We start from the raw sequence: 52,880 nt of genomic DNA on the forward strand, positions 1-52,880 counted from the left end.
ACCGTCGGCATCGCGATGCCGACGAAATCCTCCGCCCGCTGGATCTCGGACGGCGACAACATCGTGAAGGTGCTGAAGGAGCGCGGCTACAACACCGACCTGCAATATGCCGAGGACGATATCCCCAACCAGCTCTCGCAGATCGAGAACATGGTGACCAAGGGGGCCAAGGTGCTGGTCATCGCCTCGATCGACGGCACGACCCTGTCGGACGTGCTGAAGCAGGCCAAGAGCCAGGGCATCACCGTCGTCGCCTATGATCGGCTGATCCGGAACTCCCCGAATGTCGACTACTACGCGACCTTCGACAATTTCCAGGTCGGCGTGCTGCAGGCGCAGTCGCTGGTGAAGGGGCTCGGCATCCCGGAGAAGAAGGGGCCGTTCAACATCGAGCTGTTCGGCGGCTCTCCGGACGACAACAACGCCTATTTCTTCTATAACGGCGCGATGTCGGTGCTGAAGCCGCTGATGGACCAGGGCGTGCTCAAGGTCGCCTCCGGCCAGATGGGCATGGACAAGGTCTCGACCCTGCGCTGGGACCCGGCCACCGCCCAGGCCCGCATGGATAACCTGCTCAGCGCCTTCTACAACGACAAGAAGGTCGACGGTGTGCTCTCGCCCTATGACGGGCTGTCGATCGGCATCCTGTCCTCGCTCAAGGGCGTCGGCTACGGCAGCGGCAACATGAAGATGCCGATCGTCACCGGGCAGGACGCCGAGGTGCCCTCGGTCAAGTCGATCCTCGCCGGCGAGCAGTACTCGACCATCTTCAAGGACACGCGCGACCTCGCCAAGGTCACCGCCGACATGGTCGATGCGGCCCTGAGCGGCAAGACGGTCGAGGTCAACGACACCAAGACCTACGAGAACGGCGCCAAGACGGTGCCGTCCTACCTGCTGAAACCCGTCGTGGTCGACAAGAGCAACTGGGAGAAGGTGCTGGTCGAGAGCGGCTACTACAAGAAGAGCCAGATCAACTGATCGCGCGACAACAGGCGGCGTCCGGGGCTTCGCTCGCCCCGGGCGCGCGCCGTCTGGAAAGGGAGGACGGCATGAGCCCGATCCTGGAAATGCGCGGCATCAGCAAGAGCTTCGGCCCGGTCAAGGCGCTGACCGATGTGACCTTCACGGTCGAGCCCGGCGAGATCCACGCGCTGGTCGGCGAGAACGGCGCGGGCAAATCGACCCTGATGAAGGTGCTGAGCGGGGTCTATCCGCACGGCTCCTATGAGGGCCAGATCGTCTATGAAGGCGCCGAGCAGCGCTTCCGCGACATCACCGATTCCGAGGCGAAGGGGATCATCATCATCCATCAGGAGCTGGCGCTGATCCCGCTGCTCTCGATCGCCGAGAACATCTTCATCGCCAACCCGCCCTCGCGCTTCGGCGTCATCGACCGCGATGCCGTGCATCGGCGCACGCTCGCCTTGGTGGCCAAGGTCGGCTTGCGCGAGGACCCCGACACGCTGGTGACGCATCTGGGCGTCGGCAAGCAGCAACTGGTCGAGATCGCCAAGGCGCTGTCGAAGGAGGTGAAGCTGCTGATCCTCGACGAGCCGACGGCGAGCCTCAACGAGACCGACAGCGCGGCCCTGCTCGACCTGCTGATGGAGTTCCGGGCGCAGGGCATCTCCTCCATCCTGATCTCGCACAAGCTGAACGAGGTCTCGCGCGTCGCCGACCGCATCACCGTGCTGCGCGACGGACGGACGGTCGATACGCTGGATTGCCGGCAGGGCGAGATCGAGGAGGACCGGATCATCGTGAAGATGGTCGATCGCGATCTGGAGCACCGCTATCCCCAGCGCGAGCCCAGGATCGGCGAGGTGATCTTCAAGGTGGAGGACTGGTCGGTCTTTCACCCGCTCCATGCCGACCGGCAAATGGTCCGCAATGTCGATTTCGAGGTCCGGCGCGGCGAGATCGTCGGCATCGCCGGGCTGATGGGCGCCGGCCGCACCGAATTCGCGATGAGCCTGTTCGGCCGCTCCTATGGCCAGAAGATCAGCGGCCGGGTCTGGCTCGAGGGCAAGCCGGTCGAGCTGTCGAGCGTGCGCCGCGCGATCGATGCGGGGCTGGCCTATGTCACCGAGGACCGCAAGGAACTCGGCCTGATCCTCGCCGAGGACATCCGCCGCAACATCTCGCTCGCCCATCTCGACGCCATCGCCTCTGCGCGCGTCATCGACGAGATGAAGGAACTCAAGGTCGCGAACGACTATCGGGGGCGCATGCGCATCCGCTCCTCCAGCGTCTATCAGGAGGCCGGCAAGCTCTCCGGCGGCAACCAGCAGAAGGTGGTGCTGTCGAAATGGCTGTTCACCGACCCGAAGCTGCTGATCCTCGACGAGCCGACGCGCGGCATCGATGTCGGCGCGAAATACGAGATCTACACCATCATCAACGCCCTCGCCGATGCCGGGAAGGGCGTCGTGGTGATCTCCTCGGAGATGCCCGAACTGCTCGGCATCTGCGACCGCATCTGCGTGATGAACGAGGGCGCCTTCGTCGGCGAGTTTCCCGCCAAGGAAGCCACGCAGGAAAAGATCATGCGCGCCATCATGCGCCAGGACGGACGGCAAACGAGGCAGGGAGGGCTTGGCCCATGACGGACAACACCTCCGCGGATACGACACCGGCACTCGCCGCGCGCGCCGGCCATGGCGCCTTCTGGAAGAACAACCTGCGCGAATACGGCATGGCGCTGTCGCTCGTCGCGATCATGGTGTTCTTCCAGGTGGTCACGGACGGCACGCTGCTGAGGCCGCTCAACCTCACCAATCTGGTGCTGCAGAACAGTTATATCGTCATCATGGCGCTGGGCATGCTGCTGGTCATCGTCACCGGCCATATCGACCTGTCGGTCGGCTCGGTGGCCGGCTTCGTCGGCGCGGTCGCGGCGGTGCTGATGGTCAAGCTCGGGATGCATTTCATCCCGGCGACGTTGATCTGCCTGGCCGTCGGCGGGGCGATCGGCGCGATGCAGGGCTATTGGGTCGCCTATTTCAAGATCCCGTCCTTCATCGTCACGCTGGCCGGCATGCTGGTGTTCAAGGGGCTGGCGCTGGCGCTGCTGCAGGGCCAGTCGGTCGGGCCCTTCGCGCCGGAGTTCCAGAAGCTCTCCTCCGGCTTCATCCCCGAGGCCTTCCCGGGCGTCGGCGTGCTCTATCCGACGACGCTGGCGATCGGCATCGCGCTGGCGGCGGGCCTGATCTATATGGGCTTCAAGGCACGCTCCCGGCACGAGCGGCACGGCATCGAGGTCGAGCCCTACGGGCTCTTCGTCGCCAAGAACCTCGTCTTCGCCGGCCTCGTCACCTATGTCGCCTATCTGATCTCGTCCTATCGTGGCCTGCCGAACGTGCTGGTCATCATGGCGCTGCTGATCGCGCTCTACGGCTTCGTGACGCGGCGTACGACCATCGGCCGGCAGGTCTATGCAGTGGGCGGCAACGAGCGCGCCGCCAAGCTCTCCGGCATCAAGACGGAGCGGCTGACCTTCCTGACCTTCGTCAATATGGGCGTTCTGGCGGCCCTCGCCGGCCTGATCTTCGCGGCGCGGCTCAACACCGCGACGCCGAAGGCCGGGCTCGGCTTCGAGCTGGACGTCATCGCCGCCTGCTTCATCGGAGGTGCCTCGGCCTATGGCGGCGTCGGCAAGGTCGGCGGGGCGGTGATCGGCGCCCTGATCATGGGCGTGATGAACAATGGCATGTCGATCATGGGCATCGGCATCGACTACCAGCAGGTCATCAAAGGCATCGTGCTGCTCGGAGCGGTCTGTCTCGACGTCTACAACCAGCGCCGCGCCTGATCGGATGCCGGGACGCGGCGGCGGCCATGAAGGGCAGATGGGCGACGTGCGTCCTTCTGCATTGCAATCGCCCTGCGAAAAAGCCATACTTATTCTCAAGCATTGAAAATATTGATGAATTCGCGAAATCTGCGGTCGTCATGACAGTGAATCAACGGGTGAATTCGACGAAGGTATAAATCGATTTAGCAATGCAAGGCCGGGCGCCAAGACCTGGGCCAGCAAGGGAGGAATGACATGCTGTTGACCCGCCGCGGTTTTACCACCGCGTTGACCGGAGCCGTCGCCGCTCCGGCCCTCATCCGCAGTTCCTTCGCGCAGGGCGCGACCGTGAAGATCGGCATGGTGGTGCCGATGACGGGCGCTGCCGCCGAATCCGGCTCCTTTGCCCAGACCGGCGCCAAGATCGCGCTGGAGCAGGTCAACAAGGCCGGCGGCGTGCTCGGAAAGCCACTCGAACTCGTCTTCGAGGACGACCAGACCACCAATCCCGGCGCGGTGCTGGCCTTCTCCAAGCTGGCCAGCCAGCCGGAGATCGTCGCCTTCCTCGGCTCCATCCGCTCGACGCAGATGCACGCCATGGCGCCGGACATGCTGAAGATCGGCAAGCCGGTGGGCTTCGGCGGCACCGATCCGAACCTCACCAAGCTCGGCAACCCCTGGCTCTTCCGCTTCCGCCCGAACGATTCCTATTCCGGCAAGGTGATCGCGCAATACGGCGGCAAGGAACTCGGCAAGAAGAAGTGGGCGATCGTCCATTCGACGGACGCCTTCGGCACGGCCGGCGCGAAGGCGCTGGAGGATTCGCTCGGAGACAATGGCGGCACGCTTGCGCTCAAGCAGGGCTATGCCAACCAGAGCCAGGACTTCACCCCGGTGGTTCTGGCGGTGCGGCAGTCCGGCGCCGATGTGCTCGGCACCTACTTCACCTTCGAGACCGATCTCGGCATCTTCGCGCGCCAGCTGCGCCAGCTCGGCGTCAACATTCCCTGGGTGGGCTCGCCCTCCATCGTCAACGTCTCGGCGCTGAAGCTCGCGGGACCGGCGCTCTACAACACTTATGGCGTCGCCGACTACGCCGAGGATTCCAGCGAAGCCTCGAAGGCCTTCGGCAAGGCCTATCGCGAGGTCCGCAAGGTCGCGCCGGACAACCAGTCCTCCTGGACCTTCGACGCGGTCACGTGCCTCGCTCTGGCGATGAACAAGGCCGGTTCCACCGAGCCGGAGAAGGTGCGCCAGGCGATGCTCGCCATCCGCGGGCACAAGGGCGCCGAGGGCGAATACAACTTCGACAAGAACGGTGACGGCCTGCACGGCTACAACATCGTCAAGAACGACAAGGGCGAGATCAAGTTCGACAAGCGGATCGACTTCACGCCCAATCTCGGCTGATCCAGCGACTCTCGCGGCAGCGCAGCGGCCGCCTCGGACCATCGGCCTCCCCGCGACAAGGCGGGGAGGGACAGTCTCCCTGCAGCAGCGGACACCAGATGGATCTCGTCCTCCAGCTTCTCTTTACCGGGATCGGTATCGGCTCGGTCTATGCGCTCGTCGCGCTCGGCTTCGTCCTGATCTTCCGCGCCACGAATGTGGTGAACTTCGCCCAGGGCGAGTTCTCGATGGTCGCCGCCTTCTTGATGGTCGTGTTCTCGGTCAAGATGGGGCTGCCCTACTGGGTCGCCTTCATCTTCGCGCTGCTCGGCATGGCGTGCCTCGGCGCGGTCTTCAACCTTGCGGTCTATTATCCGCTGCGGCACCGGACCTATCTGCCGGTCATCATCTCGACGATCGGCGCCTCGATCTTCATGGCCAACACGACGCTGGCGGTCCATGGGCCGGAGCCGGAGGTTCTGTCCGGCTGGTTCGACACGCCCGGCTTCATGCTGGGGCCGGTCTATCTCGACAACCAGTACGTCCTGATCATCGTCGTCACCGCGTTGCTGGTGGCGCTGCAATACTGGTTCTTCGAGCACACCTTGCTCGGCAAGAAGCTGCAGGCGACCTCGCAGGACAAGGAGATGGCCTCGCTGCTCGGCATTCCCGTCGCGGTGATGATCATGATCACCTTCATCTACTCGGCGGTGATCGGCGGCATCGCCGGCATCCTGGTGGCACCTGTCCTTTTCGTCTCGATCGGCATGGGAGCGACCATCGCCCTCAAGGCCTTCGCGGCGACGATCATCGGGGGCTTCGGCGACGTCACGGGAGCGATCATCGGAGGGCTTGCGCTCGGCGTGATCGAGACCTTCGGCGCGGCCTATGTCTCCGTGCCCTACAAGGACGGCTTCGCCTTCCTGGTGCTGATCGCCTTCCTGATCTTCAGGCCGCAGGGCATCTTCGGCGAGCGCGTGGCGGAGAAGGCATGAGCATGACCGCGACCACCGAGGGTGCCGCGGTGCGCCCGCGTCTTCGCTGGGGCCTGCCGGCCTATGTCGTGCTGGTGCTGGTGGCGATGACGCTGGCGCTCGTCGTGCCGAAGACCGGCTACGTCCTCAACATCTCGCTCCAGGCCACGACCTATGCGATCGCGGTGCTGGGTCTCACGATCGTGCTCGGGCTCTGCGGCCAGATCAATCTGGCGCAAGCGGCGTTCTTCGGGCTCGGCGCCTATGCAGTCGGCATCGGGCAGACCGAATACGGTGTCAATTTCTGGGTCTGCCTGCTCCTGGGCACCTGCATGGCCGCCGGGTTCGGCGCCCTGCTTGGCGCCTCCACCCTCAGGCTCGGCGGGCACTACCTCGCGATGGTGACGATCTCCTTCCAGCAGATCGTCACGCTCGTGTTGATCAACTGGATTCCGGTGACCAAGGGGCCGGACGGGGTGCGCGCCATCCCGCGTCCCGGTTTTCTCGCCGATGGTTCGACCTATCTGGCCTTCTGCATCTTCATGCTCGCTCTGCTCGGCTTCCTGGTCTGGAAGCTGCGGGACACAAGGCTCGGCAGGGCGATGCGGGCCGTGCGCGACAACGAACTGGCGGCGGGAGTCGCGGGCATCGACGTCTATCGCACCAAGGTCACGGCGTTCGCGCTCTCGGCCGTGCTCGGCGGAATCGGCGGGGCGCTGTTCGCGGGCGGCTTCTCCTATGTCAGCCCGGACCAGTTCTCCTTCGCGGAATCGGTGGTGTTCCTGACGATGGTGCTGCTCGGCGGCGTCGCCTCTCCGATCGGCGCGGCGATCGGCACCGGGCTCCTGATCCTGATCCCGGAATGGCTGCGTTTCCTGAAGAGCATCCCGGGGCTCTACCTCGCCATCTACGGTGCGGCGGTGATCCTGATCGTGCTGTTCATGCCGGACGGCATCTGGGGCTTCGTGCGCAACCAGTTCGACCGCTTCAAGCGCGCCGCGGGCTCAGTCCTCGGCGGGGACACGCTGCAGCTCAGCGGCGGCGGGACGGGCTCGGACATGGTGATGGAGGTGCGCGGCCTCTCCAAGCATTTCGGTGGGCTGAAGGCCGTGGACGAGGTGGATCTGACGATCAGGCGCGGGGGGGTGCATGCGCTGATCGGGCCCAACGGCTCGGGCAAGACCACGACGCTCAATGTGCTGTCGGGGCTCTATCGCGCCACCTCCGGCACGATCATGCTCAATGGCCGCGACGTCACCAATCTGCCGCCGCATGCGCGCACCGCGGCGGGGCTGGGGCGCACCTTCCAGAACATCCGCCTCTGGCGCTCGATGACGGCGCTGGAGAACGTGATGGTGGGTGCCGAGCGTCCGGGCAATCCGGTCGGCGGCGACTCGGCGGCCCTGCTGGCGCGCTCGCGCGCCGCGCTTGCCTTCGTCGGGCTGGAGGATCGCGCCGACGAGGTCGTGGCGAACTTCTCCTACGGCCACCAGCGCGCGGTGGAAATCGCGCGGGCGCTCGCCGGCGATCCGGCGCTGCTGCTGCTGGACGAGCCGGGCGCCGGCCTGAACTCCTCGGAGAAGGTGGAGCTGCGCGACCTGCTCAAGCGCATCTCGGCGCGCGGCCTCACCATCCTCATCATCGACCACGACATGACGCTGGTCAGCGAGGTGGCGCAGCACATCACCGTGCTGAATTTCGGCCGCCGCATCGCTGACGGCTATTCGGCCGACGTGCTGAAGCACCCGGACGTGATCGCGGCCTATCTCGGAACGGCTCCCGATGTCGCTGCTTGAACTGAAATCCCTGGTCGTCCGCTACGGCGAGGTCGAGGCCGTCGACGGCATCTCGCTGACCGTCGAGGCCGGCGAGGTCGTGACGCTGCTCGGCTCCAACGGCGCCGGCAAATCCACGACGCTGCGCGCGATCTCGGGGTTGGCGAAGCCGACCTCGGGCGACATCCTGTTCGACGGGCAGTCGATCGCGGGCCTGAAGCCGGAGGAAATCGTCAAGCGCGGCATCGCGCATGTGCCGGAGGGACGGCGCGTCTTTCCGGGCCTCAGCGTTCGCGAGAACATCATGCTCGGCGCCTCGAACCGGAAGGGCCTCGCGACGTCCCAGATCCGGCGCGAGGCGGACGAGATGTTCGATCTCTTCCCCGACATCCGCCGCTTCGCCGATGCGCTGGGCTGGACCTTGTCCGGGGGCCAGCAGCAGATGGTCGCGGTCGCCCGCGGGCTGATGGCCAAGCCGCGCATCCTGCTGCTCGACGAGCCCTCACTGGGGCTTGCGCCCGTGATCGTGCAGGCAGTCTTCGCGATCATCGCCGAGATCAGGCGGCGCGGCACGACGGTGCTCCTGGTCGAGCAGAATGCCCGCATGGGGCTCTCGGTGGCCGATCGCGGCTATGTGCTGGAGACCGGCAAGCTGGTGCTTTCCGGCTCGCCCGACCAGCTCTGGTCGAACGAGGAGATCCGGGCGGCCTATCTCGGCGGGCGCACGGCTGCCGCGTAGACGGCCCGTGCCTTGCGGGCTCAGAGCCTGAGCGTCACGCTGCCCGGCCATTCGGCGACACCGTGGCTCGACAGCACGACGATGCGGTCGCTCAGCCGTTCGAGCAGGCGGGTGAGGATGCGCCGGCCCTGCAAGGGGTCGAGATGCTCGGTCGGCTCGTCGAGCAGCACCAGCGACTTGTCCGAAAGCCAGGCGCGCGCGAGATTCAGGCGCTGGGCCTCGCCCAGCGAGAGCGCATCCTGCGTGATCCAGCCGTCGAGGCCGCCTGCCTCCTGGATGCGCCCTGCCAGTTCCACCGCCTCAAGCGCCTGCCAAAGCTCCGCGTCGCAGCGCCCCTGCGCAAAGAGATTGGCCCTTACGGTATCGGCGAGGATGGCGGCATCGTGCGGGCAGAGCATGGCGGAAGCCGCGCGTTGCGCCGGGCAAAGCGGCCCGGCCTGGCCGGTCAGCGCATCGTCTCCGATCCAGCCCGCGATCTGCTTGAGCAGGCTCGTCTTGCCGACGCCGCTCGGGCCGATGAGGAGCGTCGGGCGGCCCGCCTTCAACTCGATGAACAGCGGATCGCCGAGCGGCCGGCCATCGGGCGCGCGGCGGCGCAGGCTGTGGCGGTGCAGATGGGTCATGTGAGCCGGGGCGAACGCGGCTGCACCGGTGCCGACTTCGTCCGGCGCAGCCCAGCTGTCGATCTCGGCCTGGGCGGTCTTGCGGCGCAGCGCCGCGACGGCCATGCGGGAAACGGACTGGACGGCCTCGCCCAGGGCGAGCCAGGCGAAAGCGAGGAAGGCGGGCACGAGTAGCTCGGCGCCCCGCGCGCCGGCGATCCAGGCGGCGGCCATCACGCTCACCGCGGCGCCGGGGCCGAGCAGGAAGGCCAGCGCATCGGTCCGGGCCTGCGCCAGGCGCAGCGCCGCGAGCGCATCTTCCGCCTGCGAAAACAGGTCCAGCGCGGCGGCGCAGCGCCCCGGCCACGCGCCTTCGGCCTGAAGCGGCACGACCGAGGGCAGGATGCGGCCGAAGGCTTCCGCGCCCTGGCGCCGCCTGTCGCGCACCGCCTGCCAGCAGGCTTCTCCTTCCCGCAGCAACCGGCGCAGGCCGAGCCCCATCACCCCGATCAGGAGCGCGATCGGGGCAAGAGCCAGCGGTGCGAGCACGGCGGTGGCGACAACCGCGACCGTCAGCCCGGCGAGCAGCAGCCGCGCCGGAAGGTCGGTCCGCAGCGTGGCGAAGTCGAGATCCTCGACGTCGTCGAGATAGTCCGCAAGGCGCGCGGGGTCGGCGAGCTGCCAGCCCGCCGACCGCGCCGCCGGCCCATGCGCCAGCGCGCCGAACAATGCGATGCGCCGGCTGGTCTGGTCGGCGAGGGCCGCCTTATGGCCGAGCAGGCGTTCGCCATAGCGGGTGGCTGTCCTGCCGAGCGCAAAGAGCCTGACGAAGGCGGCCGGTACGTGGAAGTTGAAGGTGAGGGCGGCCGCCGACAGGCCGGCGATCGCGACCGAGCCGAGGAACCAGGCCGACAGCCCGCCGAGCAGGATGGCGCAGGCGAGCCCCGCGGCTCCCAGAAGAATGGTCAGGCGCCAAAGCGTCGCCGTGTCGCGCCGTTCAGGCATGGCGGTATGGGAGGTCATGCCGCGAGCTCCGTCACGCCGGCCGGCGACAGTGCCAGATGCCGGTCGGCGAGGGCGATCAGCGCCGGGTCGTGGCTCGCCGCGATGACGAGGCGGGACGAGGCGATCTCGCGCAGCCCCTGCCGCACCGAGCGCGCGGTCGCGGGGTCGAGCTTGGCGGTCGGCTCGTCGGCGATGACGGTGCCGGTGCCGAGCAGGGCGCGGGCGACCGCAATGCGCAGCCGCTGGCCCCCGGAGAGCGCGACACCGCCCGGCCCGATCGGCGCAGCAAGGCCGCCGCGCAGGAGCTCGTCGTCGAGCAGGCCGATCCTGCCGGCTACTTCGCTCACCCGCGCGATCGCCTGATCGCCAAGGCCTTCGCCGATCGCCTCCTCGAGGGTCGCACCGGGCACAAAGCTGTCCATGCCTATCCAGGCGCAGGAACCTGCGGGGATGACGGCGCCGTTGGCCGCCCCCTCCTCGATGCCGACGATCCGGCGCAGCAGCGTCGACTTGCCGGTGCCGCTGCTGCCGCTGATGACGACCAAGCCGTGTGGCGGCAGGTCCGCCAGCTCGGCCAGGGCATGGTCGACCGCAGGCAAGACCGGCGGGTCGGCCGTGATGTCGAGCAGATCGTCGAGCCCCGCCGCGGCGGCCAGCCCCTCCGCCTTGGCGTGATATTGCTCGGAGAAGCGGCGGAAGTGCCCGAAATACTCCGGCGCGATCATCAGGATGAAGAGGCTCTGCCAGAGCGCGAGATGCGAAAAGCCGGGGATGGTCGCCAGGCCGAGATGGCCGAGGCCGAGGAAGACGGCGAGCATCGCGATCGAGAGCGCGGCGAAGAAGTCGATCAAGCCGGCGTTGAGGAAGGCCAGGCGCAGCACCCCCATGGTGCGCCCGACGTAGACATCGAGACGCTCGGCCAGCTTCGCCTGTTCCCGGGCGACCGCGTCGTTGCCGACGATGGTCGGCAGCGTGCGGACCCGGTCGGCGAACTGGGCGGCGAGATGCCCGAAGGCCTGCTCCTGCGCCCTCGCGCTTTGCCGGATCGCGCCACCGACCAGCGCGAAGAACAGGATCATCACCGGGGTGAGCCCCAGCACCAGCAGCGCCGCCTGCCAGGAAACCAGAGCAAGGGCAGCTGCGGCAAGGAGCGGGCCGGCCGCCATCATCATGGTGGCGGCGCGGTGCCCGACGACGAGGGCGGCAATGGCCTCGGGATGGCGCTGGATCGCGACGGCAGCGCTGCCGGGGGAAAGCTTGCGCTGCAAGCCTGCCGGCATGGCCTGCAGCCGCTCGCGCAGGGCGACGCGAAGGGCCTTGGACACGCTCGTCTCCGCGAGGGCCTGGCAGCGATCGGCCATCAGGCTCGCCAGCGCTGCGGCGGCGACGAGGGCGGCGACGGCGACGACCAGGGCAGGGGTGACCGACTCGCCCATGATGAGCGCGCCGAAGAGCAAGGCCAGCGAACCGGCGCTGCCGATGCGGACTGCACTGCGGACGAGCTGCCAGGCCAGCAGGCGCCGCAGCCCGCTCTTTCCGAGGCTGTTTGCCTTGTCGAGCGCTGCGAAGCCGGCTGCGCCTGCGGCCGGCGATGTCAGGGCGGGAGCGGATGCTTTGCTCTGGATCATGCACTTCTGTCGCATGTCCCCGGGAGTCCGGATTTGATTCAGATCAAGAACATTGCGAGGGACCGGGTCTAGACCGCGAGCAGCCCGAAAGGAACCTGCCCATGGTCGATCCGCTTCTCGTCGAGCTGTCGCGCCTGCAATTTGCGCTGACGGCGCTCTATCATTTCCTCTTTGTGCCGCTGACGCTCGGCCTCTCGATCCTGATCGCGATGATGGAGACGGTGTACGTCATGACGCGCCGGCCGATCTGGCGCGACATGACCAAATTCTGGGGCGTGCTGTTCGGCATCAATTTCGTGCTCGGCGTCGCGACCGGCATCACCATGGAATTCCAGTTCGGCATGAACTGGGCCTACTACTCGCACTATGTCGGCGACGTCTTCGGCGCACCGCTGGCGATCGAGGGCCTGATGGCCTTCTTCCTCGAGGCCACTTTCGTCGGGCTGTTCTTCTTCGGATGGGACAGGCTGTCGCCGCGCGCGCACCTGATCGTGACCTGGCTGATGGCGCTGGGCACCAATCTCTCCGCGTTGTGGATCCTCGTCGCGAATGGCTGGATGCAGAACCCGGTGGGAGCCGCCTTCAACCCTGAGACGATGCGGATGGAGGTCACCGACTTCATGGCGGTGATCTTCAACCCCGTGGCGCAGGCGAAGTTCGTGCACACGGTCTCGGCGGGCTATGTCTGCGGCGCGACCTTCATGCTCGGCGTCTCCGGCTGGTACCTGCTGCGCGGCCGGCACATCGAGCTCGCCAAGCGCTCCTTCGTCATCGCTTCCGCCTTCGGCCTCGCCTCGGCGCTGTCCGTCGTCGTGCTGGGCGACGAGAGCGGCTATGCCCTGACCGACAACCAGAAGATGAAGCTCGCCGCGATCGAGGCGATGTGGAAGACGGAGCCGGCGCCAGCCGCCTTCACGGCGATCGGCATCCCGAGCCTGAAGGACCGCGAGACCCATTTCGCCATCCATATCCCCTGGGTGATGGGGCTGATCGGCACCCGTTCGATCGATACGCCGATCCCCGGAATCGAGGAGCTGGTCGCCAAGGCCGAGCAGCGGATCCGCTCCGGCGTGCTCGCCTATGACGCGCTGGAGAAGATCAAGGCCAACCGCAACGACGGCGTGGCCCGGGCGGCCTTCGCCGAGCATTCCGCCGATATGGGCTATGCCTTGCTGCTGAAGCAGTACCTGCCCGATCCGCGGCAGGCGAGCGAACAGCAGATCAAGGACGCCGCCTGGTCGACGGTCCCGGGCGTGCCCTGGCTGTTCTTCGGGTTCCGCCTGATGGTGCTGTGCGGCTTCGTGCTGATCGTCGTGTTCGCACTCTCGCTCTGGCACACCGCCCGCGAGCAGGAGGCGCCGCGCTGGCTCTTCCGGATGGCGCTGCTGGCGCTGCCGCTGCCCTGGCTCGCGATCGAGATCGGCTGGTTCGTCGCCGAGTTCGGCCGCCAGCCCTGGATCATCGAAGGTGTGCTGCCGACCTTCCTGGCGACCTCCGAGCTGGGCGCCTGGAACCTGATGCTCACCATCGCGGGCTTCACGCTGCTTTATGGGACGCTTGCCGTGATCGAGGTCAGGCTCCTGCTGGCGGCGATCCGCAAGGGCCCGGAGATCGCCGCGGTGATCGACGCTGCCGCGCCCGGCCGCTCGCAACCTGCCCTGCAGCCGGCCGAGTGAAGCCCAGAAACAAGGATCGAGACGATGATCGAGTTTCTATTTTCCTATGAGACGCTCCGGCTCGCCTGGTGGGCTCTGCTTGGGGTGCTGCTGGTCGGCTTTGCCGCCATGGACGGGTTCGACATGGGCGTCGGCGCGCTGCTGCCCTTTGTCGCCAAGACGGATATCGAGCGGCGCGTGGCGATCAACACCGTCGGGCCGGTCTGGGAAGGCAACCAGGTCTGGTTCATCCTCGGGGGCGGGGCGATCTTCGCTGCCTGGCCCGCCCTCTATGCGTTGAGCTTCTCCGGCTTCTATCTCGCCATGTTCCTGGTCCTGGCGGCTCTGATCCTGCGTCCGGTGGGCTTCAAATACCGTTCGAAGAAGCCCGATCCGGCCTGGCGCGCGCGCTGGGATTGGGCCCTGTTCATCGGCGGGGCGGTGCCGGCGCTGATCTTCGGTGTCGCCATCGGCAATACGCTTCAGGGCGTTCCCTTCCACTTCACGCCCGATCTGCGCCCGATCTATGAGGGCAACCTCTTCGGCCTGCTCAACCCGCTGGCGCTGTTCTGCGGTCTGGTCTCGCTGGTGATGATCGTGATGCACGGCGCCGCCTGGCTTGCCTTCAAGGCCGATGGCATCGTCTCGCTGCGCGCCAAGGCTTTCGGGTTCTGGGCCGCGCTGCTGACGGCGATCCTGTTCGCGCTCGGCGGCGTGCTGGTCTGGTCCGGCCTGCTGGGCGGCTACAGCGTGACCTCCGCCATCGTCTGGGACGGGCCTTCCAACCCGCTCGGCAAGACGGTGGTCGCCGATGGGGCGGCCTGGCTCGCCAATTTCCGCGCCCACCCGCTGCTCTGGGCCGTTCCGGGGCTGGGCGTTGCGGCGCCGCTGCTGGCGGCGATCGGGTTCAAGGCAGGCAGCGAAGGGCTGACCTTCCTCGCCTCCAAGCTGGCGGTGGCGGCCATCATCGCCACGGTCGGCGTCGCGATGTTCCCGATCCTGCTGCCCTCGAGCTCCAACCCGGCCCATTCGCTGACGGTGTTCGACGCCTCGTCGAGTCGCGCGACGCTGCGCAACATGCTGGTGGTGACCGCGATCTTCATGCCGGTGGTCCTCGCCTACACCGCCTGGGTCTACCGGGTGCTGTGGGGCAAGGTCAGCGAGAGAAGCGTCGAGGAAGCCGGGCATTCGGCCTACTGACATCAGAGAGGGAGATGCGCCATGTGGTATTTCGCTTGGGTGCTGGGCCTCGGCCTGGCCGCCACCGTCGGCATCCTGAACGCGCTCTGGTACGAGCTGCGCACCGTGCGCGAGGAGCCGGCCCATCCGACGGTCCGGTTGCCGACACCGTGATCGAGCGGCGATGAAGCGCCAACGGCCGGAGGGAAGCGCGTCCGAGCCGCGCCCCGTGACCGCCAGCGTCGGAGCGGCTTCCGACGCTGGCTACATGCCGCGTATCGACATGGAGCGCGGGCACCGGCAGATGCTGCAGGCATGCGAGGCGCTGGAGGCGCTCGCCGACCAGCTGCCGGGTGATGTCGACAGGCTCGGCTGCCTGATGCTGGCGAGCACGCTGATCCCGCTGCTCGATGCCTGTCACGGCTTCGAGGAGGCGGTGGTGCTGCCGGCCTTCGCCCGCACGCAGCGCGATGTCGCAATCGTCGCGCGGCTGAAGGCGGAGCACCTCCAGGATCGTTGCGCCGCCGAGGATCTCGTCGAGGCGCTCTCGGCCCATGGCCACGGCCGGCCGATCAGCAATCCCGAGGCCTTCGGCTACATGCTGCGGGCCTTCTTCGATTCCATGCGCCGGCACATCGCCTTCGAGCGGGACCATGTCCTGCCGGCGCTGGCGCCCGAGGGCTGATCAGTCCCCGGCACGGGCGGCAAGCTTGGCCATGTCGTCGATGACGACCCTGCGGTTATGCTCGATGCCGATGACGCCGTCCGAGCGCAGCCGCGTGAACTGGCGGCTGACCGTCTCGATGGTGAGGCCGAGGAAATCGGCGATCTCGCCCCGCGAGAGGGGAAGGTCGAAGGACACGCCGTGGCGGGCGGGCGCCGCGGCCGGATCGATGTTGCGGGCAATCATCAGGAGGAAGCTCGCGACCTTCTCGGCCGCGGTCTTGCGGCCGAGCGTGATCATCCAGTCGCGGGCCTGGTCGAGCTCCTTCAGCGTCTGCTGCAGCATCACGTGCTCGAGCTCTGGCCGCTCGGCCATCATCCGCTCGATCGTCTTGCGGGGAAAGGCACAAAGCTCGACATCCGTCGCGGCCTCGGCCCCGACCGTGCTTTCGACCTTGAAGGGGCGGCCGAGGAAATCGGGAGCGAATTGCAGGCCGACGATCTGCTGCCGTCCGTCCGACAGCATTTTGGTCAGCTTGACCACGCCGGAAAGCACATTGGCGTAGCTCTCGACGCTCTCGGCATCGGCCACCAGCTCATCGCCGGCCATGGCCTTGCGCTTCGTCGTCGTCCGGGACAGCGCGACGAGCTGCTCGGGCGTCAGCGCGCCGCAAATGCCGCGATGCCGCGCCTCGCAAGAGGCGCAGAGCACGGGTATCCCGGTGCTGTGGACGTCTTCGCGTATCATGGGCCTGCTATAGCGGCTCCCTGACGCAGGGCCAATCGCGGTCGAACCTTCCGTGATGTCGCAGGCCGGGCAGGGTTTCAGATGTCGCATGCTCGGCAAGGTGCTGCGCGATGAGCTCCGCCAGCTGCTCCGGCTGCTCGACGGGCGGGATGTGGCCGCAGCCGGCGACAAGTTCGAAGCGGGCGCCGGGAATCCGGCTGGCCATGGCCCTGACCAGATCGGGCGGCGTCGATTGGTCGCCGTCGCCGCAGACCACCAGCGTCGGGGCTGCGATACCCACCAGATCACCCGTCAGGTCGGCGTCGCGCAGGGCTTCGCAGGTGGCGACATAGCCTTCGGCCGGCTGCCGCAGCAGCAGGTTGCGCCAGCCGGCGAGTTCATCCGGCTTCAGGCTGTGGAAGGCGGGGGTGAACCAGCGCTCCATCACCGCATCGGCGATGGCGGTCATGCCGTTCTTGCGTACGGCACCGATCCGCGCGGTCCAGCTCTCGACCGTGCCGACCTTCGGCGCGGTGTCCGCGAGCACGAGGGCGGCCAGCCGATCGGGGTGGCGGATGGCGAGGTCCTGCCCGATCAACCCGCCGATCGAGAGCCCGACCAGCGAGAAGCGCCGGAGCCCGATCGCATCGGCGAGCGAGATGAGATCCCTGGTGAAATCCGCGATGCGATAAGGGCCGGGCGGCACGTCCGAGAGGCCGTGCCCGCGCTTGTCGTAGCAGATGACGCGGTGGGATCCGGCGAGCCGGGCGGCAACGTCATCCCAGATGCGGCAATCCGTGCCGAGCGAGTTGACGAGAACGACGGCCGGCGCGTCGCGCGGCCCGCCTTCCTGCCAATGGACGAGGCCGCTGCCGATGCGCGAGAACGTCATGGGAATTCCTTGAAGCGTCGAGGCTACAGGTATCGCTTCTGGCAGGGCGCTTGTTAAGCCACTTTCGGCCGCCTCTGCATGACCCGCGATGGTCCCGCTTCTCGTGCGGCAGGGCATGCGGCTGTGCGAAGCAGACAGTCGCGGAACCACGGCGGGCTCGCCCGAATTTTGACCAGCACCGGGTCCATGACGACCCCGGCCGATCCAATCGGTCTTGCCCCGCCACCAGCCTCTCCTATATCGCCCGCATGGTCATGCCTACGCCCACGATTCCCGGCCCGAATTTCAGCTTCCCAGGTGTGCTGAATTCCAAGCAGCTTCTTGTCGCGGAGGCTGTGCAGGCGCGGGCCTGGGCTTCGCTCGAGGAAGAGGTTCGATTGGGCCTGGAGACCGAAGCCGATGCCAAGGCCCGGCTCGGGCGCATCGTGGTCAGGCTGATCGCCGACAACGACGCATCGGTCTCCGATCTGACGACCGCCGTGGTCGATGATTTCCGAAAGACCGGCCCCTCAATCAGCGCCCGCCGCTGAGCTTCTTTCGGCTTTTGGTGATTATCGCCATGGATCGGGCCCGCACTGGTCGAAATCGCCAGGGCAGTGGCCTGCCAAGCTCAGATTTGGTTCGTGCTGCTACGCGATCCGTGCATCATCTCAGCTTCCGGGGAGCCTGGGCTAATAACAATGACGAACGATCCGCGCCTGCCTTTTCTCGCCGAGCTGGAGAAGAAGATCCTCTGGCTCGCTTCGTGGACGATCCACAACGCCAACCATATCCGCCAGAACGATGATGGGATGAAGGTGGGTGGGCACCAGGCCTCCTCCGCCTCGCTCGCCACGATCATGACCGCGCTCTACATGGCGGCGCTGAAACCGCAGGACCGGGTGGCGGTGAAGCCGCACGCCTCGCCGATCTTCCACGCCATCAATTACCTGATGGGGCTGCAGACGCGCGAGAAGCTGGAGAATTTCCGCGGCTTCAAGGGCGCGCAGAGCTATCCTTCACGCACGAAGGATATCGACGACGTGGATTTCTCGACCGGTTCGGTCGGCCTGGGCGTCGCGCAGACTTTGTTCTCGTCGCTGACGCAGGATTATGTGAAGGCGCATGGCTGGGCGAAGGACCGGCCTGAGGGCCGCATGGTCTCGCTGATCGGCGATGCCGAGCTCGACGAAGGCAACATCTTCGAGGCCCTGATGGAGGGCTGGAAGCACGGCCTGCGCAACACCTGGTGGGTGATCGACTACAACCGACAGTCGCTCGATGCGGTGATCCGCGAAGGGCTTTACGACCGCTTCGAGACGATGTTCCGCAATTTCGGCTGGGATGTCGTGACGCTGAAATACGGGTCGCTGCAGCAGGCCGCCTTCAGGGAACAGGGCGGCGAGCGGCTTAAGAGCTGGATCGATTCCTGCCCGAACCAGCTTTATTCGGCCCTGACCTTCCAGGGCGGCGCGGCCTGGCGCAGGCGGCTGATGGACGATCTCGGCGACCAGGGCCCGGTGACGAGCCTGATCGAGAAGCGCTCCGACGCCGAGCTTTCGGCGCTGATGTGCAACCTCGGCGGGCACGACCTGCCGTCGATTCTGGAGGCCTTCGAGAGCATCGATCACGACCGGCCGGTCTGCTTCCTGGCCTATACGGTGAAGGGCTTCGGCCTGCCGCTCGCGGGCCACAAGGACAACCATGCCGGGCTGATGACCAAGGAGCAGCTCGACGGCTTCCGCAAGGCCTGCAAGGTCCGGCCCGGGCACGAATGGGATCTGTTCGAGGGCTTGAGTCTGCCGGAGAGCGAGGTTCGCGCCTTCCTCGACAAGGTCCCGTTCTTCGCGGAAGGGCGCAGGCGGCTGTCGGCGCCGAAACTTCCGGTGCCGGCCAAGCTGGACGCCGGAATCCAGGCGACGATGTCGACGCAGATGGGCTTCGGCAAGATCCTCGACGAGATCGCCAAGGCGGGCGGGCCATTGGCCGACCGCATCGTGACGACGGCGCCGGACGTCACCGTCTCGACCAATCTCGGCCCCTGGGTGAACCGCCGCGGGCTCTTCGCCAAGGCCTCGATGGCCGACACCTTCAAGGACGAGCGCATCCCCTCGATGCAGAAATGGGAATTCTCGCCCAAGGGCCAGCATGTCGAGCTCGGCATCGCCGAGATGAACCTGTTCATCAATCTCTCGGCGCTCGGCCTGTCGCATTCGATCTTCGGCGAGCGGCTGATCCCGATCGGCACGCTCTACGACCCCTTCATCTCGCGCGGGCTCGATGCGCTGAACTATGCCTGCTACCAGGATGCGCGGTTCATGGTGGTGGCGACGCCGTCGGGCGTGACGCTGGCGCCGGAGGGCGGGGCGCATCAGTCGATCGCGACGCCGCTGATCGGCATGAGCCAGGACGGCCTCTGCGCCTTCGAGCCGGCTTTCGTCGACGAGCTTGCCGTGATGATGCGCTGGTCCTTCGAGTACATGCAGAAGGATGGCGAGGGCGATCCCGACGAGCGCACCTGGCTGCGCGACGAGACCGGCGGCTCGGTCTATCTGCGGCTTTCGACGCGGCAGGTCGAGCAGCCGAGCCGTGCGATGATGCCGGAACTGGAGCGCGACATCATCGACGGCGCCTACTGGCTTCGCAAGCCGGGGCCGAACGCCTCGGTCGTCATCGCTTATACCGGGGCAGTGGCACCCGAGGCGATCGAGGCGGTCGGGCTGCTGGGCGAGGACCGGCGCGATGTCGGCTTGCTGGCGATCACTTCGGCAGACCGGCTCAATGCCGGCTGGCAGGCGGCGGAGCGGGCGCGCCAGCGCGGCAACACGCAGGCGACCAGCCATGTCGAGCGGCTGCTCGGCGATCTGTCACGCGATTGCGGCATCGTTTCGGTGCTGGACGGCCATCCGGCGACCTTGGCCTGGCTCGGCAGCGTGCACGGGCACAAGCAGAAGGCGCTTGGCGTCGAGCATTTCGGCCAGACCGGAACGGTCGCCGATCTCTATCGCCATTTCGGGATCGACGCGAACGCCATCGTCCACGCAGCCAATGCCGCGGCGCCGGGCCGGCCGGTGCGCTATCTGAAGGCGCTGCCGTAAGGCAGTCGAGCGTCATTCTCGGGCGGCGCGCCGCGCCGACCCGAGAATCTCATGACACGAACGAGCCGGTTTCGGAGATGGTCGGGCCAGGCCGACCATGACGCGTCAATCAGTAGCGCGGCGTCGCGAAGGTGTTGGCGAAGGGGTTGCTGCCAGCGCCGATGCGGCCTGGCAGGGCGCCCTCGCCATAAAGATCGCCGCTGCCGGCATAGACCGGGGTCGCCGCCATATGCTGGCTCGCATAGCGGTTGAGCGAGCCGACCGGGACGACGTTGCCGGGGTCGAGATAGCTGCGCTTTTGCACCGTGATCCGCAGCGGCCCACGGCGGTTCTGGGCTTCGGCAATGGTCGCCAGCACGGTCGAGGTCGCCATGGCGAGGGTGAGGACGGCTGCAAGGCGCTTGAACGACGTCATGGCGAGGTCTCCGGAGGCGGGTTTCATTCACATAGCAATGCAGGGGAGGCGCCGAAAGATGCCCGGTGCCCGTCACAATCTCGTCAGGTTTCCGCGGGGCCAGGCACCGTTCGCCGCCCGCTGAGCTTTGCCGGCTTTTTGCGGGGCCGGGGCAAGGCCTTGGCCGGTTCGGGCTCCGCCTTCTTCACCTTCAGTGCCGGAGCGGCGGCTTCCGCGTCGAGCCAGGAGGCCTTGCGCCCGCTGGAGGCGAGATGGGCGCGCTCGCAGGATCCCGTGCGCCGCAGTTCCGAGGCGGCAAAGGCGGCGCGAAGCTGCTGGTCGCCGGCGGCGTTCACCAGGTCCAGCCGCTCGATCAGGCAGGTCAGCTGGCGCCGGTCGCTCGGCTTGCCTGCGGCGCACCACCAGCCGCGCAAGGCGAAGCCCGCCACGCCGCTCGTGGAGCGGAAGGCGATGCAACTGCGGCTGGCCTGACCATCGCCGAGCTCGACATCGGCGGTTTCCAGCAGGCCAAAGCGAGTCTCGACCGGCACGGGGGCGCTGCTGCGGGTGACCGACAGGGCAAGCTCGGCCGCCTCGCGCGCCAGGGCCACGGTGAAGGACCGCGCGGGGGCCGCGGCCATGTCTCCCGTGCGCAACGCCAGCAGGAGATGCGGTTTTGGCTCCGCGAGGCTGCCATAGCTCAACAGGTCTTCGCGGGCGCCGTCGCTGCTGCGGGCCGCGAGCGAGGGGCTGGCTCGGCCCAGTTCGGGCGCGTCCAGATTGAACATGGCGATCGGACGGGTGACGGGAATCCAGGAGAGGTGCGAGGGGACGGTCTGCTCCGCCGCCGCGGTGGAGCGCCCGGCATCGGGCATCGCCAGGGCGGCCAAGCGCGATTTGGAATCGTCCCGCGCCGACAGTCCCGTCACCAGCGTCGCGGCAAAGCCGATGCCGGCGAGCGCGGCCGCGCTGCGCCAGAGCAGCGCCCCGGTGAGGCCCATGCCCCGGCTCGGCGCCAACCAGCGCAGCGCCTGCCAGATCTTGCCTGCCGCAAATTCGATCGCATCGGCTGCCGCGATCAGGGCGGGAACCGCATCGATCCGCCCGGCGCGTGCCAGGCCGGCGCGGAAAGCTGCCCATGCTCTCGACGAGGCCGGCCCGAACCGAGCCACCCCAGCCCGAAGGCAGGCCTTGGCGTTTTCCGAAACCCGAAACAACCCGTTACTCCCGCGCAGCCTGGGCGCGCTCCCGGTGAACCAGGCCAGGGTGAGGGCGAAGTCTGGCTTGCCGGTTACCGGGCCCGGGCAAATGCCAGTCAGCGTGAACGGCGGGTCAAGAAGCAGGGTTAACCGCGGCTGTGATGCCCGGCGATTGACTTTTTCAGCGCGGGGGTGTTCTCACACGGTGCGGCGCCTCGCGTGCCGGCCTTGCGAAGTTTCAGCCCTTCGGGATTGGTTCCGTGACCCTGCGTCCGACGACGACGAAACGCACGACCAAAACGACGTCCGGGAAAGCCGGCACGTCGCGCTGACGCTTCGCCTCGGTTCCGGGTCCATCTCCCCCCGGCGGGGGCAGATCGCCGAACCGGCCCGCAGACGCGGCCGGGCGGCTCCCCAAGGGAGATCCGAACCGAGCCATCCGCAAAGGATAAGATCAGATGAGTTTCAAGGTCGCAGTCGCCGGGGCCACCGGCAATGTGGGCCGCGAGATGCTGGACATTCTCGCCGAGCGCGCCTTCCCCGTGTCCGAGGTCGTGGCGCTGGCCTCCTCCCGCTCGGTCGGCACCGAGGTCTCGTTCGGCGACAGGACGCTGAAGGTGAAGGCGCTCGAGCATCACGATTTCTCCGACACCGACATCTGCCTGATGTCGGCCGGAGGCGAGGTTTCGAAGGAGTGGTCGCCGAAGATCGGTGCGCAGGGCTGCGTCGTGATCGACAACTCCTCGGCCTGGCGGACCCATCCGGACGTGCCGCTGATCGTGCCCGAGGTGAACGCCGCCGCGGCCGCCGGCTTCACCAAGATGAACATCATCGCCAATCCGAACTGCTCGACCGCGCAGCTCGTCGTGGCGTTGAAGCCGCTGCATGACAAGTATGGGGTCAAGCGTGTCGTCGTCTCGACCTATCAGTCGGTCTCCGGCGCCGGCAAGGAGGGCATGGACGAGCTCTTCAACCAGACCCGGGCCGTGTTCTCGGCCGGCGAAGTGACGACCAAGAAGTTCCCCAAGCGCATCTCCTTCAACCTGATCCCGCAGATCGACGTCTTCATGGAGGACGGCTACACGAAGGAAGAGTGGAAGATGATGGTCGAGACCAAGAAGATCCTCGACCCGAAGATCAAGCTGACCGCGACCTGCGTGCGCGTGCCGGTCTTCATTGGCCATTCGGAAAGCGTGAACATCGAGTGCGAGAAGCCGATCACGGCCGATGAGGCGCGCGAGGTGCTGCGCAGGGCCCCCGGCATCCTGGTGATCGACAAGCACGAGCCCGGCGGCTACATCACCCCGCATGAGGCGGCCGGCGAGGACGCGACCTATATCTCGCGCATCCGCGAGGATGCGACCGTCGAGAACGGCCTCGCCTTCTGGTGCGTGTCCGACAATCTGCGCAAGGGCGCTGCGCTGAACGCGATCCAGATCGCTGAAGTGCTGGTCAATCGCAAGCTGATCCAGCCGCGCAAGCAGGCTGCCTGAGACCTATCGCGCGTTCCAGCGCTGCCCAAGATCGGGCCGGTCGCCCGTCCATGCCCCCGTGCATGGGCGGGAGACCGTCTTTGCGCGTGGATGCGTCTGGCAAACCGGCTAAGGCTTGCGCATTCCCGCGTGCGAACCGAGCCCTTGCCCAACGCTCCCCTGCCTGAACCACCTGTCATCCCTTCGCAGCCAGGCGGGCCGCTTCGCATCGACAATTCCGCCCGCGGCATCGCGCTCGTGCTGCTCGCCTCCATTTTCATGTGCAGCGGGGACATCGCCTCCAAATATCTCGCGACCAGCCTGCCCGCGCTCCAGATCACCTGGATGCGGTACGGGACCTTTGCCGCGATCATGCTCGCCACCGTCTGCTTCACCGGCGGCTTCCACCGGATGAAGACCCGCCGGCCCGGCCTGCAGGTGGTGCGGGCCCTTGGCGTCACGGTGTCCTCGATCCTGTTCGTGGCGGCCCTGCGCGACCTGCCGATGGCGGACGCGACCGCCACCTCCTTCGTGTCGCCGCTGTTCGTGACGGCTCTTTCCATTCCGATCCTGGGCGAAGTCGTCGGCTGGCGGCGTTGGCTGGCGACCATCGTCGGGCTGGTCGGCGTGCTGGTCGTGGTGCGTCCCGGCGGCGACGGCTTCCATGGCGCGTCGCTTTTCGTGCTCGGCTCGTCGTTCTTCTGGGCGCTCTCCCTGATCACGACCCGCATGATGAGCCGGACCGAGATTCCCGTGGTGACACTGGCCTATTCCGCCACGATCGGCTTCGTCCTGCTCTCGCTGGCGGTGCCGTTCAGCTGGCAGGCGCTGGATCTCAAGGCGGTTCTGGTCGGCGCGTTCGTCGGCGGCATCTCGACGATCGGGCACATCTTCCTGATCCAGGCTTTCCGCTATGCGGACGCCTCGCTGCTGGCGCCCTTTGCCTATTCGCAACTGCTCTGGGCCTCGATCTTCGGCTATCTCGTATTCGCCGCCATGCCGGATATCTGGACCTATGTCGGCGCGGCGATCATCGCCGGGTCGGGACTCTATACCGCCCACAGGGAGCGTCTCCGCGCGCGCCGGGTCGCCACCGGCAGCCAGGCACGGCGATAAGGCGACGCAGGAGAAAGAGCCGCTTTCGATCGATGATCCAGACGGGGGCGCTTCAGCGCCCGTAGCGCGCCATGAACATGGCGGTCGCTTCCTCGACGACATGGTCGATCTCCGCCTCGCTCGGCGCGGTGCGGATGGCATTGAACAGGCGTGGACGCGTCAGCGTCGACTGGCACAGATCGAGGAACTGCACCGCAGCGAGATAGGTGTCGTCGATGGCGAGCTTGCCTTCGGCGGTCATGCGGTCGAGATAGCGCGCAAGCTGCTGGGAGCCCAGCACCGGGCCTTTCTCATAGAAGTCACGGCCGAGCTCCGGCATGCGCTCGGCCACGCCGATCACGACGCGATGAGCACTGACGGCCAGTTCGCTGTTGATCATGCGAGCGAGGCAACGTCCGAAATTGCCGAGAGCGCGGACGGGATCGGGGTCCTCGTTCAGCGCCTCCATCGCCGCGCTCTTCTGCGCCTCGCGCTCGCGCTGGATCAGCGCGACGAAGAGATGCTCCTTGTCCTCGAAATAGACGTAGAGCGTGCCTTTCGAGACCTTCGCGGCCGCGGCGATGTCGCTCATGCTGGCCGCGTCGAAGCCGCGCGCGGTAAAGACGTGCTGGGCACCATCGAGGATCTGACGGTGCTTTTCCGGATCGGCCCCGGCGATACGGCGATTTCGGGGGCCCGATTTCACGATTGTTTTGGAATTCGCCTGCATGATCAACGCTGGGGTGCGACTCCTCGCCGCAGGTCCAAGAAAGAATCGAACCAGTTGGTTCGATCTGACTTGATATGCGTCAAAGCCCGCGCTATTTCAAGCGCAATCGAACCGTTTGGTTCGAATTGAACGCAGGACGCATCATGTCTGCCGAGACCGCCTCCGAACCGCGCCGCGACCGACTGAAGCTGGTCGATCCTCATGCCGCCACCCAGCAGGCCGAGCCCGAATCCGTGACGGCCCGGGAGGCGCCCCGCGCCCCGGCGCAGGAGGCGCCTCCCCCGGAGGTCTCTGCTGCTGCGGAGAAGCCGAAGGGCAAGAGCCCCCTCAAGCGCGGCGCCCTGATGCTCGTCGCCGCCGCCGCACTCGGTGCCGGCGTCTGGTACGGTATCGACTGGTGGCGCAATGGCCGCTTCATCGTCTCGACCGACGACGCCTATGTCGGCGCGGAGATGGCCACGGTTTCGGCCAAGCTCGCCGCGAACATTGCATCGGTCTCGATCGTGCAGAACCAGGAGGTCAAGGCAGGGCAGCCGCTGGTCGCGCTCGACGATGGCGACTGGCGCATCGCGCTCGACAGCGCCCGCGCCAAGACGGCCACCGCACAGGCGACGCTGGCACGCATCGACAGCCAGATCGAGGCCGGCCGCGCCGGGCTGACGCAGGCGCAGGCCCAGCAGGTTTCGGCCGAGGCCGCCGTCACGCGTACCGCGGCCGATTACGAGCGTGCCAACAGCCTGGCCGCCAAATCCTATGGTTCACAGGCGACGCTGGATGCCGCGACGGCCGGCCGCGACCAGGCCGCCGCCGCGCTCGCCAGCGCCAAGGCCGGCGTGGCGCAGGCCGACGCCAACATCAAGGTGTTGCAGGCGCAGCGCGTCGAAGCGGCCCGCCAGATCGACGAGCTCAAGGTGGCCGAGCAGAAGGCGGAGCGCGATCTGAGCTTCACCAGGATCAACGCGCCGATCGACGGCATCGTCGCCAACACCAATGTCCAGCTCGGCGATCTCGTCAGCGCGGGCAAGCGGCTGATGTCGATCGTTCCGCTCGATCAGGTCTATGTCGATGCGAACTTCAAGGAGACGCAGGTCGCGCCGCTCAAGATCGGGGACCGGGCGAAGATCACGGTCGATGCGCTGCCGGACCAGGTCTTTCACGGCACGGTCAGCGGCATCGCCGGCGGCACCGGCTCGGTCTTCACCTTGCTGCCGCCCGACAATGCCACCGGCAATTTCACCAAGATCGTCCAGCGCGTGCCGATCCGCCTGACGCTCGACAAGGCCGATACCGCGCGGCATGTGCTGCGGCCCGGCATGTCGGTCGTCGTCTCGATCGATCCGCGGCCTGCTGCGCAGCGCTGAGAACGACCGAAACCGCACCATCGTCCCGGTCGACCGACAGGAAGGCCGGGACCCAGTCCTGAACCTCGCCGGGTCGCTCCGGCATCGTCCGGGCCGGCGCCGCCCCCGGCAACGACCCGCCCGCCGTCAGGTTCACGAGAAGGATCGGCCGCCATGGCCACCGCGACGCTCGATATGCCGGCTGCCAGGCCAGCCGAAGAGGCCATCCCGATTCGGCGCATCCTCGCCTTCGTCGCGATGGTGTTCGGCATGTTCATGGCGATCCTGGACATCCAGATCGTCTCGGCCTCGCTCGCCGAGATCCAGGCCGGGCTCTCGGCCTCCTCTGACGAGATCGCCTGGGTCCAGACGGCGTATCTGATCGCGGAAGTGATCATGATCCCGCTCTCGGGCTATCTCAGCCGGGCCCTCTCGACCCGGGTCTTCTTCTCGATCGCCGCAGCGGGCTTCACCATTTCCAGCGTGCTCTGCGCGATGTCGTCCTCGATCAACGAGATGATCCTGTGGCGCGCCGTGCAGGGTTTCATCGGCGGCGGCATGATCCCCGGCGTCTTCGCCGCGGCCTTCACCATCTTCCCGCCTTCGAAGCGACCGATCGTCTCGCCGATCATCGGGCTCGTCGCCACGCTGGCACCGACGATCGGCCCCACCGTCGGCGGTTATCTCAGCAACGCCTTCTCCTGGCACTGGCTGTTCCTGGTCAATGTCGTGCCCGGGATCGGCGTCACGCTCGCGGCCTGGACGCTGATCGATTTCGACAAGCCCGACCACGGCCTGCTCAAGCGGTTCGACTGGCTGGGGCTCGCCAGCATGGCGGCCTTCCTCGGCAGCCTGGAATTCGTGCTCGAGGAGGGGACGCGGCTCGACTGGTTCGAGAGCGAGGAGATCGTGATCTTCTCCGGCGTGATGGTGGTGGGCGCGGCCGCGTTCTTCTGGCGTGCGCTGACGCGGGACGATCCGCTCGTCGATCTCCATGCGTTCAAGGACCGCAACTTCGCCTTCGGCTCCCTGTTCTCCTTCTGCATGGGTATCGGCCTCTACGGGCTGACCTATCTCTACCCGGTCTATCTCGGGCGCATCCGCGGCTATGACGCGCTGATGATCGGCGAGACGATGTTCGTCACCGGCCTGTGCATGTTCCTGACCGCGCCCATTGCCGGCCGGCTCTCGGCCAAGCTCGACCCGCGCGTGATGATGATGATCGGCTTCAGCGCCTTCGGACTGGGGACCTGGATCGCGTCGCACATCACCTCGGACTGGGATTTCCACGAGTTGCTGTGGCCGCAGGTGCTGCGCGGCTGCGGGCTGATGCTGTGCATGGTGCCGATCAACAACATCGCGCTGGGCTCGCTGCCGCCGCATCTGCTCAAGAACGCCTCCGGCCTCTACAACCTCACCCGCAATCTCGGCGGGGCGGTGGGGCTGGCGGTGATCAACACCATGCTGAACACGCGGACCGACCTGCATATCACGCGGCTGCATTCCATGGTCGCAGCCGGCCGGCAGGTGGCGGAGGAGGCGATCGCGAACACGACCCGCAGTTTTGCCGATTTCGGCGATGCGGCCCAGACGATGGCGCTGCAGGTCATCAGCCAGCGGGCCCACAAGCAGGCGATGATCCTGGCCTTTGGCGACGTCTTTCTGGCGCTGACGGCAATCTTCGTGGTTCTCGTCGTGCTGACGCTGTTCCTGCGCAAGCCGCCGGCGCCGAAGCCGGGCGCCGCTGGCGCCGGGCACTGAGCCCGTCTCCGACCGCGCCGGAACTGGGCCGCGCGTCCCGGGCATGGCTGCCTGCGCACAGCCTGCGACCTCGCCTCCATTGACTTCAGGCAAGGCATTCGGCAAATATGATAGCAATATCAGTAGTTTAGATATTTTCTAAACTACGCAGCCGGGCGGCCGGCGCAGTGGAAGGCGTTTGGAATGAGCATTTTGGGCGGAAAGGATCGCGAGCGGCAGGCTGTGACGGCGGAGCAGATTCCGTGGCCGCAGAAGAGCCCGACCTCGTGCCCCATCAGCTCCGTGAAGGCGCGGCTGCGCTCCGCCGGCCTGCGGCCGACGCGGCAGCGCATGGCGCTGGGCTGGCTGCTCTTCGCCAAGGGCGACCGGCATGTCAGCGCCGAGATGCTCTATGAGGAGGCGCTGCGGGCGCGCGAGCCGCTTTCGCTCGCCACCGTCTACAACACGCTGCGCCAGTTCTCGGAAGCAGGGCTGCTGCGCCAGGTTTCGGTCTCCGGCCCGAAGACCTTCTTCGACACCAACGTCTCCGAGCATCACCATTTCTACAACGAGGACGACGAGACGGTCACCGATATCCCCGGCTCGATGATCCATGTTTCCGGGCTGCCAGAGGCGCCGGAAGGCATGGAGATCTCATCGGTCGAGGTCATCGTCCGCCTGCGCCAGGCCGACGGCACCGTCGTCGAGCGGAAGCGGGTTTCGAACCACCACGCGTGATCGTCTGCGCATCATGATCGTCTGCTCCTGCAACGTCCTTTCCTGCCGCCAGATCAAGGGCACGATCGCCCCTGACGGCAGCGGTCCCACGACCGCAGGGGAAGCCTATGACTGCCTGGGATGCAGCCCTGATTGCGGTCGCTGCGCCCGCGAGGTCCGGGCCATCCTGGCGGAGGCGCGCGCCGCCTGTGCCACGCAGTGCGGCAGCTGCGCCAACCGCGACATCGAGTGCGCAGTCCATGTCAGCGTCGGGCGTATGCTGGACGGCCTGGAACTGCCTCTGGACGCGGCGGCGGCCTGAGGCGCCCACGGCTCGGCCGCTGCATCCGGCCCGTCGCCATTTTCCGCTTCCCAAGCCTTGCAAGCCCGTCTACATTAGGATCATTCTAATGTAGAGCGCGAGGAGCCGCACGATGCAGGGCGACAAGAAGGTCATCGACTATCTCAACAAGGGGCTGCGCTCCGAGCTCACCGCGATCAACCAGTACTGGCTGCACTACCGGATGCTCGACAATTGGGGGCTGAAGGAGATGGCCAAGACCTGGAAGAAGGAGTCGATCGAGGAGATGGTCCATGCCGACCGCTTCGTCGACCGCATCCTGTTCCTCGAGGGCTTCCCCAATCTGCAGACGCTCGACCAGCTCCGCATCGGCGAGAACGTCAAGGAGGTGATCGAGTGCGACCTCAAGGCCGAGGTCGAGGCGCGGGCCCTGTATCAGGAAGCCGCCCGTTATTGCCGCGAGGTCGGGGACTATCCGTCCGAGGACCTGTTCAAGGCGCTGATGAAGGACGAGGAAGGACATATCGACTTCCTCGAAACGCAGCTCGACCTGATCGGCCGCATCGGCCTGGAACTCTATACGCAGAAGCACATGGGCGGCCTGGAGGGCGACGATCACGCGCACTAGCGCCTGATCGATCCGGCGGCCGCCTTGGGGCGGTGCAGTCCGCGAACGATTGCCTGGGACCGTTCGGAGCGTTTCCGAACCGCCGGGCTTGAAAACGAGATGCGAAGCCGGCCCCGAAAGCGGCCGGCTTTGTCGTCACCCGACTGTCGGCCCCGTTCTTCTTGCCGGGAGCCCGTTCTTTGGAGAGGGCAGGATGATGACAGCCATGGTGATGTCGGTCAGCGCGGATGCAGGGCATCGCTTCAGCAAGCCCGTGGTGGATTCGATCCGGCTTCTGAAAGGCGTGGGCGTCGAGGGCGACGCGCATTGCGGCGAGACGGTGAAGCATCGCTCGCGTGTCGCCGTCGATCCGACCCAGCCCAATCTGCGCCAGGTCCATCTCCTTCATGCCGAACTGCTGGACGAGGTGAACGCCGCGGGGTTCCGCGTCGCGCCGGGCCAGATGGGCGAGAACATCCTCATACGCGGGCTCGATCTTCTCGCCCTGCCGACGGGCGTCCAGCTGAGGCTCGGGCGAACGGCAGTGGTCGAGATCACAGGGCTGCGCAACCCCTGCGCCCAGATCGATGCGTTCCGGCCGGGGCTTCTCAAGGCCGTGCTCGGGCGCGACGCGGAAGGCCGCATCGTCCGCAAGGCGGGGATCATGGGAATCGTGCTGGAAGGCGGCGACGTACGCCGGGGCGATATGGTCACGGTGACGCTGCCCGCGCCGCCTCACCGGCCACTGGAGCGGGTCTGAGCCCGCGAAAAAGCCCGCCGGCCGAAGCCGACGGGCCTGAATAATGCGAGTCTGCCTGCTTCAGATGAAGCTGACGTTCGCCGCTTCCGGACCCTTGCGGCCGGCACGGATCGAGAAGCGCACGCGCTGCCCGTCCATCGGCGCCTGCAGGCCGCTGCGGCCGAGCGAGGAGACGTGCAGGAACACGTCCGGCCCGCCCTGGTCCGGCGCGATGAAGCCGAAGCCGCGGTCGGAGTTGAAGAACTTCACGGCACCGTCATAGGGGCCTTCGAGCGGGCCGCTGTCGCGGTCCTGGAAGCCGCCGCCACGCGGGCCACGATCGCCACCGCCGAAGCCGCCGCGGTCGAAGCCGCCGCGATCGCCACCGCGGTCGAACCCGCCACGGTCACCGCCGCGATCGAAGCCGCCGCCACCGAACTGATCCCGCGGAGGGCGAGGAGCGAAGCTGCGCGGAGCGGCCGCCGGCGAAGCCGTCGAGGCGTCGATCTCGTGGACCGCCACGACCTGCAATCCGCGCCGGCCTTCGCCGAGGTCTGCGACAATCGTCGCGCCGGGCTGCAAATCCTGCTGATCGAGCGGGCCGATCGCCGAAACGTGGAGAAACACGTCCGGCGAACCGTCGGACGGCGAGGCAAAACCGAACCCCTTCTCGGGGTCGAACCACTTGATCTTGGCTTCGATATTTTCGTGCGTGACGAAGGGCTGAGCAGCAGCAGGCTTGCGACGATCGAACATGGAGCTTCAGGTATGAGTGACCGGGAGCCCGCAACTTAGCTCATGCCGCGCGCGCCGTCATCGGGGTCACGCTGAAATTATTGCACGCCATTTACGCTCGGACAGTGCTTTTTTTGGCGCCTTCCCCAGCTCAGTTTCCGGTTGCGCGCCATGTTCTTGCGCGAATTCTTGGCCGATTGCATGATCTCGCGGCATCATGCACCACATTTGGAGTGTCCAAGGCCTTGCATTTGCCGTGATCAGGCGCGATCTGACGGCAGCTAGGGAAAAACGCCTCCTGTTCGACAGCGCCAAGCGCGTTACGGGAGATGAACATGGTTCGCTCGACGATGGCCGGCTTGTCCGGCAAAGGCGAGATCCGCAGGCTCTGGTTGTCCGAGCGCGATCTCTTCATGCAGCACCTGTTGCGCCTCGACCCGCTCACGCGCCGGCAGCGCTTCGGCACAGCCGTCAATGACGGGTTCCTCGAGCATTACGCCGCGACCACCTTCGGCGTCGGCGGGATGGTCTATGCCTATGTCGAGGATGGCGTGGTGCGGGGCGCGGCCGAATTGCGCGGTCTCGACGACCTCGTCGCGCAGACGGGAGAGGCGGCCTTCAGCGTGGAAGATGGCTGGCGGCGCATGGGCATTGGCGGCGCCCTGTTTTCCCGGCTGATCACGGCGGCGCGCAATCGCGGCATCCGCACGCTCTACATGACCTGCCTGCCGCAGAACGCGGCGATGCGCCGCCTCGCCGCGAAGTTCGAGGCCGATGTCGTGAGCGGCTATAGCGATCTCGAAGGGGTCATCGCGACCGGCGGGCCGACGCCTTTCACCGTGCTCGACGAGGCGCTCGACCACGCCCAGAGCTTTGCGACGCTGGCGCTGACGATCCAGAGATCCCTCTGGCCCACCCGGCTGTTGGCGCGCGCTTTCGGTGCGTGAAGGCTGCCTCAGCGGCTGAGCGACAACGAGGCGCCCGACTTCGTCACCGCGCCATCCAGCGAGCCGCCCGACGAGCGCAACCGGGCGGCGACCGTGCCACCCTGCTGGTAGAGATAGACTTCGCCGTCGCGGTAATCCCAGGCTGAGATCTTCTGCAGGTCGCGGTTGGTGCAGCCTGAAGCGCTGGCGCGATAGAGATCGAGCGTCGGCGTGCTGGAGAGGACGACGCGGCAGGTGCCTCCCGTCGCCTCGCGGGCGGTCCAGCCTCCGACCATGCCGTCGCGGCTGGCCGGGCGGGGGCTCGCAGGCGTGCTCGACGGCGCCGGGCCGAGGCCGGCGACCTGGTTGCCGCCCGGCGCGGGAGCCGCTGGCGCAGGTGCCGCGCCGGGCTGGCCGGCGAGCGAGGGCTGGCCCTGCGGTGGCATTCCCGGTGCGGGCGTATAATAGGGATCCTGCGGCGGGGGCAGCGCGCCGCCGGTCGTGGGGGACGGCGAAGAAGGATAGCCGCCCGGTGGCGGAAGCGGCTCGGAGGTGACGGGCGAGGAGCTGATCGCCGGTGCGGCCGGCAGCGGCTGGCTGTAGGCGGGCGCGTTCGCGACCGGACCCGAAAGCCTCTGCGAGCCGGCGCAGGCGCTCAGCGCCAGCAAGGGAAGCAGCGCGAAGGTCTTGCCGAGCTTCAGGCTCTTCGCAGTTATCGTCATGCGGCGCATCCGGTCCCACCAGCCAAACGTTGCGTTACTCTCGTGCCATCACGATGAACGCGGCATGAGCACGCTGTAGCGCACACCACCCCGCTTGCGAACCCGCCGCGGGCCATGATGTTCCGCTCGCCGTTCGAAAAGACAGGGGGCGCCGAGACCGGCGCGCCCCGTCGCCGGGTGCCGGGCGTCTGGCTCAGTCGACCTTGTGCCTGTTCTGCCGGTTCTCGATGAGGTCCTCGACCACGGCCGGATCGGCCAGCGTCGAGGTGTCGCCCAGCGCGCCGAACTCATCCTCGGCGATCTTGCGCAGGATGCGGCGCATGATCTTGCCGGAGCGGGTCTTGGGCAGACCGGGTGCGAACTGGACGAGATCGGGGGAGGCGATCGGGCCGATATCCTTGCGGACCCAGGCGACGAGCTCCTTGCGCAGCGCTTCGGTCGGCTCCTCGCCGGCCATCAGCGTGACATAGGCGTAGATGCCCTGGCCCTTGATGTCGTGCGGATAGCCAACGACCGCCGCTTCCGACACCTTGGGATGGGCGACGAGCGAGGATTCCACCTCGGCCGTGCCCATGCGGTGGCCGGAGACGTTGATGACGTCGTCGACGCGTCCGGTGATCCAGTAATAGCCGTCCGCGTCGCGCCGGCAGCCATCGCCGGTGAAGTACTTGTTCGGATAGGTCGCGAAATAGGTCTCCTCGAAGCGCTTGTGGTCGCCATAGACCGTGCGCATCTGGCCGGGCCAGCTCTCGGCGATGACGAGATTGCCCTCGGTCGCGCCCTCCAGCACCTTGCCCTCGGCATCGACGATCTGCGGCTGCACGCCGAAGAACGGGCGCGTGGCCGAGCCGGGCTTGAGCTTGGTGGCGCCGGGCAGCGGCGTGATCAGGATGCCGCCGGTCTCGGTCTGCCACCAGGTGTCGACGATCGGGCAGCGGTCGTCGCCGACGACGCGGTGATACCACTCCCACGCCTCGGGGTTGATCGGCTCGCCGACCGAGCCCAGCAGCCGCAGCGAGGCGCGGCTGGTTTTCTTCACGGGCTCCTCGCCTGCACCCATCAGGGAACGGATCGCTGTCGGCGCGGTGTAGAAGATGTTGACCTTGTGCTTGTCGATCACCTCCCAGAAGCGGGAGTTCGAGGGATAGGTCGGGATGCCCTCGAACATCAGCGTCGTCGCGCCGTTGGCGAGCGGTCCGTAGAGGATGTAGCTGTGGCCGGTCACCCAGCCGACATCGGCGGTGCACCAGTAGATGTCGCCGTCATGGTAGTCGAACACGTATTGATGCGTGATCGAGGCATAGACGAGATAGCCGCCGGTGGTATGGAGCACGCCCTTGGGCTTGCCGGTCGAGCCCGAGGTGTAGAGGATGAAGAGCGGGTCTTCCGCGCTCATCGGCTCCGCCGGGCAGTCTGCCGATACCTTCGCCGCCTCCTCGTGGTACCAGACGTCGCGGCCTTCCTTCATCGCGACGGTGCCGCCCGTCCGGCGCACCACGATGATGGTCTCGACCGGGGTCTTTTCCGCCGCAGCGTCGACATTGGCCTTGAGCGGCACCTTGCGGCCGCCGCGCAGGCCCTCGTCGGCGGTGATCACCACGGCCGATTCGGCACCCTCGATGCGCCCCGAAAGCGAATCCGGCGAGAAGCCGCCGAAGACGACGGAATGAACGGCGCCGATGCGGGCGCAGGCCAGCATCGCATAGGCCGCCTCGGGGATCATCGGCATGTAGATGGTGACGCGGTCGCCCTTCCTGACGCCCTTCGTCTTCAGGACATTGGCGAACTTGCCGACCTCGGCATGCAGCTCGCGATAGGTGATCCTCCTCGATTCGGACGGATCGTCGCCCTCCCAGACGATCGCGACCTGGTCGCCACGCTTGTCGAGATGCCGATCGATGCAATTGTGGGCGACGTTGGTGACGCCGTCCTCGAACCATTTGATCGAGACCGCGCCCGGCGCGAAGCTGGCGTTACGGACCCTGGTGTAGGGCGTGAACCAGTCGATGCGCCGGCCATGCTCGCCCCAGAAGGTGTCCGGATCGGCGATCGAGGCGGCGTAGAGCTCCTGGTACTTGGCGTCGTCCAGATAGGCCTTTCGCGCCCACTCGGCGGGGACGTCGTAGATCTTCTCGGACATGAACGCTTCTCCTCGGCCCTAGTCATCGGACGAGGCACGGGGCTTCAGCCGCCGCCCGGCCTCATCGCTTTTTGCGCGCCGCGCCATCGACGCGCGCGTTGGAATTGGCGGCATCATAATCCGCGTCGCCGAGGCGGCAAGGCGGAGCGCCCTCGCACTTTGGTGTCACAGACTTTCGGCGGTGCAGCATGAGGCCGTTTGCGGCTGCTCAGCAGCGAGATATCGAGCCTGCGCCTCAGAGACCGCCCATCTTGCAGACGATGTCCCATTCCTCGTCTGTCACCGGCTGGACGGAGAGGCGGAACGAAGTCACCAGCGACATCTTGGCGAGCTTCGGCTCCGCCTTGACCTGCGCCAGCGACACCGGCTTCGGCAGCGTCTTCACGGCCTTGAAATCGACCAGCACCCAGGGCGGGCCCGCCTCGTCCCAGGCATAGGCCTCCTTGATGACCTCGACGATGCCGACGACCTCCAGCCCCTCGTTGGAATGGTAGAAGAAGACCTGCTCGCCCTGCTTCATCGCCATCAGGTTGAGCTTGGCGGTGTGGTTCTTCACCCCGTCCCAATGCGTGCCCTTCGGCCCCGCGGCGACCTGCTGGTCCCAGGACCATTTCGAAGGTTCTGATTTGATCAGCCAGTGAGCCATCGGGACCTCGGCAGTGGGCAATAGGCAGTTGGCAGTCGGATTAGCCGAGATGGCACCGGCTGCCTACTCCCCGTCCTCCTGCGGCACCGGCGGCTGCGATGCGGCCTCGCCCTGCTCGTTCCAGAACCGGACCATCTCGCGGGTCAGCGCGGCGTAGTCCTTCGGCTCGAGCTCGACCCGGACCTCGCCCTCGCCGAAGGGCAGGATCAGCACGAAGCGATGCGTTCCCTCGGCGCGGCGCTTGCGATGCTGGATCACCGGCGTGGCGATGCGGCCGGCGAGCGGAACGGGGCCGCTTTCGGCGACGAGCTCGGAGCCCGTGGTCTTCTTCACCTCGGCGATGCCGCGGGCGATGCGCTTGCCGATATCGGAGAGGTCTCCGGCCATGCTGGTCTCCTAGATTTCCGCGCGGATCGGGCGGGCAAGCAGGGCCGCCACCGCGTCGCGCACGCCAGTCTGCCCGGCTATGATCGCGGCCACGGCCGCGGCGATCGGCATGTCCACGCCCTTGGCGCGCGCCATTTCCGCCAGGATCGGCGCGGTGAAGGCGCCTTCCGCCAGCCTGCCGCCGGACGCTTCGGCCGGCGTGCGGCCCTGGCCCAGAGCGAGCCCATAGGCGAAGTTGCGCGATTGCGGCGAGGCGCAGCTGAGTACGACATCGCCGAGGCCGGACAGGCCCATCAGCGTCTCCGGCTCGGCGCCGTGAGCCTCGCCGAAGCGGCGCAGCTCGGCGAAACCGCGCGCCACCAGCGCGGCCCGCGCGCTCTCGCCGAAGCCGAGCCCGATCGCGATTCCGGCCGCGATGGCGAGGACATTCTTGGCCGCGCCGCCGATCTCGACGCCGCGCACGTCGCTGGCGTGGTAGATGCGGAAGGCCGAAGAGTTCAGGCTCTCCGCCAGGCCCCGGGCCAGAGCGGCGTCTGCCGCGGCGAGGGTCACCGCGGTGGGCAGGCCGCGGCCGATATCCTCGGCGAAGCTCGGACCGGAGAGGATCGCGGTCGCGACCCCCGTCCAGGCTCGCGCGATGATGTCCGTGGCGAAGAGGCCGGTGGCGCGCTCGATGCCCTTGGCGGCGGAGACGACCGGCGCGCCGCGCGGCAGCACGGCGGCCATGGCGACACAGGCCTCACGCAGATGCTGCGTCGGCACGGCGACGATCAGTGCATCGCAGGCGGCGAGATCGCTCAGATTGTCGGTGGCGCGGATGGCCTCTGGCAGAGCGATGCCCGGCAGGCGCGGCGCCTCCCGGTCCCGCTGGATCGCGGCGACGGTGGCGCCGTCCCGGGCCCAGAGCCGGACGCCGCGTCCGGCGCGCGCGGCTGCCAGCGCCAGAGCCGCGCCATAGGCGCCGCCGCCGACGATGCCGATCTCGGCGAAGGCCGGGCCTGTCGTCATGCCGCTGTCGCGGGCTCGGACGGCGACGGGGCGGGGGATGCCGGCTTCGAAGTCAGGCTGTCGAGCGGCCAGCGCGGGCGGGCCACGGCCGACATGTCGTCGACGAGGCCGAGCTTCAGACGCTCCAGCCCGGCCCAGGCGATCATCGCGCCATTGTCACCGCAGAGATTGAGCGGCGGCGCGACCATCGGCAGGCCAGCCTCCGTCGCCAGCCGCGAGAGACCGGCGCGGATCGCCTGGTTGGCCGCGACACCGCCGGCGACGACCAGCGTCGAGGGCGCGATGCCGGCCGTCTTGCAGGCGCGCAGGCCGGCGCGGGTGCGGTCCACCATCACATCGACGATGGCGGCCTGGAAGGAGGCGCAAAGGTCGGCGACATCGTTGTCGGACAGGGGCGCGATGCGCTCGGCGACGAGGCGCACGGCGGTCTTGAGGCCCGACAGCGAGAAATCCGGGTTCGGCCGGCCCTGCATCGGGCGGGGGAAATCGAACCGCTCCGGATCGCCCTTGGCCGCCTCGCGCTCGACCGAGGGGCCGCCCGGATAGGGCAGGCCGAGCATCTTCGCGATCTTGTCGAAGGCCTCTCCCACCGCGTCGTCGATCGTGCCGCCGAGCTTCAGGTAGTCGCCGACCCCGCGCACGGCGAGAAGCTGGGTGTGGCCGCCCGAGACCAGCAGCAGCAGATAGGGGAAGGAGAGGTTGTCGGTGAGCCGCGCGGTCAGGGCATGCGCCTCGAGATGGTTGATCGCGATGAAGGGCTTGCCGGTCGCCAGCGCGATGGCCTTGCCCGCCGTGAGGCCGACCATGACCCCGCCGACGAGGCCCGGTCCGGCAGCGGCCGCGACCGCGTCGATCTCGCCCGGCTTCAGCCCGGCATGGGCGAAGGCGCGGGCGATGATGCGGTCGATCGCCTCGACATGGGCCCGCGCCGCGATCTCCGGGACGACTCCGCCATAGGCCGCATGCGCGGCGATCTGGCTCAGCACCTCGTTGGACAGGATCCTGCTTTCGCCCGAGCGTTCGAGCGAAACGATCGCGGCTGCCGTCTCGTCGCAGGTCGTTTCTATCCCGAGTACGCGCATGGTGGGGCGATCTGTCCTGCTGGAAGGCTGGGCTGAGACACGAAACTCGCAAGCCGGCGGTGGTCCCCCGGCAATTCATCCGTATAGTGCGTGGCAGGCGGGAAGGCCAAGGGCCAAGCGGAAGCCGACGGCTTGGGCTTGGGCTCGCGGCCCCCGCGGAAATGAAGAGAAGGGATGGCGCTCATCATCGTTCCGCCGCAATGCGACCCGATCGCGGGAACCGATCCGGTTCGCGGCACGTCCTGTGATTGTCCGCCCTTCCGTCAGGAGCTGTGAATGCGCGTTCTCGTCTTCCGTCCCCAGAGCGATGCGGAAAAGACCGCGCAGGCGATCTCCGGCCATGGCTTCGAGCCGCTCGTCGCGCCGCTGTTCAAGGTGGTGCCGCTGAACGCGGAGGCGCCCCAGGGCGACTTCGCGGCGATCGTGGTGACCAGCGGCAATGCCGTGCCGATGCTCGCCGGCGGCCCGGCGGCCTGGCGCGCGCTGCCTGTGTTCACGGTCGGGACGCGGACGGCGGCGAAGGTCCGGGCGGCCGGGATGGAGGACGCCCGCAGCGCCGATGGCGACCGCAACGACCTCATCGCCCTGATCGAGCGCACCTTGCCGGCGCCGTCGGCGATCCTGCTTGTCGTCGGGCGCGATCGCAAGGAGGACGTGGCGCAGCGGCTGAGCGATGCCGGCTATGAGGTCTCGGTCTGGGAGGCCTATGCGGCAGAGGCTCTCGATGCCTTGCCGGAGGAGGCTCGCGCCGCCTTGCAGGACGGCAAGGCCGATGCAGCGCTGCATTATTCGGCGCGCGGCGCGGGCACCTTTCTGGACCTCGCCCGCAAGGCCGGCGTCTTCGAACCGGCGCTGGAGCTGACCCATGTGGTGATTTCCGCCGATGCCGCCGCACCCCTGATCGCGGCGGGCGCCAGCACGGTGCTCGTCGCCGAGCATCCGGAGGAAGCCGGCATGCTCGCGGCGCTGGAGCAGGTTTCGCAGCGTGGGGCCGCGACGGAGGCCCCCCGCGCGAGCCCGCAGCGCACTCCGCCGACGATCGATCTTCAGGCCGAGCCCGCGACGGAGGAACCGGCGAAGCCGGAGGATGCAGGTGACCATCCGCCGGAAGCCGTGGCGCCGACCGAGGCGCTGCCGCGCGAGTTCACCCCGCCACCGCCGCGAAGTGCGACCGAGCCGCCTGCGGCTTCGACGCGGGAAGAGCGCCGCCTGCCCTGGGGCGCGATCGCGGCGGCGGGCGTGATCGGCGGCGTCGTCGGCGCGGGGCTCATGCTGTTCGCGCTGCGCGCGAGCTCGCCCGCCATCACGCCGGAGCAGCTCGCGGATATCAGCGGGCGGGTCGATGGTCTGCAGGCCGGCATCGCCGCCAGCGACCGCAAGGCGAGCAGCGCTGCGGAGGCGGCGGGCAAGGCGGGCTCGGAGGTCCAGGCGCTCGCCGGGCGCATCGGTTCGCTGGCGCAGGGCGGCGATCCGGCGGCGATCCAGCGTGCCCAGGCCGCCGCGACGGCGGCCGGTCAGAAGGTCGACCAGCTGGCGGCGCGGCTCGGCACCGTCGAGACCCAGGCGAAGACGGCCGCCGCCGCGAGCCCCGAGGCAATGGCGGCGGCGCGGATCGTCCTGGCCGAGCGCGTGGCCCGGGCGCTCGATGAGGGCAAGGCCTTCGCGGGCGACGTCGCGGCGCTCGCCAGGGGCGGGATCGCTCAGGCCGATCTGGCGCCGCTTTCCGCGGTGGCGAGCACGGGCGCAGCGACGCGCAGCGCCTTGCAGGCGGGATTCCGCAAACACGGCGCGATGTTCCAGCGCGAGGTCACGCCGCAATCGGGAAGCTGGAGCGACAGGCTCTGGGGTCTGGCGAGCCGGATCGTGACGGTGCGTCCCGTCGGCGACAACGGCTCGAACGACCCCGCGACGCTGCCGCTCCGGATCGAGAGCGCCATCGCGTCCGGCGACATGCCGAAGGCCGCGGCGCTCTGGGCGCAGTTGCCCGAGCCGGCGCGGCGTGCGAGTGCCGAATTCGGCGAGGCGCTGCAAAAACGTGCGGCGGCGGATGCCGCCATCGCCAAGATCGGCCAGGATGCCGTCGCCGCGCTCGGCGCGGCCGGCTGAGAGGGGTAGAAGAGGTCCATGGTCCGCGTTCTGGTCTATCTCGCCATCTTTGCCTGCCTTGCCGTGGGCGCCGTCTGGCTGGCCGACCGGCCGGGCGAAATCTCGATGGTCTGGCAGGGCTATCGCATCGACACCAGCGTCGCGATCGGCGCGATCGGCGTCGTGCTGCTCGCCTTCCTGGTGATCCTGCTCTGGGCGATCCTGCGCTTCGTCTTCGGCCTGCCGACGGCGTTCAGCCTGTCGTCGCGCTCGCGCCGCCGCGCCCGGGGCTTCGAGGCCGTTTCGCGCGGCATGGTCGCCATCGGCGCGGGCGACCCCATCGCGGCCGGGCGCTACACCAACGAGGCGCGCCGCTTCGTGCCGAACGAGCCGCTGACCCTGCTGCTCGAGGCGCAGACGGCGCAGCTCTCCGGCAACCGGCCGCAGGCGGAAGCGGCCTTCAAGGCGATGCTCGACCGCTCGGAAACGCGGGTTCTGGGCCTGCGCGGGCTTTTCGTCGAGGCGAAGCGACGCGGCGACATGGCGGCGGCGCGCGCCTTCGCCGACGATGCGGTGCGCCGCTCCCCCTCGCTCGCCTGGGCCAATGACGCGCTGCTCGATTTCCACACCAATGCCGGCGACTGGCAGTCGGCGCGCACCGCCGTGGAGCGCCGCGCCGCCCTGCGCCTGGCCGACAAGGCCGAGGCGCGCCGCCAGCGGGCCGTGCTGCTCGCGGCCGAGGCGATCGAGGCGCGCGATTCGGAGCCCGAGCGGGCGCTCGCAGCGGCGCTGGAGGCCGTCAAGCTTGCGCCTGGCCTGACCCCGGCTGCGACGCTGGCGGGCCGGATGCTCTCCGAGAGGGGGGACATCCGCAAGGCGGCGAAGATCCTGGAAGCTGCCTGGCGCGAGGCCCCGCATCCCGACGTCGCCGCCGCCTATCTCGACGTGCGCCCCGGCGATTCTGCGCTCGATCGCCTGAACAGGGCCAATGCGCTGGCGAAGGTCCGACCGGCCGATCCGGAGAGCGTGCTGGTCGTTGCCGGTGCCGCGATTCATGCCAGGGAATTCCAGAAGGCGCGCGAGACGCTGAAGCCGCTTCTCGCCGGTGGCCCCTCGGTGCGGGCCTGCCTGCTGATGGCGGAGCTGGAAGAAGCCGAGCATGGCGCGGCGGGCCGGGTGCGCGAATGGCTGGCGCGGGCGACACGGGCACCCCATGATGCGGCCTGGGTCGCGGACGGGCTGGTCTCGGACCACTGGATGCCGGTTTCGCCGCTGAGCGGCCGGCTCGACGCCTTCGTCTGGACGGTGCCGCCGGCGACGCTGGGCGGTCGCCCGACGGCGATCGACGACGTGCTCGCCGATCTCGACGATTCGACCCGGCTGATCGAGGCGAAGGCCGACAGCGTGACGACGGTGGAGCCGGTGGCGGTCACTCCGGCGCCAGCGGCTCCCGAGCCGAAGCCGGCCGCGATCGAGACCGCGCCGGCTGCCGCGAGCGAAGAGCCGAAGCCGGAGGCTGCTTCAGGGGGGGCAAGCGCTGCCGGCGCCGAGGCAGTGCCGGCTCCGCCGAAGGTCCACGATCCTGCTCCGGCGAAACCCGTAACGGCCCAGGCCGAGAGCAGCGCTGCTCCGCCGGCCGTCGCCGCCAAGCCGGTGATCTTCCCGGTGGCGCATGCGCCGGACGATCCGGGGCCGGAGACGGAGCCGCCCGGAGAGCCCAGAAAAAGCGGCTTCCGATTGTTCGGGTGAGGCTTGGCCGGGCCGGCCCGGCCGAAAAGGCGTGCGATTCCCGCGCGTGGCGCTTATAGCCACGGCATGATCCCAGATATCGACCAGCCGGCCCAGGGCCCGGGCCACGACGCGGTGACCCTGAACGTGACCGCCGACCAGGCAGGCCTGCGGCTGGACAAGGCGCTTGCCCTGCTGGCCGGCGAGATTTCGCGGGCGCGGCTGCAGCAGGTGGTGAAGGAAGGCGGCGTTCGGCTCAACGGCGCCGTCGCCACCGATGGCAGCCGCAAGGTCGTCGAAGGCGACGCCATCAGCCTCGCCATGCCGGCCGCCAGGCCACCCGATCCGATCGGGCAGGATATCCCGCTCGACGTCGTCTATGAGGACGAGCACCTGATCGTCATCGACAAGCCGGCCGGCCTCGTCGTGCATCCGGCCGGGGGCCATGAGGACGGCACGCTGGTCAATGCGCTGATCGCGCATTGCGGGGAGAGCCTCTCCGGGATCGGCGGCGTCAGGCGGCCGGGCATCGTCCACCGGCTCGACAAGGACACCAGCGGGCTGCTCGTGGTCGCCAAGAACGACCGGGCGCATCAGAAACTGGCCAAGCAGTTCGCCGATCATGGCCGGACCGGGCCGCTGCAGCGCGCTTACGTCGCGCTCGTCTGGGGCGCGCCGCGCCTGCGCGAGGGCACCATCGACGCGCCGATCGAACGCTCGACCCGCAACCGCGAGAAGATGACGGTGGTGAAGGAGGGGCGCGGGCGCGAGGCGATCACCCACATCACCCTGGTCGAGCGCTATCCGGCGCTGCTGAAGGGGCTGGACGAGACCGTGCCGCTGGCGAGCCTGGTCGAATGCCGGCTGGAGACGGGGCGCACGCACCAGATCCGCGTGCATATGAGCCATATCGGCCATCCCCTGCTCGGCGACCAGCTCTATGGCTCGGGCTTCGCCACAAAGGCGGTACGGCTGCCCGTGGAGGCGCAGGAGGCGCTTGCCGCTCTCGGGCGGCAGGCGCTGCATGCCGCGATTCTCGGCTTTGCCCACCCCGCCACCGGCGAGGAGATGCTGTTCGAGTCGGAGCCGCCGGCCGAGTTTGCGAATCTGCAAGCAGCGCTCGCGAGGCTGTGAGCCGATCTGGCTCCTCTGCCATCTTTCCGTCAGAGTGGAATGGCATATACTGGCGCTGTCGGATGCGGATGGCCAAGGGGGCGCCGCACGCGGCCGGTCCAGCCGAACTTTTGCGCCGGAGGCGCGTTGGACCAGCTTGCATCATCCGAAACCTGCGCGAAGGTTGATCGCGCGGTGGGTCTGCCGCTTCGCGGGGGCCACGATGAGGAGACACGCGCATGGCGAGTGCTTCGCTGCCCGTCCTGTCCGCCGAAGGCGGGCTGTCACGGTATCTCGATGAAATCCGCAAGTTCCCGATGCTGGAACCGAGCGAGGAATACATGCTGGCCAAGCGCTGGCGCGAGCATGGCGACCGCGACGCGGCCCACAAGCTCGTGACCTCGCATCTTCGCCTCGTCGCCAAGATCGCCATGGGCTATCGCGGCTACGGCCTGCCGATCGGCGAGGTCGTGTCTGAGGGCAATGTCGGCCTGATGCAGGCTGTGAAGCGATTCGAGCCGGAGAAGGGCTTCCGCCTGGCCACCTACGCCATGTGGTGGATCAAGGCCTCGATTCAAGAGTACATCCTGCGGTCCTGGTCGCTCGTGAAGATGGGCACCACGGCCAACCAGAAGAAGCTGTTCTTCAACCTGCGCAAGGCGAAGAGCAAGATCTCCGCGCTGGGCGAGGGCGATCTGCGTCCCGACCAGGTCAAGCAGATCGCGACCAAGCTCGGCGTCAACGAGCAGGACGTGATCGACATGAACCGCCGCCTCGGCGGCGACGCCTCGCTCAACACTGCCGTCCGCGAGGATGGCGATGGCGAGTGGCAGGACTGGCTGGTCGACGATTCCGAAAGCCAGGAGCGCCGCTTCGCCGATTCGCAGGAGGCGAGCAATCGCCATACGGCGCTGCGTGAAGCGCTCGACGTGCTGAACCCGCGCGAGCGGCGCATCTTCGAGGCGCGGCGCCTGGCCGAGGATCCGATCACGCTGGAGGAGCTCTCCGAGGAGTTCGGCGTCTCCCGCGAGCGTGTCCGACAGATCGAGGTCCGTGCCTTCGAGAAGGTGCAGGAAGCGGTGAAGAAGGCGATCACGCGGATCGAGGCGCCGCGGGCGGCGCTACCGGCGGCGTAAGCCCGGATCCATCGTACGAGATTTGAAAGGGGCGCTTCGGCGCCCCTTTTTCTTTGCTGTTCTTCCTGCGCCGTCCAGCCGCGACGGGAGAGCACTCGCCGAACACAGCAAGGCAGCTCTGCGTCAAGAGATGGACGGGGCCCGACGAACGCGGTCAATACAGCGGCAGCAACGGCTTCAGCGGCAGGCGCAGGGGCCCGAGGAAGACACGGCCGCCGCGCAGCGAGACGGGCGGCAGCGGCGTCAGGCCGGGGGCCGCGGCTGCGGCAGGCGGGCGCCCTCCGAGCAGGCCGCCCAGCCCGCCGAGCAGGTTGCCGACCCGGATGCCGCCGATCTGCTCGATGCCGGCCGCGGCGAGCTGGAGATCGCCGCCGACCTGATGCGTCGGCTCGAGCAGGAGCTGGCCACTGCCCCCGATGCGGGCGGCGCCCTTGGTGGCGGCGATCCGGCCGAGGTCGAGGGTGCCGTTGGCATTGCGCCAGCTTTCCAGCGCATCCGGGTTGAAGCCCTTCCGAAAGGCCTCCGATTGCGTCAGCGTGCCTTCGAGGTCGACCGTGCCGGCATCCGGCGTGCCCAGAAGGGCGTCGATCAGCGGCAGCACCGTGCCCTTGGCCGATACGGCGAAGTCGACCGCCTGGTCGGTGGCGGGACGTGTGGGGTTGCGGCGCAGATGCAGTTCGAGCGCGCTCGCGCGCCAGTTCTCGGCGCCGATGCCGGGCGTGGTCAGGGTGAGGTTCGGCTCGGCCGCGACGAGGGCGAAGCGTTCGGGCTGGCGCCAGGCGAGACTGGCGTCGAGCTGCTTCCAGGTCACGTCGAGTGTGCGGCCCTCGGTCAGCGTGGCGCGGGCCGGGCTCGTTGCCTCGAGGATCACGAGGCCCGGCGAGTAGATCTGGCCGACGACGACCGCCGGGCCGCTCGTGACCTTCACCGCCTCGCCCCAACGCGTGGAGGTGAGCGTCAGCGAGGTGCAGCGAACCTCGATCCGGAAGGGGAAGCCGCCGACGGAGCGGTCGGCGCAGGTCCAGGTGCGTCCTTGCGAGACCTCCCGCGCCAGCGCCTTGTCGATCTCCGCGACGACCCGGCCGTGAACATGGAACCAGAAGCCCGACCAGGCCGCCGCCAGCACGACGAGCAGGACGAAGGGCGCGTAGAGCCAGAAGCGGCTGCGGCGGCGCGTCGGGAGGGTGTCGGTCATGCGGCGGGCGTTCCTTGCGCGGATGCGGCCGGATTGTTAGCTCGCCACAGGGGCCAGAGCCAGTGCCGCAGCCGCGGTGATCCGCCTTGGCAGGCCGTCATGGCCAAATGATGGGTCTGGCCAAACGATGGGACGACGGGAAGGGACTGCGATGGCGGGCAGCGACGAGGCGGCCGATCTCTGGGTTTTCGGCTATGGCTCGCTGATCTGGCGGCCCGGCTTTGCCTTCGCGGACAGCGTCCCCGCGCGCCTCTACGGCTATCACCGCTCGCTGTGCGTCTTCTCCCATGTCCATCGCGGCACGCCTGAGCAGCCCGGGCTGGTGCTCGGGCTCGATCGCGGCGGGGTTTGCCGCGGGCTCGCCTTTCGCGTTCTGGCCGCGCATGCCGCCGAGACGGTGGACTATCTGAGGGCGCGCGAGCAGGCGACGGCCGTCTATGTCGAAAAGCATGTGCCGCTGCGGCTGGACGATGGCCGGCAGGTGCGGGCGCTGGTCTATGTCGCCGACCGCAAGCATCTGCAATATGCCGGGAAGCTGCCGCCCGAGGATCTGCTCCGGCTGGTGCGGCAGGGCCGGGGGCAGTCGGGCGAGAATCCCGACTACGTGCTGCAGACGAACGAGCATCTGCGCAAGATGGGCGTCTATGACCCGGTGCTGACGTCGCTGGCGCAGGAACTGGCGCCCGGGCTGGGGGCGCCGCACCCGCCGGTCGGCCGCTGACTCAGGCGGCTTCCGGCATCAGGTCCAGCAAGGCGGCGCGGCGGCTCATGCCGTCCTCGGCGAGCAGGTGGACATGGATCTCGCAGGCGCCCGCCTCCATCACCGCGCGCTGCCAGCGCCCCAGGGCGGCTTCGACCCCGAAGGGGCCGGAATCGCGCGCGGCGATGATCTTGCGCTCCGACGAGACGGCGAGCAGGACCCCATCGGTGAAGCCCAGCGCATGGACGTCGTCCACGGAGAAGACGGACGCGACATAGCGCCGGCCGGAGCGGCCGCGCCAGGCGGTGAAGCGGCGCTCGGCGAGCTTGGCCGTGCTGCGCAGCGGCGTCTCGCGGACGGCAGCGGCTTCGTCGAACAGGTCGGGCGTGTAACGGTAGGCGACAGTAGCCATGTCCGTTCCTCCTTTGCTGTGAACAAAATGGGAACACGGTAGGGGCAAGTCAAGCGGTGCCGGCGCCGGCGGCCTCCGCTGCTGTCAGTCGGTGTCAGGAGCCCGCGAGGGGGTCGAGTCCCTGCCTGGCCAGTTCGGCGCGGCCGTCCGCCAGCAGCCTGTCGCTGGCGGTCTCGATCTGCTCCTGAAGCGTCCGCTGGAAATCGACCTTGGACAGGCCGGGCATGATCGGAGGCAGGATCTCGATGACGATGGTGCCGGGCCGGCGAAGAACATGGCGCCGGGGCCAGTACAGCCCGGAGTTCAGCGCCACCGGCAGGCAGGGAACGCCCAGCTCATGATAGAGATGGGCGACGCCGAACTTGTAGGCCGGCGGAGCTCCGGGCGGGCGACGCGTTCCTTCCGGGAAGATGATGAGCTGGCGCCCGTTCTGGCCAAGCTCGACCTTGGCGCGGCGGGTGACATCGGCCAGGGCCCGGGCCCGGCCGCCACGGTCGACCGGAATCATCCGCAGCTTGCCGAGGCTCCAGCCGAACACCGGAATGGTTGTCAGCTCGCGCTTCAGGATGAAGACGGGATTGTCGAAGAGCGTCACCAGGGCGAAGGTTTCCCAGAAGGACTGGTGCTTGGCCGCGACGATGAGACCGCCGGCCGGAATGTGCTCCCGGCCCCTGATTTCGTAGCGCGTGCGCGCGACGACGCGCTGCAGCCAGAGCGCGCTGCGGGCCCAGCCGCGGGCGACTTTCCACATCACGCCCCATGGCAGCAGCAGCGCGGGCAGTGCGCCGAAGAGCAGCCAGCCGATCAGGTTGGCGTAGAACAGGATGTTGAAGGCGAGCGAGCGCAGGAGCAGCATGGCGGGCAAAAAGCGCGAGACCGGGCGGCGGTCAAGCACTGTGCGCCGGCCTCGTTCGCCCGTCAGCCCTGAGGTGGCGAGCCGCCGCGCAGGTGCGAGCGCTTCTCGGCCTCCGGCCCGATGGCATCCGGCGGCTTGGGCGAGACCGGCTTGCGGCCCCCGATGATGACGGAGAGCCGCGAACTCTCCGGGTCGCTCTCGAACAAACTGCGCAGCCGCGAGACGCGGAACTTCACATATTCGGGAACCAGCACTTTCACCGTTGCCCAGCGGCGCCACCAGCCGGTCGAATCAAGCTGGTCGGTCACGACCGGGTGGGCGACGAGGCGCACGCCCGGCATGGCATGGGCGAACTCGGCCAGGGTGCGCGGCATATGGTAGTTCGACGTGACCACCAGCAGGGACTGGAAGCGGTGCTGGCGCACCCAGCGGCGCGTCTCGATGGCGTTGCCGATGGTGTTTCGGGCCCGATAGTCGAGATCGACGCAGCAGGCGAGCAGATCGCGTGCCGCCGGGTTCAGCCGCGCCAGCTCCTCGCGGCTCGTCTTCTCGTTGACGCCGCTGATCAGCAGGCGCGCACCGCGATCGGCGCCGAGTAGCCCGATCGCGTCGCCGACGCGCTGCGAGCCGCCGGTCACGACGACGATGGCATCGGTTCGCGGAGTCGCGACGGGCTCGCGGGCCTCGATCCCGCCGACGAAGCGCACATAATCCCAGCCGGTGCCGATCGCTGCCGCAGCCAGGGCGACCAGCATCGCACGGCCGAACAGGCGCCCCCAGGAGGGCCGCTCCTTGCGGGACGGTTCACCCGCCATCCGTGCGCTCAGGCGATCGTTGCCGCTGCCGATCATGACCATGACGTTGCTGGCATAGCGCGGCAATCGGGCATGATCACGGCGCTTCCATGCCGGCAACCGCCCCAGGTCTTGCGCATTCGTTGCCATTCGCGACGCATGGCGAGGATCATGTCAGCGCCCGCAGGTAATGCCGAACGGTAATGCGGGAGACCAGCCCTGCGATGGCCGCAACGATGATGGCCACGAGGAAGACGGCGCCATAGCCGGCCCAGCCGATCTCGAAGGCCCCGAACAGCGCCTGCAGCTGCTCGGCCTCCGGGGCGGTGTTCCAGTAGGAGGCGAGCAGGCCGAGGATCGCGATGGCGAAGATCGCCGCGACGCCGCCGAAGGCCCCGCCGCGCAGGCCGAGGCGGATGAAGCGGCTCTGGAACTCGCGGGCGATGAAGTCGTCGTCGGCGCCGACGAAATGCAGCACCTCGACACTCTCGCGGCTGCCCGCCATGGCCCCGCGCGTCGCGAAGGCGACGGCGAGCGCCGCCGCGGTCAGCACCAGCAGGACGATGACGAAGCCGGAGACGATGATGGTGCCGGCCATGGCCGAAAGCCGCCTGACCCAGACGCGGTGATCGTCGAGGATGGCGCCGGGCACCTCCTTGCGCAATTCGGGGCCGAAGCGGGTGATGTCCGGCGAAGCGCCGGATTTCAGCGTCAGCACGATCAGCCGCGGCACCGGCAGCTCAACGAGGTCGAGTCCCGTGCCGAGCCAGGGCTCGAGCAGCTTGTCGGATTCCGCTTTGGGCACCGCGCGCACGCTGGCGATGCCGTCGAGCCCCTGGGCCATCCGCACGGCACGGGCGACGTCGGCCTCGATGTCGCGCTGCGACTCCGGCCGGACCTGGATGGTCATCTCGTTGGAGATGGCGCCGCGCCACTGCTCGGAGGCGCGCGCCGCGAGGACGGCCGCGCCGGCGCTGATCGAGGCGAGGAAGGTCAGGATGGCGATGACGGCCATCAGGGCGCGGCCGGCGACGCCGTCGACCGGTACGAGCGGCTGGTCGCGCCGCAGATTGCTCGGCAGCGCACGCTCCTCGCGCAGGTCCGGCCCGTCGTCGTCCGCTTCAGCCATCGACATGCAGATGCCCGTCGGCCAGGACGAGACGCGGCGCGTCGTAGATGTCCATCAGGTTGAGATCGTGCGTGGCGATGATGACGGCCGTGCCGAGCTGCTGCAGCTCCATGAACAGCCGCAACAGGCGCCGGCCGAGCCCGGGATCGACATTGCCCGTGGGCTCGTCGGCGAGCAGCAGTTCCGGGCGGGCGATCAGCGCGCGCGCAATGGCGGCGCGCTGCTTCTCTCCGCCCGAGAGGACGGCCGGGACCGCGTGCATGCGCTCGCCGAGGCCGACCCAGCGCAACAATTCGACCACCTCGGCCCGGTAGCTCGCCTCTTCCTTGCCGATGACGCGCAGGGGGAGCGCGACGTTCTCGTAGACGGTGAGGTGGTCGAGCAGGCGGAAATCCTGAAACACGACGCCCATGCGGCGGCGGAAGGCCGTCAGCGTCTGCCCGTCGAGGCGCGAGGCGTCCTGCCCGAACAGGTCGACGAGGCCGCGTGTCGGCTTGAGTGCCATCAGGATCAGGCGCATCAGCGTGGTCTTGCCGGCGCCCGAAGGGCCGGTGAGATACTGGAACGAGCGCGGCGCGATGCTGAAGTTGATGTCCTTCAGCACCTCTGGTCCCATGCCGTAACGCAGGCCGACATTCTCGAAACGAACCAACTGGTTGCCTCTTCAGGATCTGACACGAATCGCGCCGCGGATCCGCATCGCGGTGCCTCAGCCTAGCTTGAGCGGACGGCACGCGCGCGACCGAGCCAGCATGCCCCCACAATTCTTCACGAGCCGTTAACCATAAAGCGCGTCAATGCGATGGCTCGCCCTGGTCCGGCGGGCTCGCGACGACCCCGTCGCTTGCCGGCCCCGGACCGAAGCGCGCAGGATCCGGCCAGCGCCAGGCGCTGCCGTATGAGGGGCCGGGGACCAAGCCGCGTCATGCTGATCGTCTGTCCGTCATGTGCGAGCCAATACGAGCTCGACGCGGCCAAACTGGGGCCGGAAGGGCGCAAGGTGCGCTGTGCCCGCTGCCAGACGCAATGGCATGTCGATGCCAGCGCCGAGATGCCGCCGGTGCCCAGCGCCGAGGAGACGCAGGCCCTGCTCGCGGAGGAACTGGAGCGCGCTGCCGCGATCGACGCCGAGGTCACGGCGGTTGCCGCTGAAGCCGAGCGCCTGATCGCAAATTCCGAGGCCGTGCCGGAAGAGCCGCCGCCGGTCGAAGTCGAGCGTCGCAAGCCCCCCCGCGGCAAAGGCCGGGCCAAGCAACCCGCCTCGAAGTCGCTTCCCAAGGGCACTGTCATACCCGCCGCTGCCGCAGTCGCCGGAGCGCTCCTGCTCGGCGGGCTGGTCTGGCAGCGCAACGCGGTCGTGCGGGCCGCGCCGCAGCTCGCCTCGCTGTTCGAGAAGGCGGGGTTGCCGGTCAATGTCCGGGGGCTCAGCCTGAGTTCGATCGAGAGCGGGCTGGTTGAGGACGGCACCAACCGCTTCCTCGTCGTCGAGGGCGACGTCACCAATATCGCCAAGCGCAAGACGGATGTTCCGCTGATCCAGGTTTCGGTGCGGGACGAGGCCGGCCAGGCACTCTACACCTGGACCACCGAGCCGCCGCGCGGAATCCTCGAGCCGTCCGAGCTGATGCGTTTCCGTGCGAGGCTTGCCTCGCCCCCGGAGAAGGGGCGCTCCGTACAGGTGCGCTTCGTCTCCACGGCCGCGGCGGGGGCGGCCGCTGCGGCGCACTGACGGTCCTGTTGCGCGCCGAGGCCGCGATATCCTCATTCCATTCGCAGGCGCGAGGTTTGCCGCGGGCCGGTGCTGGGCTATCAACCTAACGACCGGTGCAGCGGCCTTGCCGCGGTGTCGCGACCAGAACTCGATGAGAACAGGATCAACCATGCCGGAACGGCGGATCAGGGTGCTTTATGACGAGGCGGCGATCGCACGCCGCAACGAGGAGATCGCCCAGGCGGTCGCCGCCACGAACCCCAAGGACCTGCTCGTCGTCGCTGTGCTGAAGGGCAGCTTCATGTTCGCGGCCGACCTGATCCGCGCGATGCACCGGGCCGGTCTCGCGCCGCAGGTGGAATTCGTGCATCTGTCGAGCTACCGGACGGGAACCGTCTCGACTGGCCAGGTCGAGATCCTGCGTGACGTGCAGAGCGAGGTGCGCGGGCGCGACGTGCTGCTCGTCGATGACATCCTGGAATCGGGCCGGACGCTGGCCTTCGCCAAGGATCTGCTGGCGGCGCGGGGGGCAGGGTCCGTCTCGACGGCGGTGCTGCTTGAAAAGCCAGGCAAGCGGGCGGTCAATATCCGCGCCGACCATGTCGGCTTCGAATGCCCGGACTATTTCGTCGTCGGCTACGGCATGGACGTCGCCCATTCCTACCGGCAGCTGCCTTTCGTCGGCGTCATCGAAACCGAGGATCAGGCCGGCCTGCCCGGCATCTAGGACTGTCCCATGTCGCGCATTCTGGTGGTTGATGACGAGGAGCCGCTTCGCACGCTGGTCGCACGCGGGCTGGGCATGGACGGCCATTCCTGCGTCACGGCCTCGGACGGGGCCGAGGCGCTCGACGTCCTCGTTGCCGAGCAGGGGCGCTTCGACCTGCTGCTGACCGATATCCGCATGCCGTTGATGGACGGCATCGCGCTGGCGCTCGCCGCCAAGGCGCAGTTTCCCGAGCTGACGATCATGCTGATGACGGGCTATGCCGAGCAGCGCGAGCGGGCCAAGAGCCTGGAGGCGATCGTCGAGGAGGTGATGACCAAGCCCTTCACCATCGCCGAATTGCGCGAGACGGTGATGAAGGTGATCGAGCGCTCGATCGGCTGAGCCTCAGCGGTTCAGCCACCAGATCGAGCTGTTGAGCAGCGTCGCGAAGCCGACCCAGGCGAGGTAGGGCCAGAGCAGGTTCGCTGCCAGGCGATCCAGCGGCCGGAAGACCAGGATGGTCGCGATGATCGCCACCAGCAGCGGCAGGATGACCACGAGGCCGCCGACCGGGCTATTGGCCCCGAAGAAGGCGAAGGACCAGCCGATATTGAGCAGAAGCTGCAGGTGATAGACCAGCAGCGCGCGCCGGCGACCGGGCGTGCCGACGGGCAAGCGCAGGATGCGGAAGACCGCGAAGGCCATCAGCGCGTAGAGCGTCGTCCAGACCGGGCCGAAGATCCAGTTGGGCGGGTTGAAGGACGGCTTGATCAACCCCGCATACCAGGTCGGAATCTGCGGAATGGTCGCGGCACTCCCCGCCAGGGAGGCGGCAACCACCGGCAGGATCGCGATGGCGAGGGCCGCCCAGACGGACGGGCGGCGGTCGAGGGTGGTCGTTCCGGGCAGGGCTGTCATGAGCGGAAGATGTAGGATGCGTGGGCTCATCGCAAGGCAACCGGCTTGCGCCGCGCATGCGCCTTGCGTCAGATGGCATGTCAGTCCCTCATGGAACTTTTCAGCCGATGTTGCAGCGCCCGCTCCATCCCCGCTCCCTGGCCGCGCAGGCGATGGGCAAGATCGACCGTGAGACGAAGGCGGTGGTTCCGCCGATCCATGTCTCGACGACCTATCTCCGCGACGAGGACAATGGCTATTCGACGGGCTTCGTCTATGGCCGGCCGGACAACGAGACGATCCGCGAGGCCGAGAGCGTGCTGGCCATGCTGGA

Annotated in this window: 51 protein-coding genes and 1 pseudogene (1 of these 52 running past the window's edge); 31 read left to right on the forward strand and 21 right to left on the reverse strand. The window is 68.0% G+C overall.

What is annotated here, in order from left to right:
- The 7 genes from chvE to BW981_RS15800 form a co-directional block, all read left to right on the forward strand.
- Window positions 1–981, forward strand: partial view of a multiple monosaccharide ABC transporter substrate-binding protein gene (gene chvE / locus BW981_RS15770; protein WP_076440909.1) — the 3' portion only. The gene continues 84 nt to the left of window position 1, outside the view; the window shows 981 of its 1,065 coding nt (coding positions 85–1,065); its start codon lies beyond the left edge, outside the window; it ends in the stop codon at window positions 979–981.
- A gap of 71 nt (window positions 982–1,052) precedes the next feature.
- Entirely contained in the window at window positions 1,053–2,609 is a 1,557-nt protein-coding gene (gene mmsA, locus BW981_RS15775) for a multiple monosaccharide ABC transporter ATP-binding protein (RefSeq protein WP_076440911.1), read from the forward strand.
- A complete protein-coding gene (gene mmsB / locus BW981_RS15780) occupies window positions 2,606–3,814 on the forward strand; it encodes a multiple monosaccharide ABC transporter permease (protein WP_076440913.1) in 1,209 nt (402 codons plus the stop codon). The genes mmsA and mmsB overlap by 4 nt, the downstream gene beginning before the upstream one ends.
- A gap of 237 nt (window positions 3,815–4,051) precedes the next feature.
- The gene (locus tag BW981_RS15785; RefSeq protein ID WP_076440915.1) at window positions 4,052–5,206 is read left to right on the forward strand and encodes an ABC transporter substrate-binding protein; all 1,155 of its coding nucleotides are present in this window, start codon (window positions 4,052–4,054) and stop codon (window positions 5,204–5,206) included.
- 98 nt (window positions 5,207–5,304) lie between these two features.
- The gene (locus BW981_RS15790) at window positions 5,305–6,180 is read left to right on the forward strand and encodes a branched-chain amino acid ABC transporter permease (protein ID WP_076440917.1); all 876 of its coding nucleotides are present in this window, start codon (window positions 5,305–5,307) and stop codon (window positions 6,178–6,180) included.
- On the forward strand, window positions 6,177–7,955 hold the full coding sequence (locus BW981_RS15795; protein ID WP_139333792.1) for a branched-chain amino acid ABC transporter ATP-binding protein/permease: 1,779 nt from the start codon (window positions 6,177–6,179) through the stop codon (window positions 7,953–7,955). Before BW981_RS15790 ends, BW981_RS15795 begins: the two co-directional genes overlap by 4 nt.
- The gene (locus tag BW981_RS15800; protein WP_076440921.1) at window positions 7,942–8,673 is read left to right on the forward strand and encodes an ABC transporter ATP-binding protein; all 732 of its coding nucleotides are present in this window, start codon (window positions 7,942–7,944) and stop codon (window positions 8,671–8,673) included. The genes BW981_RS15795 and BW981_RS15800 overlap by 14 nt, the downstream gene beginning before the upstream one ends.
- Window positions 8,674–8,693: 20 nt before the next feature.
- Here BW981_RS15800 and BW981_RS15805 read toward each other — a convergent pair whose 3' ends face one another.
- Window positions 8,694–10,298, reverse strand: a complete 1,605-nt coding sequence (locus tag BW981_RS15805; RefSeq protein ID WP_076440923.1) for an ATP-binding cassette domain-containing protein — start codon at window positions 10,296–10,298, stop codon at window positions 8,694–8,696.
- On the reverse strand, window positions 10,295–11,908 hold the full coding sequence (locus tag BW981_RS15810) for an ABC transporter transmembrane domain-containing protein (protein ID WP_076440925.1): 1,614 nt from the start codon (window positions 11,906–11,908) through the stop codon (window positions 10,295–10,297). Before BW981_RS15810 ends, BW981_RS15805 begins: the two co-directional genes overlap by 4 nt.
- 101 nt (window positions 11,909–12,009) lie before the next feature.
- On the opposite strand from BW981_RS15810, the gene BW981_RS15815 reads away from it, so the two are divergent.
- From BW981_RS15815 to BW981_RS15830, 4 genes are read left to right on the forward strand one after another with little or no spacing between them, the layout of a single operon-like run.
- A complete protein-coding gene (locus BW981_RS15815; RefSeq protein WP_076440927.1) occupies window positions 12,010–13,584 on the forward strand; it encodes a cytochrome ubiquinol oxidase subunit I in 1,575 nt (524 codons plus the stop codon).
- 24 nt (window positions 13,585–13,608) lie between these two features.
- Window positions 13,609–14,763 carry a cytochrome d ubiquinol oxidase subunit II gene (cydB, locus tag BW981_RS15820; protein WP_076440929.1) on the forward strand — a complete coding sequence of 385 codons (1,155 nt, stop codon included), beginning with the start codon at window positions 13,609–13,611 and terminating at the stop codon, window positions 14,761–14,763.
- Between the two features lie 21 nt (window positions 14,764–14,784).
- Window positions 14,785–14,916, forward strand: a complete 132-nt coding sequence (gene cydX / locus BW981_RS15825) for a cytochrome bd-I oxidase subunit CydX (protein WP_076440931.1) — start codon at window positions 14,785–14,787, stop codon at window positions 14,914–14,916.
- A 55-nt stretch (window positions 14,917–14,971) separates the two neighbouring features.
- Entirely contained in the window at window positions 14,972–15,427 is a 456-nt protein-coding gene (locus BW981_RS15830) for a hemerythrin domain-containing protein (RefSeq protein ID WP_244560346.1), read from the forward strand.
- Here BW981_RS15830 and BW981_RS15835 read toward each other — a convergent pair whose 3' ends face one another.
- Window positions 15,428–16,153, reverse strand: a complete 726-nt coding sequence (locus BW981_RS15835) for a Crp/Fnr family transcriptional regulator (RefSeq protein WP_076440933.1) — start codon at window positions 16,151–16,153, stop codon at window positions 15,428–15,430.
- A gap of 7 nt (window positions 16,154–16,160) precedes the next feature.
- A complete protein-coding gene (gene pcaD / locus BW981_RS15840; protein WP_076440935.1) occupies window positions 16,161–17,024 on the reverse strand; it encodes a 3-oxoadipate enol-lactonase in 864 nt (287 codons plus the stop codon).
- Between the two features lie 254 nt (window positions 17,025–17,278).
- On the opposite strand from pcaD, the gene BW981_RS15845 reads away from it, so the two are divergent.
- Together BW981_RS15845 and BW981_RS15850 are read left to right on the forward strand one after the other, a co-directional pair.
- A complete protein-coding gene (locus tag BW981_RS15845; RefSeq protein WP_139333793.1) occupies window positions 17,279–17,554 on the forward strand; it encodes a hypothetical protein in 276 nt (91 codons plus the stop codon).
- A gap of 150 nt (window positions 17,555–17,704) precedes the next feature.
- Entirely contained in the window at window positions 17,705–20,101 is a 2,397-nt protein-coding gene (locus BW981_RS15850) for a transketolase-like TK C-terminal-containing protein (protein ID WP_076440939.1), read from the forward strand.
- A 109-nt stretch (window positions 20,102–20,210) separates the two neighbouring features.
- On the opposite strand, the gene BW981_RS15855 is transcribed toward BW981_RS15850, so the two are convergent.
- A complete protein-coding gene (locus BW981_RS15855) occupies window positions 20,211–20,516 on the reverse strand; it encodes a hypothetical protein (protein WP_139333794.1) in 306 nt (101 codons plus the stop codon).
- 83 nt (window positions 20,517–20,599) lie between these two features.
- The gene (locus BW981_RS15860) at window positions 20,600–21,712 is read right to left on the reverse strand and encodes a hypothetical protein (protein WP_139333795.1); all 1,113 of its coding nucleotides are present in this window, start codon (window positions 21,710–21,712) and stop codon (window positions 20,600–20,602) included.
- Between the two features lie 440 nt (window positions 21,713–22,152).
- On the opposite strand from BW981_RS15860, the gene BW981_RS15865 reads away from it, so the two are divergent.
- A complete protein-coding gene (locus tag BW981_RS15865) occupies window positions 22,153–23,187 on the forward strand; it encodes an aspartate-semialdehyde dehydrogenase (RefSeq protein WP_076440946.1) in 1,035 nt (344 codons plus the stop codon).
- Window positions 23,188–23,331: 144 nt separating this feature from the next.
- Window positions 23,332–24,282: a DMT family transporter gene (locus BW981_RS15870; protein WP_076440948.1), complete on the forward strand. Its 951-nt coding sequence runs from the start codon at window positions 23,332–23,334 to the stop codon at window positions 24,280–24,282.
- 52 nt (window positions 24,283–24,334) lie between these two features.
- On the opposite strand, the gene BW981_RS15875 is transcribed toward BW981_RS15870, so the two are convergent.
- Window positions 24,335–24,991 carry a TetR/AcrR family transcriptional regulator gene (locus BW981_RS15875; protein ID WP_076440950.1) on the reverse strand — a complete coding sequence of 219 codons (657 nt, stop codon included), beginning with the start codon at window positions 24,989–24,991 and terminating at the stop codon, window positions 24,335–24,337.
- Window positions 24,992–25,134: 143 nt separating this feature from the next.
- Here BW981_RS15875 and BW981_RS15880 point away from each other — a divergent pair, with 143 nt between their 5' ends.
- From BW981_RS15880 to BW981_RS15905, 6 genes are all read left to right on the forward strand, one after another.
- Window positions 25,135–26,352: an HlyD family secretion protein gene (locus tag BW981_RS15880; RefSeq protein ID WP_076441007.1), complete on the forward strand. Its 1,218-nt coding sequence runs from the start codon at window positions 25,135–25,137 to the stop codon at window positions 26,350–26,352.
- A 153-nt stretch (window positions 26,353–26,505) separates the two neighbouring features.
- Window positions 26,506–28,092: a DHA2 family efflux MFS transporter permease subunit gene (locus tag BW981_RS15885; RefSeq protein ID WP_076440952.1), complete on the forward strand. Its 1,587-nt coding sequence runs from the start codon at window positions 26,506–26,508 to the stop codon at window positions 28,090–28,092.
- A gap of 183 nt (window positions 28,093–28,275) precedes the next feature.
- Window positions 28,276–28,809 carry an iron response transcriptional regulator IrrA gene (irrA, locus tag BW981_RS15890; RefSeq protein ID WP_076440954.1) on the forward strand — a complete coding sequence of 178 codons (534 nt, stop codon included), beginning with the start codon at window positions 28,276–28,278 and terminating at the stop codon, window positions 28,807–28,809.
- Window positions 28,810–28,822: 13 nt separating this feature from the next.
- A complete protein-coding gene (locus BW981_RS15895; RefSeq protein WP_076440956.1) occupies window positions 28,823–29,110 on the forward strand; it encodes a (2Fe-2S)-binding protein in 288 nt (95 codons plus the stop codon).
- A 112-nt stretch (window positions 29,111–29,222) separates the two neighbouring features.
- Window positions 29,223–29,717, forward strand: coding sequence for a bacterioferritin (gene bfr, locus BW981_RS15900; protein WP_076440958.1), 495 nt, complete (start codon window positions 29,223–29,225; stop codon window positions 29,715–29,717).
- Between the two features lie 196 nt (window positions 29,718–29,913).
- The gene (locus BW981_RS15905; protein WP_139333801.1) at window positions 29,914–30,456 is read left to right on the forward strand and encodes an MOSC domain-containing protein; all 543 of its coding nucleotides are present in this window, start codon (window positions 29,914–29,916) and stop codon (window positions 30,454–30,456) included.
- A 60-nt stretch (window positions 30,457–30,516) separates the two neighbouring features.
- Here BW981_RS15905 and BW981_RS23630 read toward each other — a convergent pair whose 3' ends face one another.
- The gene (locus BW981_RS23630) at window positions 30,517–31,191 is read right to left on the reverse strand and encodes a cold-shock protein (protein WP_076440962.1); all 675 of its coding nucleotides are present in this window, start codon (window positions 31,189–31,191) and stop codon (window positions 30,517–30,519) included.
- Between the two features lie 314 nt (window positions 31,192–31,505).
- Between BW981_RS23630 and BW981_RS15915 the strand changes: the two genes are divergently transcribed.
- Complete coding sequence (locus BW981_RS15915; RefSeq protein WP_175624148.1) at window positions 31,506–32,117, forward strand: GNAT family N-acetyltransferase; 612 nt, start codon at window positions 31,506–31,508, stop codon at window positions 32,115–32,117.
- Between the two features lie 8 nt (window positions 32,118–32,125).
- Here BW981_RS15915 and BW981_RS15920 read toward each other — a convergent pair whose 3' ends face one another.
- From BW981_RS15920 to tsaD, 6 genes are all read right to left on the reverse strand, one after another.
- Window positions 32,126–32,818, reverse strand: coding sequence for an AprI/Inh family metalloprotease inhibitor (locus BW981_RS15920; protein WP_139333796.1), 693 nt, complete (start codon window positions 32,816–32,818; stop codon window positions 32,126–32,128).
- A 193-nt stretch (window positions 32,819–33,011) separates the two neighbouring features.
- Window positions 33,012–34,958, reverse strand: coding sequence for an acetate--CoA ligase (gene acs, locus BW981_RS15925; protein WP_076440965.1), 1,947 nt, complete (start codon window positions 34,956–34,958; stop codon window positions 33,012–33,014).
- A 235-nt stretch (window positions 34,959–35,193) separates the two neighbouring features.
- Window positions 35,194–35,604, reverse strand: a complete 411-nt coding sequence (locus BW981_RS15930; RefSeq protein WP_076440966.1) for an EVE domain-containing protein — start codon at window positions 35,602–35,604, stop codon at window positions 35,194–35,196.
- A 63-nt stretch (window positions 35,605–35,667) separates the two neighbouring features.
- On the reverse strand, window positions 35,668–35,991 hold the full coding sequence (locus tag BW981_RS15935) for a hypothetical protein (RefSeq protein ID WP_076440968.1): 324 nt from the start codon (window positions 35,989–35,991) through the stop codon (window positions 35,668–35,670).
- A gap of 9 nt (window positions 35,992–36,000) precedes the next feature.
- Window positions 36,001–36,999 (reverse strand): NAD(P)H-dependent glycerol-3-phosphate dehydrogenase, encoded by a 999-nt coding sequence (locus BW981_RS15940; RefSeq protein WP_076440969.1) that lies wholly within the window; start codon window positions 36,997–36,999, stop codon window positions 36,001–36,003.
- Window positions 36,996–38,081 carry a tRNA (adenosine(37)-N6)-threonylcarbamoyltransferase complex transferase subunit TsaD gene (gene tsaD, locus BW981_RS15945; protein ID WP_076440971.1) on the reverse strand — a complete coding sequence of 362 codons (1,086 nt, stop codon included), beginning with the start codon at window positions 38,079–38,081 and terminating at the stop codon, window positions 36,996–36,998. The genes BW981_RS15940 and tsaD overlap by 4 nt, the downstream gene beginning before the upstream one ends.
- 276 nt (window positions 38,082–38,357) lie before the next feature.
- Here tsaD and BW981_RS15950 point away from each other — a divergent pair, with 276 nt between their 5' ends.
- From BW981_RS15950 to rpoH, 4 genes are all read left to right on the forward strand, one after another.
- On the forward strand, window positions 38,358–40,187 hold the full coding sequence (locus BW981_RS15950; protein WP_076440972.1) for a uroporphyrinogen-III synthase: 1,830 nt from the start codon (window positions 38,358–38,360) through the stop codon (window positions 40,185–40,187).
- Window positions 40,188–40,205: 18 nt separating this feature from the next.
- Window positions 40,206–41,915, forward strand: coding sequence for a heme biosynthesis protein HemY (locus BW981_RS15955; protein WP_076440974.1), 1,710 nt, complete (start codon window positions 40,206–40,208; stop codon window positions 41,913–41,915).
- A 66-nt stretch (window positions 41,916–41,981) separates the two neighbouring features.
- A complete protein-coding gene (locus tag BW981_RS15960; protein WP_083712406.1) occupies window positions 41,982–43,028 on the forward strand; it encodes an RluA family pseudouridine synthase in 1,047 nt (348 codons plus the stop codon).
- Between the two features lie 218 nt (window positions 43,029–43,246).
- Window positions 43,247–44,143 carry an RNA polymerase sigma factor RpoH gene (gene rpoH / locus BW981_RS15965; protein WP_076440975.1) on the forward strand — a complete coding sequence of 299 codons (897 nt, stop codon included), beginning with the start codon at window positions 43,247–43,249 and terminating at the stop codon, window positions 44,141–44,143.
- 154 nt (window positions 44,144–44,297) lie between these two features.
- Here the strand turns inward: rpoH and BW981_RS15970 are convergent, their stop codons facing one another.
- Window positions 44,298–45,338, reverse strand: coding sequence for a DUF2125 domain-containing protein (locus BW981_RS15970; protein WP_076440977.1), 1,041 nt, complete (start codon window positions 45,336–45,338; stop codon window positions 44,298–44,300).
- Between the two features lie 151 nt (window positions 45,339–45,489).
- Here BW981_RS15970 and BW981_RS15975 point away from each other — a divergent pair, with 151 nt between their 5' ends.
- Window positions 45,490–46,059 (forward strand): gamma-glutamylcyclotransferase, encoded by a 570-nt coding sequence (locus BW981_RS15975; protein WP_076440979.1) that lies wholly within the window; start codon window positions 45,490–45,492, stop codon window positions 46,057–46,059.
- A 1-nt stretch (window position 46,060) separates the two neighbouring features.
- On the opposite strand, the gene BW981_RS15980 is transcribed toward BW981_RS15975, so the two are convergent.
- The 5 genes from BW981_RS15980 to ftsE form a co-directional block, all read right to left on the reverse strand.
- Window positions 46,061–46,450, reverse strand: coding sequence for a hypothetical protein (locus tag BW981_RS15980; RefSeq protein WP_076440980.1), 390 nt, complete (start codon window positions 46,448–46,450; stop codon window positions 46,061–46,063).
- A 94-nt stretch (window positions 46,451–46,544) separates the two neighbouring features.
- On the reverse strand, window positions 46,545–47,345 hold the full coding sequence (locus BW981_RS15985) for a lysophospholipid acyltransferase family protein (RefSeq protein WP_348521411.1): 801 nt from the start codon (window positions 47,343–47,345) through the stop codon (window positions 46,545–46,547).
- A gap of 23 nt (window positions 47,346–47,368) precedes the next feature.
- Window positions 47,369–48,187 (reverse strand): YdcF family protein, encoded by an 819-nt coding sequence (locus tag BW981_RS15990; protein ID WP_076440982.1) that lies wholly within the window; start codon window positions 48,185–48,187, stop codon window positions 47,369–47,371.
- An 82-nt stretch (window positions 48,188–48,269) separates the two neighbouring features.
- Window positions 48,270–49,235: a cell division protein FtsX gene (locus BW981_RS15995; protein WP_076440984.1), complete on the reverse strand. Its 966-nt coding sequence runs from the start codon at window positions 49,233–49,235 to the stop codon at window positions 48,270–48,272.
- Window positions 49,222–49,881 carry a cell division ATP-binding protein FtsE gene (gene ftsE / locus BW981_RS16000; RefSeq protein WP_076440986.1) on the reverse strand — a complete coding sequence of 220 codons (660 nt, stop codon included), beginning with the start codon at window positions 49,879–49,881 and terminating at the stop codon, window positions 49,222–49,224. The genes BW981_RS15995 and ftsE overlap by 14 nt, the downstream gene beginning before the upstream one ends.
- A gap of 273 nt (window positions 49,882–50,154) precedes the next feature.
- Between ftsE and BW981_RS23125 the strand changes: the two genes are divergently transcribed.
- The 3 genes from BW981_RS23125 (at window position 50,155) to BW981_RS16015 (ending at window position 52,051) form a co-directional block, all read left to right on the forward strand.
- On the forward strand, window positions 50,155–50,958 hold the full coding sequence (locus tag BW981_RS23125; RefSeq protein ID WP_076440988.1) for a zinc-ribbon domain-containing protein: 804 nt from the start codon (window positions 50,155–50,157) through the stop codon (window positions 50,956–50,958).
- Between the two features lie 151 nt (window positions 50,959–51,109).
- Window positions 51,110–51,667, forward strand: a complete 558-nt coding sequence (hpt, locus tag BW981_RS16010) for a hypoxanthine phosphoribosyltransferase (protein ID WP_139333797.1) — start codon at window positions 51,110–51,112, stop codon at window positions 51,665–51,667.
- A 9-nt stretch (window positions 51,668–51,676) separates the two neighbouring features.
- Window positions 51,677–52,051 (forward strand): response regulator, encoded by a 375-nt coding sequence (locus tag BW981_RS16015; protein WP_076440992.1) that lies wholly within the window; start codon window positions 51,677–51,679, stop codon window positions 52,049–52,051.
- 3 nt (window positions 52,052–52,054) lie between these two features.
- Here BW981_RS16015 and BW981_RS16020 read toward each other — a convergent pair whose 3' ends face one another.
- Window positions 52,055–52,567, reverse strand: a complete 513-nt coding sequence (locus tag BW981_RS16020; protein WP_076440994.1) for a TspO/MBR family protein — start codon at window positions 52,565–52,567, stop codon at window positions 52,055–52,057.
- Window positions 52,568–52,674: 107 nt separating this feature from the next.
- On the opposite strand from BW981_RS16020, the pseudogene BW981_RS16025 reads away from it, so the two are divergent.
- Window positions 52,675–52,880, forward strand: a pseudogene (locus BW981_RS16025) (cystathionine gamma-synthase); the annotation flags it as partial.

Source organism: Allobosea sp. TND4EK4 (genome assembly GCF_900156025.1).
Lineage (GTDB): Bacteria > Pseudomonadota > Alphaproteobacteria > Rhizobiales > Beijerinckiaceae > Allobosea.

What these genes read in the sequence shown, in the direction of transcription:
- BW981_RS15850 (WP_076440939.1), top strand. Translation starts at nt 17,705, where the DNA reads ATGACGAACGATCCGCGCCTGCCTTTTCTCGCCGAGCTGGAGAAGAAG.
- cydX (WP_076440931.1), top strand. Translation starts at nt 14,785, where the DNA reads ATGTGGTATTTCGCTTGGGTGCTGGGCCTCGGCCTGGCCGCCACCGTC.
- BW981_RS15795 (WP_139333792.1), top strand. Translation starts at nt 6,177, where the DNA reads ATGAGCATGACCGCGACCACCGAGGGTGCCGCGGTGCGCCCGCGTCTT.
- BW981_RS15980 (WP_076440980.1), bottom strand. Translation starts at nt 46,450, where the DNA reads ATGGCTACTGTCGCCTACCGTTACACGCCCGACCTGTTCGACGAAGCC.
- BW981_RS15930 (WP_076440966.1), bottom strand. Translation starts at nt 35,604, where the DNA reads ATGGCTCACTGGCTGATCAAATCAGAACCTTCGAAATGGTCCTGGGAC.
- bfr (WP_076440958.1), top strand. Translation starts at nt 29,223, where the DNA reads ATGCAGGGCGACAAGAAGGTCATCGACTATCTCAACAAGGGGCTGCGC.
- BW981_RS15955 (WP_076440974.1), top strand. Translation starts at nt 40,206, where the DNA reads ATGGTCCGCGTTCTGGTCTATCTCGCCATCTTTGCCTGCCTTGCCGTG.
- mmsB (WP_076440913.1), top strand. Translation starts at nt 2,606, where the DNA reads ATGACGGACAACACCTCCGCGGATACGACACCGGCACTCGCCGCGCGC.
- pcaD (WP_076440935.1), bottom strand. Translation starts at nt 17,024, where the DNA reads ATGACGTTCTCGCGCATCGGCAGCGGCCTCGTCCATTGGCAGGAAGGC.
- BW981_RS15880 (WP_076441007.1), top strand. Translation starts at nt 25,135, where the DNA reads ATGTCTGCCGAGACCGCCTCCGAACCGCGCCGCGACCGACTGAAGCTG.
- BW981_RS15790 (WP_076440917.1), top strand. Translation starts at nt 5,305, where the DNA reads ATGGATCTCGTCCTCCAGCTTCTCTTTACCGGGATCGGTATCGGCTCG.
- BW981_RS15975 (WP_076440979.1), top strand. Translation starts at nt 45,490, where the DNA reads ATGGCGGGCAGCGACGAGGCGGCCGATCTCTGGGTTTTCGGCTATGGC.
- BW981_RS15785 (WP_076440915.1), top strand. Translation starts at nt 4,052, where the DNA reads ATGCTGTTGACCCGCCGCGGTTTTACCACCGCGTTGACCGGAGCCGTC.
- BW981_RS15915 (WP_175624148.1), top strand. Translation starts at nt 31,506, where the DNA reads ATGGTTCGCTCGACGATGGCCGGCTTGTCCGGCAAAGGCGAGATCCGC.
- cydB (WP_076440929.1), top strand. Translation starts at nt 13,609, where the DNA reads ATGATCGAGTTTCTATTTTCCTATGAGACGCTCCGGCTCGCCTGGTGG.
- BW981_RS15865 (WP_076440946.1), top strand. Translation starts at nt 22,153, where the DNA reads ATGAGTTTCAAGGTCGCAGTCGCCGGGGCCACCGGCAATGTGGGCCGC.
- BW981_RS15810 (WP_076440925.1), bottom strand. Translation starts at nt 11,908, where the DNA reads ATGATCCAGAGCAAAGCATCCGCTCCCGCCCTGACATCGCCGGCCGCA.
- BW981_RS15845 (WP_139333793.1), top strand. Translation starts at nt 17,279, where the DNA reads ATGCCTACGCCCACGATTCCCGGCCCGAATTTCAGCTTCCCAGGTGTG.
- BW981_RS15970 (WP_076440977.1), bottom strand. Translation starts at nt 45,338, where the DNA reads ATGACCGACACCCTCCCGACGCGCCGCCGCAGCCGCTTCTGGCTCTAC.
- BW981_RS15855 (WP_139333794.1), bottom strand. Translation starts at nt 20,516, where the DNA reads ATGACGTCGTTCAAGCGCCTTGCAGCCGTCCTCACCCTCGCCATGGCG.
- BW981_RS15905 (WP_139333801.1), top strand. Translation starts at nt 29,914, where the DNA reads ATGACAGCCATGGTGATGTCGGTCAGCGCGGATGCAGGGCATCGCTTC.
- BW981_RS15920 (WP_139333796.1), bottom strand. Translation starts at nt 32,818, where the DNA reads ATGACGATAACTGCGAAGAGCCTGAAGCTCGGCAAGACCTTCGCGCTG.
- BW981_RS23125 (WP_076440988.1), top strand. Translation starts at nt 50,155, where the DNA reads ATGCTGATCGTCTGTCCGTCATGTGCGAGCCAATACGAGCTCGACGCG.
- irrA (WP_076440954.1), top strand. Translation starts at nt 28,276, where the DNA reads ATGAGCATTTTGGGCGGAAAGGATCGCGAGCGGCAGGCTGTGACGGCG.
- BW981_RS23630 (WP_076440962.1), bottom strand. Translation starts at nt 31,191, where the DNA reads ATGTTCGATCGTCGCAAGCCTGCTGCTGCTCAGCCCTTCGTCACGCAC.
- BW981_RS15935 (WP_076440968.1), bottom strand. Translation starts at nt 35,991, where the DNA reads ATGGCCGGAGACCTCTCCGATATCGGCAAGCGCATCGCCCGCGGCATC.
- hpt (WP_139333797.1), top strand. Translation starts at nt 51,110, where the DNA reads ATGCCGGAACGGCGGATCAGGGTGCTTTATGACGAGGCGGCGATCGCA.
- BW981_RS15960 (WP_083712406.1), top strand. Translation starts at nt 41,982, where the DNA reads ATGATCCCAGATATCGACCAGCCGGCCCAGGGCCCGGGCCACGACGCG.
- BW981_RS15895 (WP_076440956.1), top strand. Translation starts at nt 28,823, where the DNA reads ATGATCGTCTGCTCCTGCAACGTCCTTTCCTGCCGCCAGATCAAGGGC.
- BW981_RS15805 (WP_076440923.1), bottom strand. Translation starts at nt 10,298, where the DNA reads ATGACCTCCCATACCGCCATGCCTGAACGGCGCGACACGGCGACGCTT.
- BW981_RS16020 (WP_076440994.1), bottom strand. Translation starts at nt 52,567, where the DNA reads ATGACAGCCCTGCCCGGAACGACCACCCTCGACCGCCGCCCGTCCGTC.
- BW981_RS16015 (WP_076440992.1), top strand. Translation starts at nt 51,677, where the DNA reads ATGTCGCGCATTCTGGTGGTTGATGACGAGGAGCCGCTTCGCACGCTG.
- BW981_RS15995 (WP_076440984.1), bottom strand. Translation starts at nt 49,235, where the DNA reads ATGTCGATGGCTGAAGCGGACGACGACGGGCCGGACCTGCGCGAGGAG.
- BW981_RS15800 (WP_076440921.1), top strand. Translation starts at nt 7,942, where the DNA reads ATGTCGCTGCTTGAACTGAAATCCCTGGTCGTCCGCTACGGCGAGGTC.
- tsaD (WP_076440971.1), bottom strand. Translation starts at nt 38,081, where the DNA reads ATGCGCGTACTCGGGATAGAAACGACCTGCGACGAGACGGCAGCCGCG.
- BW981_RS15875 (WP_076440950.1), bottom strand. Translation starts at nt 24,991, where the DNA reads ATGCAGGCGAATTCCAAAACAATCGTGAAATCGGGCCCCCGAAATCGC.
- mmsA (WP_076440911.1), top strand. Translation starts at nt 1,053, where the DNA reads ATGAGCCCGATCCTGGAAATGCGCGGCATCAGCAAGAGCTTCGGCCCG.
- BW981_RS15885 (WP_076440952.1), top strand. Translation starts at nt 26,506, where the DNA reads ATGGCCACCGCGACGCTCGATATGCCGGCTGCCAGGCCAGCCGAAGAG.
- acs (WP_076440965.1), bottom strand. Translation starts at nt 34,958, where the DNA reads ATGTCCGAGAAGATCTACGACGTCCCCGCCGAGTGGGCGCGAAAGGCC.
- BW981_RS15835 (WP_076440933.1), bottom strand. Translation starts at nt 16,153, where the DNA reads ATGATACGCGAAGACGTCCACAGCACCGGGATACCCGTGCTCTGCGCC.
- BW981_RS15950 (WP_076440972.1), top strand. Translation starts at nt 38,358, where the DNA reads ATGCGCGTTCTCGTCTTCCGTCCCCAGAGCGATGCGGAAAAGACCGCG.
- BW981_RS15940 (WP_076440969.1), bottom strand. Translation starts at nt 36,999, where the DNA reads ATGACGACAGGCCCGGCCTTCGCCGAGATCGGCATCGTCGGCGGCGGC.
- BW981_RS15815 (WP_076440927.1), top strand. Translation starts at nt 12,010, where the DNA reads ATGGTCGATCCGCTTCTCGTCGAGCTGTCGCGCCTGCAATTTGCGCTG.
- rpoH (WP_076440975.1), top strand. Translation starts at nt 43,247, where the DNA reads ATGGCGAGTGCTTCGCTGCCCGTCCTGTCCGCCGAAGGCGGGCTGTCA.